The organism is Ruegeria lacuscaerulensis (genome assembly GCF_013034685.1).
Classification (GTDB): Bacteria; Pseudomonadota; Alphaproteobacteria; order Rhodobacterales; family Rhodobacteraceae; genus Ruegeria; species Ruegeria lacuscaerulensis_B.
Genome location: NZ_WQGO01000005.1, coordinates 1 through 57,671, shown reverse-complemented (window position 1 = coordinate 57,671; position 57,671 = coordinate 1). Strand labels below are relative to the sequence as shown.

51 protein-coding genes (1 of these 51 running past the window's edge) are annotated in these 57,671 nt (G+C 58.0%); 19 read left to right on the top strand and 32 right to left on the bottom strand.

All coding sequences use genetic code 11. The features are described from left to right. Together fghA and GOV80_RS13865 are read right to left on the bottom strand one after the other, a co-directional pair. Positions 1 to 58 carry the beginning of an S-formylglutathione hydrolase gene (gene fghA, locus GOV80_RS13870; protein WP_170785588.1) on the bottom strand. Its footprint begins 776 nt before the window's first position, so the window shows 58 of its 834 coding nt (coding positions 1-58); it begins with the start codon at positions 56 to 58; its stop codon lies off the left edge, out of view. A gap of 105 nt (positions 59 to 163) precedes the next feature. Continuing rightward, the gene (locus tag GOV80_RS13865) at positions 164 to 1,093 is read right to left on the bottom strand and encodes an AEC family transporter (RefSeq protein ID WP_170785586.1); all 930 of its coding nucleotides are present in this window, start codon (positions 1,091 to 1,093) and stop codon (positions 164 to 166) included. Between the two features lie 192 nt (positions 1,094 to 1,285). Here GOV80_RS13865 and GOV80_RS13860 point away from each other — a divergent pair, with 192 nt between their 5' ends. Continuing rightward, entirely contained in the window at positions 1,286 to 1,906 is a 621-nt protein-coding gene (locus tag GOV80_RS13860; RefSeq protein ID WP_170773104.1) for a TetR/AcrR family transcriptional regulator, read from the top strand. 95 nt (positions 1,907 to 2,001) lie between these two features. Beyond that, on the top strand, positions 2,002 to 3,774 hold the full coding sequence (locus tag GOV80_RS13855; protein WP_336510160.1) for a sugar phosphorylase: 1,773 nt from the start codon (positions 2,002 to 2,004) through the stop codon (positions 3,772 to 3,774). Here the strand turns inward: GOV80_RS13855 and GOV80_RS13850 are convergent. From GOV80_RS13850 to GOV80_RS13830, 5 genes are all read right to left on the bottom strand, one after another. Then, the gene (locus tag GOV80_RS13850; protein WP_170785584.1) at positions 3,758 to 4,987 is read right to left on the bottom strand and encodes a glycosyltransferase family protein; all 1,230 of its coding nucleotides are present in this window, start codon (positions 4,985 to 4,987) and stop codon (positions 3,758 to 3,760) included. The two genes, GOV80_RS13855 and GOV80_RS13850, sit on opposite strands and share 17 nt — an antisense overlap. Positions 4,988 to 5,005: 18 nt before the next feature. Continuing rightward, positions 5,006 to 5,767 carry an HAD-IIB family hydrolase gene (locus GOV80_RS13845; protein WP_170785582.1) on the bottom strand — a complete coding sequence of 254 codons (762 nt, stop codon included), beginning with the start codon at positions 5,765 to 5,767 and terminating at the stop codon, positions 5,006 to 5,008. Between the two features lie 134 nt (positions 5,768 to 5,901). Next, positions 5,902 to 7,272, bottom strand: a complete 1,371-nt coding sequence (locus tag GOV80_RS13840; RefSeq protein ID WP_170785580.1) for an HlyD family type I secretion periplasmic adaptor subunit — start codon at positions 7,270 to 7,272, stop codon at positions 5,902 to 5,904. Beyond that, positions 7,269 to 9,026: a type I secretion system permease/ATPase gene (locus GOV80_RS13835; RefSeq protein ID WP_170785578.1), complete on the bottom strand. Its 1,758-nt coding sequence runs from the start codon at positions 9,024 to 9,026 to the stop codon at positions 7,269 to 7,271. Before GOV80_RS13835 ends, GOV80_RS13840 begins: the two co-directional genes overlap by 4 nt. 61 nt (positions 9,027 to 9,087) lie before the next feature. Next, the gene (locus tag GOV80_RS13830) at positions 9,088 to 13,275 is read right to left on the bottom strand and encodes a beta strand repeat-containing protein (protein WP_170785576.1); all 4,188 of its coding nucleotides are present in this window, start codon (positions 13,273 to 13,275) and stop codon (positions 9,088 to 9,090) included. A 341-nt stretch (positions 13,276 to 13,616) separates the two neighbouring features. Between GOV80_RS13830 and GOV80_RS13825 the strand changes: the two genes are divergently transcribed. From GOV80_RS13825 to GOV80_RS13795, 7 genes are all read left to right on the top strand, one after another. Beyond that, on the top strand, positions 13,617 to 14,537 hold the full coding sequence (locus tag GOV80_RS13825; RefSeq protein WP_170785573.1) for a LysR family transcriptional regulator: 921 nt from the start codon (positions 13,617 to 13,619) through the stop codon (positions 14,535 to 14,537). Between the two features lie 263 nt (positions 14,538 to 14,800). Further along, positions 14,801 to 16,384, top strand: a complete 1,584-nt coding sequence (locus tag GOV80_RS13820) for an ABC transporter substrate-binding protein (protein WP_170785571.1) — start codon at positions 14,801 to 14,803, stop codon at positions 16,382 to 16,384. Between the two features lie 67 nt (positions 16,385 to 16,451). Next, entirely contained in the window at positions 16,452 to 17,546 is a 1,095-nt protein-coding gene (locus GOV80_RS13815) for a M24 family metallopeptidase (protein ID WP_170785569.1), read from the top strand. Next, complete coding sequence (locus tag GOV80_RS13810; RefSeq protein WP_170356522.1) at positions 17,546 to 18,553, top strand: ABC transporter permease subunit; 1,008 nt, start codon at positions 17,546 to 17,548, stop codon at positions 18,551 to 18,553. The genes GOV80_RS13815 and GOV80_RS13810 overlap by 1 nt, the downstream gene beginning before the upstream one ends. Continuing rightward, positions 18,553 to 19,455 carry an ABC transporter permease subunit gene (locus GOV80_RS13805; protein WP_170785567.1) on the top strand — a complete coding sequence of 301 codons (903 nt, stop codon included), beginning with the start codon at positions 18,553 to 18,555 and terminating at the stop codon, positions 19,453 to 19,455. The genes GOV80_RS13810 and GOV80_RS13805 overlap by 1 nt, the downstream gene beginning before the upstream one ends. 4 nt (positions 19,456 to 19,459) lie before the next feature. Continuing rightward, a complete protein-coding gene (locus tag GOV80_RS13800; RefSeq protein ID WP_170785565.1) occupies positions 19,460 to 20,437 on the top strand; it encodes an ABC transporter ATP-binding protein in 978 nt (325 codons plus the stop codon). Beyond that, positions 20,434 to 21,390: an ABC transporter ATP-binding protein gene (locus GOV80_RS13795; RefSeq protein WP_170785563.1), complete on the top strand. Its 957-nt coding sequence runs from the start codon at positions 20,434 to 20,436 to the stop codon at positions 21,388 to 21,390. Before GOV80_RS13800 ends, GOV80_RS13795 begins: the two co-directional genes overlap by 4 nt. A 2-nt stretch (positions 21,391 to 21,392) precedes the next feature. Here the strand turns inward: GOV80_RS13795 and GOV80_RS13790 are convergent, their stop codons facing one another. The 9 genes from GOV80_RS13790 to GOV80_RS13750 form a co-directional block, all read right to left on the bottom strand. Continuing rightward, complete coding sequence (locus GOV80_RS13790) at positions 21,393 to 22,070, bottom strand: GntR family transcriptional regulator (RefSeq protein WP_170773079.1); 678 nt, start codon at positions 22,068 to 22,070, stop codon at positions 21,393 to 21,395. Positions 22,071 to 22,258: 188 nt separating this feature from the next. After that, entirely contained in the window at positions 22,259 to 23,101 is an 843-nt protein-coding gene (locus tag GOV80_RS13785) for a fumarylacetoacetate hydrolase family protein (RefSeq protein WP_170785562.1), read from the bottom strand. Positions 23,102 to 23,120: 19 nt separating this feature from the next. Continuing rightward, the gene (locus GOV80_RS13780) at positions 23,121 to 23,870 is read right to left on the bottom strand and encodes an SDR family oxidoreductase (RefSeq protein WP_170785560.1); all 750 of its coding nucleotides are present in this window, start codon (positions 23,868 to 23,870) and stop codon (positions 23,121 to 23,123) included. 14 nt (positions 23,871 to 23,884) lie between these two features. Continuing rightward, complete coding sequence (locus GOV80_RS13775; protein ID WP_170785558.1) at positions 23,885 to 25,387, bottom strand: aldehyde dehydrogenase (NADP(+)); 1,503 nt, start codon at positions 25,385 to 25,387, stop codon at positions 23,885 to 23,887. Between the two features lie 12 nt (positions 25,388 to 25,399). Then, positions 25,400 to 26,512 (bottom strand): fumarylacetoacetate hydrolase family protein, encoded by a 1,113-nt coding sequence (locus GOV80_RS13770; RefSeq protein ID WP_170785556.1) that lies wholly within the window; start codon positions 26,510 to 26,512, stop codon positions 25,400 to 25,402. Position 26,513: 1 nt separating this feature from the next. Then, a complete protein-coding gene (locus GOV80_RS13765) occupies positions 26,514 to 27,344 on the bottom strand; it encodes an amidohydrolase family protein (RefSeq protein WP_170785554.1) in 831 nt (276 codons plus the stop codon). Continuing rightward, a complete protein-coding gene (locus GOV80_RS13760; RefSeq protein ID WP_170785552.1) occupies positions 27,341 to 27,769 on the bottom strand; it encodes an RbsD/FucU family protein in 429 nt (142 codons plus the stop codon). Before GOV80_RS13760 ends, GOV80_RS13765 begins: the two co-directional genes overlap by 4 nt. Then, positions 27,759 to 28,811 carry an aldo/keto reductase gene (locus GOV80_RS13755; RefSeq protein WP_170785550.1) on the bottom strand — a complete coding sequence of 351 codons (1,053 nt, stop codon included), beginning with the start codon at positions 28,809 to 28,811 and terminating at the stop codon, positions 27,759 to 27,761. The genes GOV80_RS13760 and GOV80_RS13755 overlap by 11 nt, the downstream gene beginning before the upstream one ends. Then, on the bottom strand, positions 28,808 to 29,545 hold the full coding sequence (locus GOV80_RS13750; protein WP_170775696.1) for a GntR family transcriptional regulator: 738 nt from the start codon (positions 29,543 to 29,545) through the stop codon (positions 28,808 to 28,810). The genes GOV80_RS13755 and GOV80_RS13750 overlap by 4 nt, the downstream gene beginning before the upstream one ends. Before the next feature lie 83 nt (positions 29,546 to 29,628). Here GOV80_RS13750 and GOV80_RS13745 point away from each other — a divergent pair, with 83 nt between their 5' ends. From GOV80_RS13745 to GOV80_RS13720, 6 genes are all read left to right on the top strand, one after another. Further along, complete coding sequence (locus GOV80_RS13745; protein WP_170785548.1) at positions 29,629 to 31,182, top strand: UxaA family hydrolase; 1,554 nt, start codon at positions 29,629 to 29,631, stop codon at positions 31,180 to 31,182. 39 nt (positions 31,183 to 31,221) lie between these two features. After that, on the top strand, positions 31,222 to 32,748 hold the full coding sequence (locus GOV80_RS13740) for a sugar ABC transporter ATP-binding protein (protein WP_170785546.1): 1,527 nt from the start codon (positions 31,222 to 31,224) through the stop codon (positions 32,746 to 32,748). Beyond that, positions 32,745 to 33,752, top strand: coding sequence for an ABC transporter permease (locus GOV80_RS13735; RefSeq protein WP_170355083.1), 1,008 nt, complete (start codon positions 32,745 to 32,747; stop codon positions 33,750 to 33,752). The genes GOV80_RS13740 and GOV80_RS13735 overlap by 4 nt, the downstream gene beginning before the upstream one ends. Positions 33,753 to 33,793: 41 nt before the next feature. Next, entirely contained in the window at positions 33,794 to 34,738 is a 945-nt protein-coding gene (locus GOV80_RS13730; RefSeq protein WP_170785544.1) for an ABC transporter substrate-binding protein, read from the top strand. Between the two features lie 204 nt (positions 34,739 to 34,942). Further along, positions 34,943 to 35,584 carry a GNAT family N-acetyltransferase gene (locus GOV80_RS13725; protein WP_331252154.1) on the top strand — a complete coding sequence of 214 codons (642 nt, stop codon included), beginning with the start codon at positions 34,943 to 34,945 and terminating at the stop codon, positions 35,582 to 35,584. A gap of 124 nt (positions 35,585 to 35,708) precedes the next feature. Further along, a complete protein-coding gene (locus GOV80_RS13720; protein ID WP_170785542.1) occupies positions 35,709 to 37,448 on the top strand; it encodes a tetratricopeptide repeat protein in 1,740 nt (579 codons plus the stop codon). A 57-nt stretch (positions 37,449 to 37,505) separates the two neighbouring features. Here the strand turns inward: GOV80_RS13720 and GOV80_RS13715 are convergent, their stop codons facing one another. From GOV80_RS13715 to GOV80_RS13675, 9 genes are all read right to left on the bottom strand, one after another. Continuing rightward, positions 37,506 to 38,096 (bottom strand): pentapeptide repeat-containing protein, encoded by a 591-nt coding sequence (locus GOV80_RS13715; RefSeq protein WP_170775708.1) that lies wholly within the window; start codon positions 38,094 to 38,096, stop codon positions 37,506 to 37,508. Between the two features lie 147 nt (positions 38,097 to 38,243). After that, a complete protein-coding gene (locus GOV80_RS13710) occupies positions 38,244 to 39,539 on the bottom strand; it encodes a gluzincin family metallopeptidase (protein WP_170785540.1) in 1,296 nt (431 codons plus the stop codon). A 30-nt stretch (positions 39,540 to 39,569) separates the two neighbouring features. Further along, on the bottom strand, positions 39,570 to 40,877 hold the full coding sequence (locus GOV80_RS13705; protein WP_170785537.1) for a TfuA-like protein: 1,308 nt from the start codon (positions 40,875 to 40,877) through the stop codon (positions 39,570 to 39,572). After that, the gene (locus GOV80_RS13700; protein ID WP_170785535.1) at positions 40,874 to 42,079 is read right to left on the bottom strand and encodes a YcaO-like family protein; all 1,206 of its coding nucleotides are present in this window, start codon (positions 42,077 to 42,079) and stop codon (positions 40,874 to 40,876) included. The genes GOV80_RS13705 and GOV80_RS13700 overlap by 4 nt, the downstream gene beginning before the upstream one ends. Before the next feature lie 85 nt (positions 42,080 to 42,164). After that, positions 42,165 to 43,157 (bottom strand): aldose epimerase family protein, encoded by a 993-nt coding sequence (locus tag GOV80_RS13695; RefSeq protein ID WP_170785533.1) that lies wholly within the window; start codon positions 43,155 to 43,157, stop codon positions 42,165 to 42,167. Between the two features lie 30 nt (positions 43,158 to 43,187). Further along, a complete protein-coding gene (locus tag GOV80_RS13690) occupies positions 43,188 to 45,407 on the bottom strand; it encodes a hybrid sensor histidine kinase/response regulator (protein ID WP_170785531.1) in 2,220 nt (739 codons plus the stop codon). Beyond that, the gene (locus GOV80_RS13685) at positions 45,400 to 46,578 is read right to left on the bottom strand and encodes an FIST N-terminal domain-containing protein (RefSeq protein ID WP_170785529.1); all 1,179 of its coding nucleotides are present in this window, start codon (positions 46,576 to 46,578) and stop codon (positions 45,400 to 45,402) included. The genes GOV80_RS13690 and GOV80_RS13685 overlap by 8 nt, the downstream gene beginning before the upstream one ends. Before the next feature lie 44 nt (positions 46,579 to 46,622). Then, on the bottom strand, positions 46,623 to 47,306 hold the full coding sequence (locus GOV80_RS13680; RefSeq protein WP_170775722.1) for a response regulator: 684 nt from the start codon (positions 47,304 to 47,306) through the stop codon (positions 46,623 to 46,625). A gap of 136 nt (positions 47,307 to 47,442) precedes the next feature. Further along, a complete protein-coding gene (locus GOV80_RS13675) occupies positions 47,443 to 49,209 on the bottom strand; it encodes a PQQ-dependent methanol/ethanol family dehydrogenase (protein ID WP_170775724.1) in 1,767 nt (588 codons plus the stop codon). 174 nt (positions 49,210 to 49,383) lie between these two features. Here GOV80_RS13675 and GOV80_RS13670 point away from each other — a divergent pair, with 174 nt between their 5' ends. Then, positions 49,384 to 49,938 (top strand): hypothetical protein, encoded by a 555-nt coding sequence (locus GOV80_RS13670; protein ID WP_170785527.1) that lies wholly within the window; start codon positions 49,384 to 49,386, stop codon positions 49,936 to 49,938. A 2-nt stretch (positions 49,939 to 49,940) separates the two neighbouring features. On the opposite strand, the gene GOV80_RS13665 is transcribed toward GOV80_RS13670, so the two are convergent. The 7 genes from GOV80_RS13665 to GOV80_RS13635 form a co-directional block, all read right to left on the bottom strand. Continuing rightward, positions 49,941 to 50,336, bottom strand: coding sequence for a c-type cytochrome (locus tag GOV80_RS13665; protein ID WP_170775728.1), 396 nt, complete (start codon positions 50,334 to 50,336; stop codon positions 49,941 to 49,943). Positions 50,337 to 50,459: 123 nt separating this feature from the next. Beyond that, positions 50,460 to 50,999 (bottom strand): SEL1-like repeat protein, encoded by a 540-nt coding sequence (locus GOV80_RS13660; protein ID WP_174819528.1) that lies wholly within the window; start codon positions 50,997 to 50,999, stop codon positions 50,460 to 50,462. 75 nt (positions 51,000 to 51,074) lie between these two features. Then, complete coding sequence (locus GOV80_RS13655) at positions 51,075 to 51,866, bottom strand: ABC transporter permease (RefSeq protein ID WP_170775731.1); 792 nt, start codon at positions 51,864 to 51,866, stop codon at positions 51,075 to 51,077. Continuing rightward, positions 51,863 to 52,582: an ATP-binding cassette domain-containing protein gene (locus tag GOV80_RS13650; protein WP_170785525.1), complete on the bottom strand. Its 720-nt coding sequence runs from the start codon at positions 52,580 to 52,582 to the stop codon at positions 51,863 to 51,865. The genes GOV80_RS13655 and GOV80_RS13650 overlap by 4 nt, the downstream gene beginning before the upstream one ends. After that, entirely contained in the window at positions 52,579 to 53,025 is a 447-nt protein-coding gene (locus tag GOV80_RS13645) for a hypothetical protein (RefSeq protein WP_170775735.1), read from the bottom strand. The genes GOV80_RS13650 and GOV80_RS13645 overlap by 4 nt, the downstream gene beginning before the upstream one ends. A gap of 24 nt (positions 53,026 to 53,049) precedes the next feature. Beyond that, complete coding sequence (locus GOV80_RS13640) at positions 53,050 to 54,012, bottom strand: YVTN family beta-propeller repeat protein (RefSeq protein WP_170785523.1); 963 nt, start codon at positions 54,010 to 54,012, stop codon at positions 53,050 to 53,052. A gap of 5 nt (positions 54,013 to 54,017) precedes the next feature. After that, positions 54,018 to 55,184 (bottom strand): ABC transporter substrate-binding protein, encoded by a 1,167-nt coding sequence (locus tag GOV80_RS13635; RefSeq protein ID WP_170785521.1) that lies wholly within the window; start codon positions 55,182 to 55,184, stop codon positions 54,018 to 54,020. A 158-nt stretch (positions 55,185 to 55,342) separates the two neighbouring features. On the opposite strand from GOV80_RS13635, the gene pedF reads away from it, so the two are divergent. The 3 genes from pedF to GOV80_RS13620 all read left to right on the top strand — a co-directional run bounded on the left by pedF (position 55,343) and on the right by GOV80_RS13620 (position 57,585). Then, positions 55,343 to 56,023, top strand: a complete 681-nt coding sequence (gene pedF, locus GOV80_RS13630) for a cytochrome c-550 PedF (protein WP_170785519.1) — start codon at positions 55,343 to 55,345, stop codon at positions 56,021 to 56,023. Positions 56,024 to 56,101: 78 nt separating this feature from the next. Further along, positions 56,102 to 56,938, top strand: a complete 837-nt coding sequence (locus tag GOV80_RS13625) for a substrate-binding periplasmic protein (protein ID WP_237215862.1) — start codon at positions 56,102 to 56,104, stop codon at positions 56,936 to 56,938. A gap of 71 nt (positions 56,939 to 57,009) precedes the next feature. Beyond that, entirely contained in the window at positions 57,010 to 57,585 is a 576-nt protein-coding gene (locus tag GOV80_RS13620; protein ID WP_170785516.1) for an SRPBCC family protein, read from the top strand. Positions 57,586 to 57,671 lie beyond the last annotated feature (86 nt).

Sequence of the window (57,671 nt, the reverse complement as noted above, 5' to 3'; positions counted from 1 at the left end):
CATGGCAGTAGACGCCCTGTACGCCTCCGAAGCAGTTGTTTTCCGAAACGGTTTCCATCTGGCTTGTGTCCTTACATTGGGGTTGCGCCATGGCTAACCGCCCAAAAGCCGCACGTAAAGTGCGGTGGACACTGGGTGCGCGCATTTTTCGGAAAGGTGATGATCAGGGCGTGCTGACCCACGCGATGACCAGTGGAACGGTCAGGATACTTGCGGCGGTCGACAGAAGGATAGCCGCCGATGCCCGATGAGGGGCGACGTTATAGTGCGCGGCCAGCATATAGACATTTCCGGCGACCGGCAGCGCAGCGGCGGCAATGGCCACCGAGGCCGGAAAGGCGGCAATTGGCATGATCCACAGCAAGGCCACCGCCACACAGGCGGGATGAACCACCAGTTTGCAAAAACTCAACCACCCGGCGACCTGAACCCGTTCGGCGGATTTGGAGGCCAGCGACGCCCCGATGGCGAAAAGCGCGCCGGGTGTGGCTGCACCGCCAAGAATGGTCAGAAAGTCATTCAATGGCGCTGGGACAGGAAACTGCATGGCGGACCACAGCATTCCGGTCGAGATGGACACGATCATCGGGTTTTTTACCAGACCCAGTCCGATTAGTTTGAACGTGGCCGGGGCCAACCGCCCGTCGCGACCTGCATTGATCAGGATCACGATCAGCGACGAGAACACCACCAGATCAACGGTCAGCACCAGCATGACGGGGCCGATCGCGGCCTCGGTGAACAGAAGCGCGAGCATCGGAAGGCCCAGAAACCCCACGTTGCCGATAGCCGCGCACTGTGCCTCGACCGCGGCGGTTGGAATGTCGAGCCTGCGCAGCCAAGCGACGCAAGTGGCCAGTCCGTAGACGGCCACCGTGCCTATAAGATAGCCGATGACAAGGCGCGCGTTGAAAATCTCGGCGAAAGGCAGAGTGGCGGCAAACCGAAACAGCATCGCCGACAGGGCGAAATAGAACACGAATTTTGTCAGATAGGCCGTCGCCTCTTCGGTAAAAAAGCGGGTGCGACCGGCCCAGTATCCCAGGCCGATGATCGCGAAAAAAGGCAGGGTGCGCAAAAAGATATCGACCATGGCCGAAGTGTTAGCACGGTTTGGCAGAACGGCAAGGCCGCGTATGTATGGTCATGGGGATCAAAGACCGCGTTGGATACGTCTAGACAAAATTACCGGTTTTGTAGGGTTTCGGCGGCATCATTTTGTGCGAATCGTTGTGTCTGAACTAAACGGTTTATAAACTTTAACCTCTTCATCAACGGAGTGAGCATGTCAGAACCAGCCGCCATTTTGCGCACCGGACGCAAGTTCGATCAGGTATTGCGCGGTGCGCGCGAGGTGTTCATGGCGGATGGGTTCGAAGGCGCAAGTGTTGACGATATTGCGCGCGCAGCCGGGGTGTCCAAGGCGACGCTTTACAGCTATTTTCCTGATAAACGTCTGTTATTCATGGAAGTTGCGCAGACAGAATGTACCCTCATGGCCGAACACGTCGTGTCGATGGTGGACGATACGCTGCCGGTGCGCGACGTTCTGTTGATCACGGCCAAACAGTTGACCGCATTTCTTGTATCCGATTTCGCACAACAGGTTTTCCGTATTTGCGTCGCCGAGCGTGACAGGTTCCCGGAACTGGGCCGCGCGTTTTTTGAGGCCGGGCCAAAACGCGGTACCGGCCACATTGCGGAGTATCTGCAACTGGCAGTCAAAAATGGCGAATTGGCGATTGAGGATGTGCAACTCGCGGCCGAGCAGTTCTCGGAGTTGTGTAAGGTGCGGATCTGGGCGCGGGCCGTTTTTGGAATTCAGAACCAGTTTTCGCAGGACGAAATAGATGCGGTCGCCTTGCAGGCGGTCGACATGTTCATGGCAAATTACGGGGTTCGATAGGTCGGGATTTGGTTAAACTTTAGGCATTGGGACGTGGCTCTGCGCGTCGCCTCAAGGCTGGGTTTGACTGCGCAGGAATAATAGCGAACCATCGGGTGTATGAAACCAAAGGCCCGGAACTTTTGACCAGTGTGAATTCCAGTTTCTCGCGCCGGCTGGCTGAGCTTGTCGCGCAGATCTACCCTGACAAGGACGTGCCGGACATTGCGAAGCGTGTGTCCGAGGCGTTCTGGCCAACCGGCACACATCGTCGCAAACAAGGACGCAAGCCGGGCAATGGTCTTTGGTCCGAGAAAGACAGCGTTCTGATCACCTACGGCAATTCGATCGAAGATCAAGTGCACAAGCCGCTTGATCTGCTGCATGATTTTCTGATCCGTCACCTGAACGGGGTGGTCAACGGCGTTCATATCCTGCCGTTCTTTCCATTCACCTCCGATGATGGGTTCGCCGTATCGGATTATTACAGCGTCAGTACGCAGCTGGGAGGTTGGCCGGACATCACTCGGATTGCCAGTGATTTCCACCTTATGTCCGATCTTGTGCTGAACCATGTCTCAAGTCAGGGTATGTGGTTCACAAATTATCTGCAGGGTAAACCGCCACATAACCGGTTCTTTTTCGAAGCTTCACCCGAGGATGATCTGTCTGCGGTTGTCCGTCCTCGCACCACGCCGTTGTTGCGGCTAGTCGATACCAGCGAGGGCGAGAAATACGTTTGGTGCACTTTCAGCCACGATCAGGTCGATCTGGATTTCTCGAACCCCGAGGTTCTGATCGAGATGCTGCGGATCATCCGCCTGCACATCGACAAGGGCGTGCGTATACTGCGACTGGATGCGGTGGCGTTCGTGTGGAAAGAGATCGGAACGAATTGCATCCACCTGCCGCAAACGCACGCCATCGTGCAATTGTTGCGGCTGTTGTGCGACTATGCCACCGAAACGCTGGTTCTGCTTACGGAAACCAACGTGCCGCGGACTGAAAACCTCAGCTATTTCGGCAACCGGAACGAGGCGCACGCGGTTTATAACTTCCCTCTGCCGCCTTTGATCCTGCATGCGATGCAATCAGGTACGGCGCAATATCTGCGTGAATGGCAGGCCGCGATGCCACCCGCGCAGCTGGGCTGCGCCTATCTAAACTTCACCGCCAGCCATGACGGCATCGGGATGCGCCCCGCCGAGGGCGTTTTGCCCCCCGAGGAAAAGGACCGAATGATCGACACGGTGCGCCGGATCGGCGGATTGGTTTCGATGCGCGCGCTGCCCGACGGGCGCGAGGAACCCTATGAGCTTAACTGCGGGTATTTCGATGCCATGTCCGAGACGTTCCACGGCCCCGATCAATATCATCTGGCACGGTTCATCTGTTCGCAGACCATCGTAATGTCTTTGGAGGGGATACCAGCCTTTTTCATCCATTCCCTTCTGGCCACGCCCAATGATCACGAGGCCGTCGAACGGCGCGGCATGAACCGGGCGATCAACCGGCATCGCTGGCACTATCCCGATTTGTTGGCACGTCTGGCCGATCCGGGGTCAAATCAGGCGCTGGTATTGTCAGCGCTGTCCAAACGTCTGCACCTGCGGTCGCAGCAACCGGCCTTTCACCCCAACGCCACGCAGTTTACCCTGCGGCTGGATGATCGCGTCTTTGGCATCTGGCGGCAGAGTCTGGATCGAAGCCAGTCGATCTTTGCGCTGCACAATGTCTCGGCTGAATTGGTCCATGTCAGCCCCGCCGAGATCAATATGATCGCCGAAGAGGTCTGGACCGACGCATTGACCGGCGAAATCCTAGCCACCAACGGCCCGGATATTGTTCTGGCTCCGTATCAGTGCCGCTGGATCACGAACGCGGGCTGAATTCGTCCAGATCGTCGGATACGGCGGCCTTGAGACGCAGCAGAAACTCGGGGTCGGCCGAATGCACTCGGTTCCATGTAGGGATGAACGGCGTCTCATGCGGGTTGTCCAGAAACACCTGCCCGGCGCGAATGATGTTTTCGCCGAACAGCTCGATGGACTTCTCTTCCTTGTGGCGGTCCAGTTCCAGCCCGTTCATCTTGGCATCGGTATAGTAACCCTCGAGCAGATCCAGCGCCGAGCGATAGTAGGTCGCCTTGAGCGTGCGGAACGTATTGGGCGTAAACACGGTGCCATCGGCGGCCAGTTTGCGGAAGATCGCCTTGCAGATATCGGTGGACATACGCGACAGGCCGCGATTTGCGTCCTCGGGCGAAAGGTCTTGATGTTTGTGGTCGTAATTGTCGGCAATCTCGACCTGACAGACGGATTTCGGGGCCAGATTACGCCACGCTTCAGACAATACGCCGATCTCTAGCCCCCAATCGGATGGAATGCGCAGGTCGGGCAGGGTGGGGGTGCGGATGGCGAACTCGCCCGACAGCGGATAGCGGAAACTGCGCAGGTAATCGAGGTAGTCGCGATCCCCGATCACCTTTTTAAGCGCGATCAGCAGCGGGCTAACCAGCAGGCGCGTGACGCGGCCGTTCAGCTTTCCGTTCCCGATGCGCGGATAAAAGCCCTTGGCCATCTGGAACGGAAAGGTTGGGTTCACCACCGGATAGACCAGACGATCCAGTATTTGCCGGTCATAGGTCACGATATCGCAATCATGGATCGCCATCACCGAACTGTCGGCGCAAGCCAGCAGATACCCTATGCAGGACCAAACATTCTTGCCCTTGCCCGGCTCTTGCGGCGCCAGTCCCAGTTCTTGCAGATGCGCCTGCAACGCAGTCAGGCGGGGGCTGTCATTCCAGATGACGGCATGGTTTTGCGGCAGATCGGCAAAGAACGCCCGCGCGTGGCGATATTGCGTCTCATCCGCTTGATCCAACCCAATAATGACGCGGTGCAGGTAGGGCACTTGCGCCAGTTCGTGCAAAATCCCGGTCAATGCGGGACCTGCCAACTCTGAATAGAGGCAGGGCAGGATCAGAGTGATCTTGCGCGTCTCGGCAAAGACCGAGATTTCATGGGCCAACTGGCCAGCGGGTCGGCTGCGCAGGTTGTGCAGAGTGGTAATGTTTCCGTTCTGGTGAAAATCGGCCATGTCGTGCGCCTCGTTTTGTCAAAGATCCCGGGTCAGCGCCAAAATCGCGTCCGACCACCCTTGTGGACCTGCCTGTTTTGTTCTGAGAATGCGGGCTTCGGTATCGGACGGAAACTGCGATATCCCAGCGCTGTGGGGGTTGTGAACGACCACGCCGTGATCGGCCAGCTCCAGCATCTCACGGTCATTCGGAGCATCCCCCAAAGCGATCGTCAGACGAGGGGTAAAGTGGCTGATAACCTCGCGCATCGCGTCCGCTTTGGTCGAGCCAAACGACAAGGTCAGAAATCGCCCACCCTGACGCGCGTGCAATCCGTGTTCCTGCGCGGCAGCAAGGAATGCTTCAAGGCCTGAAGTGGAGCCAGTCCACAGGCCCGGCTCGCTAAACCGACGCTGTCGGGCAAGCGACGCCTGCTGGGGGTCGAGGCCCGTCAAATTGGCGATCTCGCTATCGGACATATCCCCGAAGCCTTCAAATCCCTTGGGCAGTTCTGCGAGACTTGCGCGCAGCTTGGCATAACAGGTTTCGCCGCTATTGGGCTGGTCCGGCCATAGAACGCCCGAGCCGTTTTCAACGATGGCGGGCATCCCGACAAGCCCGAGTTCCTGTTGCAGAGGCAGAATTTCAGCCGCGGTTTTGCTGCTGGCCAAGACCAGACCGGCCTTCAGATAAGACAGGCGCTGAAGCCCGGGTTTGGCGGCTGCCCAGCTATAGTCGTGATGATCCAGCAGCGTCCCGTCGAGATCGGAAAAAACCAATAAATCAGGCGCGCGCGTCATGGCCGGGGAGGGGTCGTGCAGAGTTTCATATCGTGAAATTAGAAAACCATGCCCCAGCGAAGTAAATGTATAGCGGTGATAAATGCGCCAAAAGAACAACCCGCGCCTAAAAAATAGGCGCGGGGGTACCCAGGTCACTCGATAAACGTTTTGGCCAACCGGTCGCTGATAGGTTGCGACAGGTAGGTAAAGACTGCCCGTTCGCCGGTATTCACAAACAGATCGGCGGGCATTCCCGGCACCAGATCCAGTGCCGCGATCGCCTGCGGCTGATCGGCGTCCAATTTGACGCGGGCTTTGTAGTAAGCCTCGCCTGTGCGGTCGTCTTCCAGCGCGTCGGCTGAAATGTCGAAGATCTGACCATTGGCTTCGGGGACATCGGCCTGCGCGAAAGCGGACAGGCGGATACGCGTGGTTTGCCCGATATGCAGCTTGTCGATGTCACCGGTCTTGACGCGAGCTTCGACGATCAGGGCCTGATCGGCGGGCACGATGTCCATGATCGGCTCACCGGGTCGGATCACACCACCGGTCGTTGATACCGCCAGGTTCACCACACGGCCGCTGGTCGGGGCCAGAACCTGCGTGCGGTTCAGACGGGCCAGCGTTCCTGCAAATTGCGGACGGACCAGATCAAGCTGGGCTTCGACTACGGCCAGTTCTCCGGCGATGACCTCATCACGCAGTTTCTGCTGGCTGATCAGCGACAATTCCAGTTCCTGCACCTGGTTTTCGGCTTGCGCGATTTGCGTGCGCAGCGAGGCATCGACACCATTAAGACGCTCCAACTCGATCCGGCGGGCGCTGACGCGAGTGATGGCAACCAGACCTTTGGCCAACAAAGATTCCAGGTTGGTCAGCTCACCTTTGGTGATATCGATCTGGTTTTGAGTGCTTTGGCGTTGCTCTTTCAAACCCGCGATCTGGGCACGCAGACCCGACACGCGCTGCGCGTTGATTTGGGCTTCGGTGTTGCGGGCGCGGGCCTCGGCATCGAAGAGTTGTTTCTGCGTCAGATAGGGCGAGACCCAATGCAGGCGCTCCATGCCTTCCTGAAAACCCGCAAATGCGGCAGCTTCGTCGAAGTGACCTTGGCCGCTCATCTGTGCCATCAGACGGGCGCGGCGTACTGAAAGCTCGCCCAACTGGCTGCCCTGCACGCTAAGATCGACGTCGATCTCGGTGCTGTCGAGCCGCACGAGGGGTTGCCCGGCCTGCACAAACTCGCCATCCGTGACGAGGATTGCGTGAATGATGCCGCCATCCAGATGCTCGACCGTTTTGCGGTCGCCTTCGACCACGAACGAGGCAGGAGCAACTACTGCGCCGTCCAGTTTCGAGGCCAGGGCCCAATAGGCGCTGCCGCCGACAAAGGCCATCAGGGTGAAGACGCCGAACAGGATATAGCGTCCGATATTTGATGTGGTGTCGTTGATTTCCTTCAGTTGCGCCTCGTGAAAGGCAACTGCACCGTAGGATTGGGAGTGGGGAACCAAGTTTGTCATTGGGCTGCTCCGCTGATCTGGATTTCATTTGCAGGGCGTGGCGACGGGGCCGCTGCGCCGGGTTGAGTGGGGGTGGCAAGGACATTGCGCCGGTTGACTTTCAGCACGTCATCTTTGTCGCCGAATTGGGTCTGGTTGCCGTCGCGCAGCACCATGACCTTGTTGGCTGCTTGCAGGGTGGCCGGGCGGTGCGTCATCACGATCGAGATCGCTCGGCGGGCTTGCGCGGCCAGAATAGCGTCGCGCAGAGCCTGTTCGCCTTCGGCATCCAGGTCCGAGTTCGGTTCGTCCAGAACCAGAACGAACGGATCACCGTAAAGCGCGCGGGCCAGGGCCAGACGTTGGCGTTGACCGCCGGACAGGAAAAAGCCCTGACCGATACGTGTTTCATAGCCGTCGGGCAGCGAGCTTATCAGCTCGTGCACGCCAGCCTCACGCGCGGCGCGCAGAACTTCGGCATCGTCAATGGCGATCGAGAAGCGGCCGATATTTTCGCGGATCGTGCCGTCGAACAGCTCAACGTCCTGCGGCAGGTAACCGATCTGCTTGCCAAGGTCCTCGTTATTCCATTTGGACAGAGGGCTTCCATCCAGCAGAACCTCGCCGCGCTGCGGGAACCAGATCCCGGCCAGCATCTTGCCTAGCGTGGTTTTCCCCGATCCGCTGTGGCCAATCACGGCCAGAACGTCGCCCGGCTGCAGACCAAAGTCGATGCCGCGGATGGTGGCGTTCACAGCGCGTGGCGGGCCGGCCTGTGCAATTTTGACGTCCAGCGACTTGAACGCGCGTGGCAGGTTCAGATTGGTCGGCGCTTCCGCATAATCCTCGGTCAGTTTCTTGATCTTGGCATAGGAACCGCGCGCGGCCAGGAAGGTGCGCCACTGGCCGATCAACTGGTCGATAGGCGACAAAGCGCGGGCCAGAACGATGGTTGCAGCGATCATCACACCGGCGGTGGATTCCCCGGTGATGGCCAGTGCGGCACCCAGACCCAGTATGGCTGATTGCAGGCCCATACGGATTGTTTTGGACAGTACCGAGAAGCTGGCCACACGGTCCGAGGCGCGCGTCTTGTACTGGTGCGCATCGGCTTGCAAGGCAGTCCAACGGCGCATCAGGTCTGACTTCATTCCCAGCGCATGCACAAGTTCGGCGTTCTTGTCGCTGGTGTTGAACAGCGCGTCAGAACGTCCACGCGCCTGCGAGGCTTGCTCCATCGGGCCGCGGGCGCGCGAGTTGTTGATCAATGCCATGATGGTCAAGGTCAGCGCGCCGACCAGACCCAGCAGGCCCAGCAGTGGGTGCAGAACATACAGCACCATCAAATAGATCGGGATCCAGGGGGCGTCGAAAAAGGCGATCAGGGTCGTGCCCGAGATGAACTCGCGGAAGCCGTTGACATCCTCGACCAGATGCTCGCCGGCGTCGCTTTCGCCCTGCACCCGGCGGCGCATCGCAGCGCTGAGCACCGGGGCGCCGACGCTCAGCTCGAACCGGGCGGCGAGACGACCCAGGATGCGCATCCGCATCAGGTCAAGGCAGGCGATTACAATGAAAACACCAACCAGAAGAACGGACAGAGCGATCAGTGTGTCGACGTTCTGGCTGGTCAGAACACGGTCATAGACCTGCAACATGTAAAGCGGCCCAGCCAGCATAAGCAGGTTCAGAAACAGGCTGAAGAAGGCGACCGCAACAAAACCCTTGCGCAGTGACCCCCAGGCAGTTTTGACGGGATTGGCTTGCTTGAACATTTCTTTGACCCTTTCCGGTTTGAAGAACGGGGCGACCCAAGGCCGCCCCGCTGTTGGTCAGTTACGCGACAAAGTCGTCGTCGTTCAGGTCGGTGCTGTTGACACCGGCGAGGCGGACGGACCCTTCACTGCCGAAGGTGATGACCGCGTCGTCGCCATCTTGTGCAACGCTGACACTGCCGTCGAAGTCGGGTCCGAATTCGCCGAACTGGAGCTGGTCCAGACCGACTTCGAAGTCCTGAATGACGTCGTTGCCGAAGTTGCCTTCGAAGACGAAGGTGTCGTTGCCTGCGCCACCGATCAGGATGTCATCGCCACCCTCACCGTTCAGCACATCGTCACCGGCCTGACCGTTCAGGGTGTTGGACCCCGAGTTGCCCGACAGGATGTCGTCGCCACCATTCGGGCTGCCAGCGTTGTTCGAGCCGTTGATGTTTTCGAACCCAAACACCTGATCCAGGATTGCACCATCGGGTGCATTGACCTGTGCAACGCCGTTGCCTTCTTTATCCAGATCCAGAACAACGCCCGGCCCTGCAGTGAACAGCGCGGTGTCGATCCCTTCGCCACCGATGATCACGTCGGCACCTCCGAAGGAATGGATCGCGTCATTGCCGGCACCACCGTCGAGGATGTTGAACTCGTTGTTGCCAAGGATCAGGTCATCCCCGTCCGAGCCTACAACGTTTTCGAAGTCATCAACTTCGGCGACGATCTGGCCATTCTGGATGATGGCACCGTCCTGCGGACCTTCATCACCGCTGCCAGCAGGGTTCGGCGAAGGACCGCTGAGGTCCAGATCAACGGTTACACCGTCAAAGCTGGAGACGTCGATCGTGTCGCTGTCATCCGAGCCGACAACCCGCTCGATCGAGCGCAGGATGTCCACTTCGATCTGGTTGTCGATGACGTCCTCGCCGATGACACCTGTGCCACCAGTGGCTTCGGTATCCAGCGTTGCACCAGCATCTACCAGCGTGTCCTGCACGACCGGGCCGTTCTGACCAGCAGGTGCATTGTGCAAGTGCACAGCCGAGACAACACCCGGGATCGGCGTCAACAGATCAGCTTCGTTCAGGCCCGTAACGCTCAACTCGCTGGAATAGGTGACTTCACCGGTTTCCAGGTTTTGAGTGACGACGAGGGTCGCCTGACCGGTCGCTTCGCTGTCGGATGTAGGACCAGGCTCCTGCGAGGCGTCCAGACCACCGCTCAGCGTGACAGTACGGATGCCATTCTCGGTCACGTCGCTGTCAACCAGCAGTTGCCCGCGAATTTCACCAGCCGGGAAGTCCGATGTGTGGATGTTGTAGTACAGGTTGCCCTGGACTGCCTGCTCCACGAACTCGGCGCCGTTGGTGATGGACGATCCGAACTGATCCGGTGCTGCAACAACCGCGTCGGTGACGGTGACGTTAAAGCCGGTGTCACGTGTGGCAGTGCCATTGCCGTTTGCATCCAGGCTAACCTCGACCGCGACATCCAGATCCGAGAAATCGGCTGTGTCGATGCCTTCGCCACCGTCGATGAAGTCATTGCCCAGACCGCCGGTGATGACGTTGTCTGCGTCGCCTGCGATCAGAACGTCATCGCCTGCGCCGCCCGAGATATCACCGTTGGTGGTGCCCAGGTCGACAAAGATGTCGTCGCCGTCGCTCAGCAGAACGTTGCCGTTGATCACGCCTTCGTCGTCGTTGACGATGGTCACGAAGCCTGCATCCGATGCGTCGATCGCATTGACCGTGCCGCGGATTTCGCCTTCGTTCAGGATCGCGCCAACCAGGTTCAGGCCGCCATCAACGCGGATACCTGCTGCGGCGTCCGAGTCCTCGGAACCGGCGATCAGGCCTTCGTTGACCACAACACCCGCGAAAGAGGCGTCGTCCTGGCTGGTGAACAGGCGCAGACCGTCACCGACCTGGTTGCCTTCCAGCGCATCGCCACGACCTTGCAGCGTACCTTCGTTGATGACTGCTGCGGACACGATGTCCCCCGACTCGTCGCCGGTTTGCAGCGAAACGGCGGAACCGTTATTGCCTTCGCCTGCATCGACCAGACCCGAGTTGGTGAAGCTGTAGTTGTCAGCAGTGCCATCGGCATAGACGGTGCCGTTGCGCTGATCGCCAGTGCCAAGGATTTCGCCTTCGTTGACAACATCCAGACCGATCCCGTCGATGTTCACCGCACGGCTGTCCGATGTCACAGTGCCGCGGTTGACGAACGAGCCGCCTGTGTGATCACCGGTGCCAAAGTACACACCGTTCTGGCCGCCTTCGAACAGACCGCCTTCTTCGTTGATCAGCTGACCTTGGAAGTTGACGTTGTTCACCGCACGGAACGCACCGACGGTGCCGTTTGCACCTTCGGATGCAACGGTGCCCGAGTTGGTGATGGTGCCCGAGAACGTGCCCGTGTTGCCGACATTGCCAATACGGATGCCGTCTCCGGCGCCGTTGGTGCCTGCCGCCGCGTTGCCGCGACCCTGGATGGTGCCTTCGTTGTTCAGCTCAAAGCTGTTCTCGCCTGCAATCTCAGCGCCAAAGCCCGAACCTTCATTGCCTTCGCCCGCATCGACCACACCGGTCGAGAGGTTGTTGAAGGTAAAGTCCTGCGCGGTGCCATCAGCATAGACTGTGCCGTTGCGCTGATTGTCGGTGCCAAGGATGTCACCGGCGTTGTTCACTTCCAGACCGATGCCATCAATGTTGAACGCGCGGCTGTCGGACGAGATGGTCCCGCCTTCCAGGTTGTTGAACACACCACCGGTGTGATCTGCGCCCTCACCGTTGACCGGGTTGCCGAAATAGACACCGTTCTGCACGCCCGAGATATCGCCCGAGTTGTTGAACTCACCCTGGAACGAAACGCCGTTTACGAAGCGTACGCCAGCAACGGTACCGTTTGCGCCTTCCGAGTCGATGGTGCCGGTGTTGTTGATGACCGCATCGGTGGTGCCGATGTTGCCGACATTGCCGATCCGCACGCCGTCACCGGCTGCGTTTGTGCCCGCTGCGGCATTGCCGCGGCCTTGGATCGTACCGGCGTTGTCCAGCGTGAACGATGTCACGCCGTCTGGTGCGTCACCGATTTCAACACCAAAACCCGAGCCTTGGTTGTGCTCGCCCGCGTCGATGGTCCCGGTTACGAGGTTGTTGACCGAGAAATCATCGGCGGTGCCATCGGCATAGACAGTGCCGTTGCGCTGATCGTCGGTGCCCAGAATGTCGCCACCGTTGATCAAGTTAACCCCTGTGCCATCGATGTTTACGGCGCGGCTGTCGGATTGGATGGTGCCGAAGTTCAGAACGTCAAGATCATGTTCACCCTGGCCGATATACAGACCGTTCGCGGCACCTTCGATCACCCCGGTCGAGGTGTTCAGGATTTCGCCTTCGGTGTTGGCGCCGTCGGCGATGCGGATACCACCGGCAGTGCCTTGGGTGCTTTCCGACGTAATCAGGCCGCTGTTGACGATTTCGGTTTCCAGGATGGTGCCCTCGGCGCCGTTGTCGACTCGGATGCCGTCGCCGGCCAGCGATGTGTTCGATGCTGCCTGACCGCGACCCTGAATGGTTGCACCAAAGCCGTTGAAGATGTCGGTTTCGACACGATCGCCGACCTCGTCACCCACCTGCAGCGACACACCTGCGCCCTGGTTGCCTTCACCTGCGTCAACGGTGCCGCCCGTGAAGTTCGAGATCGAGACGTCCTCGGCGGTCGAGTTGGTGTAGATGGTGCCGTTGCGCTGATCGCCGGTGCCGATGATGTCACCAAAGTTGCGAACGTCGATTCCCTGGCCCTGAATGTCCACAGCCCGGCTGTCCGAGCTGATCACGCCGCCTGCAAAGTTGTCGAGGCTGCCCGAGCTTTCGGCGCCAGCAAATTGCACGCCATTGAATTCGCCCACGATCTCGCCAAAGTTGCGGATCGAGGCGCTGCCTGTGACCTGAACACCGGTTGCCAGCGCGTCAGGGCCGTTGTTGGCTTCGATACGGCCGGTGGCGAAGTTGAAGATGTCGACGTCCTGGCCTTGGGCTTGAACAGCGGCAACTGCGTTGTTGGTGATGATTTCACCAAAGTTCAGCAGACGCGAAAAGTCGTTTGCCAGTACAAAAGCCGGGGTGTCATCAACCACGGTGCTTTGCGCGAAGTTGTTAATTAGAGTCTGACCATCACGAGAGGTCTCTTGCGCCAGCGTGGACGTCGTCAAGAGACGTGCGCGAAGGCTGCTTAGAAGTTGGGACAGCATTGGATACTCCGTCAAAAATTGTTTCGTTTTGCAGATCGCTCGCTGCGATGGGCGTTCCGCGTATCAAAGGGGTAGCCAGCCGTACCGGTCAGCTAAAATTCATCCTTCGAATTGGGGGTATAACCAACGCAAATACTCACGTTATTCGTGAAGATTTTGAGCGTCGATTGGCGTAAAAACAATGACTTAGCCGAAATCAGATCACTTCGGTAAACTATTCGGTTGCGACAGTTGACACTTATGTGACCAGACGTGATCGTATTTTCATACACGAGGGGTAGCATTGGGGTAAGAATTGGTCGGCCCGCAGGGGTGCGACTCGGTTTTTATAGTTTGCGAATATGAATTTCAGAGATTTGGAATATGTCTTGGCCATCGCAAAACATGGCCAGTTCAGTCAGGCCGCCGCGGCCTGCAATGTCTCGCAACCCGCATTGTCCAATCAGGTCAAGAAACTTGAGCAAGAGTTGGGAGCGGAACTGTTTCTGCGCCTCAATAACGAAGTGCGTCCGACAGCCTGTGGTCTACAAGTTCTGCGCATTGCCGAACGTGTTCTGAACGATGCGCAAAAGATCCGCGATACGGCGACCCAGTTCCGCGACCCCGAGGCGGTTCCCTACACTATCGGGATGACGCCGACGCTGGCCCCTTATCTGACGCAGTATTTCTCGGACCTGTTCAGAGCCCTGTTCCCGAATATGCGTGTGACGATGATCGAGGACCTGCCGCATAACATGTTGCGCATGGTAGAAGATCACACATTGGATCTTGCACTGGTCGCCAAGGTCAACAACACCGAGACGCTGGAGTTCACGTCGATCTGGTCCGAGCCGTTGTTTCTTGCGGTGCGCGAGGGGCATCCGCTTTGCACCCTGCCATCGATTGCGCCTGAGGAAGTGCCGCGTCACGATTTCATCCGCCTGCCGCATAGTTTCGGCTATGAGCTGGAAAACCGTCTTCCCAAGATCGACCCGGCAAACCGCGCCAGCAAGCGGTTTGACCTAAGCGCGCTGCGGTTCGAGACGATCTGTCGGCATATTTGTCATTCCGACGATTGTACAATCGTGTCGGCCCTGGCGGCCGAGCAATTCAAACGCGACCGCTGGCCTTTGTGCTTTATCCCCTTTGACGCGCCGGGCAACCTGCGCGATCTAGGCGCGGCGACCCGTCCGGGTTGCCCAAGACGGCCGCTTTTGGATCGGATCGGGGCGTTCGTTCTGGAACAGCCTCCGGTCGGTGTAGCCCCAACATTCCAGACGTGATCGCGGAAAACCGAAAACTTGCGCTGTATCAAAGTCGGCGCGACTGATTCCCCTCAAAGCTAGGAACAGAACCGGGCCGTCCCACGCCGGATGGCTGTCTTTGCGTATGCACGCGCTCGCGGACTCGTTAACTTTGTTGACAATGGATTTTGTATTTTGGATACATTGGGCAGTGATTTCGCGGCGGCAAGAGTCGCCAAAGAGTGTTCTGACAAAAAAGCACTAAGCGAAAACCAAACGAACGACATTTCTGGGAGAAACTCATGAAACTTAAGTTTTTGGCCGCAACCGCAGCGATTGCGTTGTCCAGCGCTGCGGCACAGGCAAATACGTTGGTCTATTGCTCGGAAGGCTCGCCCGAAGGTTTTGACCCGGCGCTGTTCACCGCTGGCACCACCTTTGATGCGTCCTCGCACCCGATCTACAACCGCCTGCTGGAATTTGAGACCGGCACCACCAATGTGATCCCAGGCTTGGCCGAAAGCGTCGAGGCCAGCGATGACGGTTTGGAATATACGTTCAAGCTGCGTCAGGGCGTCAAATTCCACTCGAACGACGAATTCACCCCAACCCGCGACTTCAACGCCGATGACGTGATCTTCTCGTTCATGCGCCAGAAGGATGAAGGCCACCCCTATAATCAGGTGTCGGGTGGCACGTGGGAATATTTCCAGGGCATGGGTATGCCTGATCTGGTCGAGTCCATCGAAAAGATCGACGACTACACAGTGAAATTCACGCTGTCTAAACCCGAGGCGCCTTTTGTCGCCAACATGGCGATGGACTTTGCCTCGATCCTGTCGGCGGAATATGCCGATGCGATGATGGAAGCGGGCACACCTGAAAAGCTGAACACCGCGCCTATCGGCACCGGCCCGTTCTCATTCGTGGCCTATCAGAAAGACGCCGTGATCCGCTATGCGCAGAACGCTGATTACTGGAAAGCACCGGCGGATGTGAGCAATCTGATCTTTGCGATTTCGCCTGATGCGTCGGTCCGTTATCAAAAGCTGAAGGCGGGTGAATGCCACATCATGCCTTATCCGAACCCCGCCGACATTCAGGCGATGCAGGATGACGCTGACATCAACATGATGGAGCAAGAAGGCCTGAACGTGGGTTATCTGGCTTACAACACCACGATGGAGCCGTTCGACAACCCGAAGGTCCGTAAGGCGCTGAACATGGCGATCGACAAGCAGGCGATCATCGATGTGGTCTTCCAGGGCTCGGGGCAAGCGGCCAAGAACCCTATCCCGCCGACCATGTGGGGTTATAACGAGGCCATCACCGACGATGCCTATGATCCCGAAGCGGCCAAGGCGATGCTGGAAGCTGAAGGCGTCAGCGATCTGTCGATGAAGGTTTGGGCGATGCCGGTTCAACGCCCCTATAACCCGAACGCCCGCCGCATGGCCGAGCTGATCCAGGCAGATTTCGCCAAGGTCGGCGTGGATGTCGAGATCGTCTCCTATGAATGGGGCGAGTACCTGTCGCGCTCAAAAGAGCTGAACCGCGACGGTGCCGTGCTGCTGGGTTGGACCGGTGACAATGGCGACCCGGACAACTTCCTGGCCGTGCTGCTGGGCTGTGACGGTCGCGAAGCCTCGAACCGCGCACAATGGTGCCACGAGCCTTTCGAAGATCTGATCCTGAAGGCCAAGCAGACCACCGATCAGGCCGAGCGCACCAAGCTGTATGAAGAGGCGCAAGTCATCTTCAAAGAGCAGGCCCCCTGGGCCACCATCGCACACTCGGTCGTTTACATGCCGATGCGCAACGAAGTGCAGGGCTACAAGGTCCACCCGCTGGGCGGCCACATCTTCTACGGCGTAAGCGTCGAATAAATCATCACTCACAGATCGGAGCCGCCCGCGTGGCGGCTCCGGTTTTCTTTTTTGGAGGTCGGCCCTCATGCCGGATTTGTCCGAGTACCGTCAACTGGCAAAGGACATGTCAGTCGATGCCGTGGCCCTTGTGCCCGGTCCCAATTTCACCCGCGCTTTGGGGAAACCCTTCATGAGCCACGAGCGACCCTTTGTGGTCGTTATTCCGGCCCAAGGCGCCCCTGCCGCGATTGTCCCCAATCTGGAGCTTGGCACCTGGGCGCTGGTCGGCTTTGACGGTGCCGTGTTCGATTGGATGGACCAGACGGGCTATGACAGCGCTTTTGCCGCTTTGGCCGCGCACATGCCGCTGACATCGCTGGCCGTCGAAGGGCAAGTGATGCGGGTCTTTGTGTCGAAGGCTTTCACCAACGCGCTGACCGATCTGCGCATTGTGGATGCCGAACGCGAAATCTCGGGCTTGCGGATCATAAAGACCGATGACGATATCGCGGCACTGCAAGCTGCCATTGATATCTCGGAACGCGCGCTGGAGCGTGTGATAGCCGATGTGCGCGTCGGACAGACGGAAAAACAGATCGAACAGGCGCTGATTCAGGCGCTGTTCGCCGAGGGTGCGGCCTCGTTGGCGTTCGCACCAATTGTGGCGGCTGGTGACAATTCGGCCCAACCGCATGGCAAGGCGCGAGCGGATTACCAGATCAAACCCGGCGATGCGTTGTTGTTCGATTTTGGCGCGCGCAAACACGGCTTTGCCGCCGATATCACCCGTACGTTCTTTGTGGACGAAGTTTCGGACGAGGGCAGGGATGTCTACGACACCGTCCTGCGGGCCAACCTCCAAGGGTTCAACGCCTGCCGCCCGGGCACTACTGCGCATGACATCGACGATGCCGTCACTCGCGTGCTTGAGGCATCGCCTTATGCCGATCGTATCCGCACCAAAACCGGGCACGGGCTGGGCCGCGACGTACATGAAGCGCCCTATATCATGCGTGGAAATCATCAGGACATCCTTCCCGGCATGGTCTGGACCAATGAGCCCGGGCTTTATGATCTCGGAAATTTTGGTGTTCGGATCGAAGATGATGTTCTGGTGACGCAGGATGGCTGCCGGTCACTGACCCGCTTTCCCAAAGATCTCACAATCATAGGTCGCTGATGTTTGGCTACTTCCTTTCGCGCCTTGGAATGTTCGTTCCGACATTTCTGGGCGTGACGCTGATTTCCTTCATGTTCATCCGGGTGCTGCCCGGCGATCCCATCATCGTCATGGCCGGAGAACGCGGTATGACTGAAGAACGCTATCAAGAGATGGTGGTCAAGCTGGGCTTCGACAAACCGGTGCTGCAGCAATACTGGGACTATCTGGTCGGCGTTATGCATGGCGACTTGGGCGAAAGCTTTGTCACCAAGAAACCGGTCTGGGATGAGTTCTTTGCCCTGTTCCCAGCCACGCTGGAACTGTCGATCTGTGCGATGATCTTTGCCGTGGCTCTGGGCTTGCCTGCGGGTGTGATTGCTGCCGTGAACAGAGGCAAGTTCTTTGACCGCGCGCTGATGTCCTCGGCTTTGGTTGGCTACTCGATGCCGATCTTCTGGTGGGCCCTGCTTCTGATCATCGTATTCTCGGGCAATCTGGGCTGGACGCCGGTATCGGGGCGGATCGACCTGTTGTATTACTTCCCCAGCGTGACCGGGTTCATGCTGATCGACAGCTTGCTTTCGGGGCAGGAGGGGGCGTTTACCTCAGCCGTACGCCACCTGATTCTGCCGACCATCGTGCTGGGCACCATCCCACTGGCGGTGATCGCGCGCCAGACTCGCTCAGCCATGTTAGAAGTTTTGGGCGAGGATTACATTCGCACCGCCCGCGCCAAGGGTCTTGCGCCCACGCGGATCAACGGGCTGCATGCGCTGCGCAACGCTCTGATCCCGGTGATAACAGTGATCGGCCTGTCGGTCGGCACGCTGCTGGCCGGTGCGATCCTGACCGAGACAATCTTTAGCTGGCCGGGAATCGGCAAGTGGATGGTCGACAGTATTTTCCGCCGCGACTACCCGGTGGTGCAGGGCGGGCTGCTGATGATCGCTGTGATCGTGATGCTGGTGAACCTGCTAGTCGATGTCCTTTACGGCATCATCAACCCCAAAATCCGGAGGCGGTGATGGCCGAGCTTTCCGCAACCACCCCCAAGACCGAGGACCGCCCAAGCGCCCTGCGCGAATTCTGGTTCTATTTCAGCGAAAACCGCGGCGCGGTGATCGGGTTGTATGTGTTCATGGCCTTCGTAATCTGCGCGGCCTTTGCGCCTTTGCTGGCGCCCTACGACCCGACTGAGCAGTTCCGCGACCACATCCTGCAACCCCCCGCGTGGCAAGAGGGCGGCAGCTGGGCCTTTCCGCTGGGCACCGATCCGTTGGGGCGGGATATGCTGTCGCGGCTGATCATGGGATCACGCTATTCCTTCTTTGTGGGCATCGTTGTTGTCTGTGTGGCCGTGACGGGCGGCGTGATCATCGGGCTTTTGTCCGGTTTTGCGCCGAAATGGGTCGATACGCTGATCATGCGGGTGATGGATATCATCCTGTCCTTCCCCTCGCTGCTGTTGGCGCTGGTGCTGGTGGCTATTCTTGGGCCGTCGCTGACCAATGCGATGATCGCTATCGCCATCGTTTTTCAGCCGCATTACGTGCGCCTGACCCGAGCCTCGGTTCTGTCTGAGCGACAGAAAGACTATGTGACCTCGGCCCGTGTGGCGGGCGCGGGCAAGGCGCGGCTGATGTTCAAGACTGTGCTGCCCAACTGTCTGGCCCCGATCATCGTGCAGGCGGCGCTGTCCTTCTCGACCGCCATTCTGGACGCCGCCGCGCTTGGATTTCTGGGGATGGGCGCGCAGCCACCCACGCCGGAATGGGGCACCATGCTGGCCGAGGCGCGTGAGTTCATTCTGCGCGCTTGGTGGGTCGTCACCTTCCCCGGCCTTGCCATTCTGGTCACGGTGCTGGCAATCAACCTGATGGGCGACGGCCTGCGCGACGCACTGGACCCGAAACTGAAGCGGAGCTGACGATATGAGCTTGCTGGATATCCGAAACCTCACCGTCGAATTCGCCACCGCCTCGGGCCAGTTCCGCGCCGTGGACGGCGTGGACCTAACCGTTGACAAGGGCGAGCTGATGGCCATCGTCGGTGAAAGCGGCTCGGGCAAATCCGTGTCGATGCTAGCGCTGATGGGCCTATTGCCTTGGACCGCTACAATCACCGCCGACCAGCTGAGTTTCGAAGGCATTGACCTGACCAAAATCTCGGCCCGCGACCGGCGCAAGATCATCGGCAAGGACATCGCCATGATCTTTCAGGAGCCGATGTCGTCGCTGAACCCCTGTTTCACCGTGGGCTTCCAGATCAAAGAAGCGCTGCGCATCCATCTGGGCCTGAACCGCAAAGACCGCCACCAACGTGCGATCGAGTTGTTTGATCAGGTCGGCATTCCTGCACCGGAAAGCCGGTTGAACACTTTTCCGCACCAGATGTCAGGGGGGATGAACCAGCGGGTCATGATCGCCATGGCGATTGCCTGCAACCCCAAGCTGCTGATCGCTGATGAGCCGACAACAGCGCTGGACGTCACCATTCAGGCGCAAATTCTCGATCTGCTGGTGCGGCTGCGCGATGAACAGGGGATGGGTCTGGTTTTGATCACCCACGATATGGGCGTTGTGGCCGAAACCGCCGAACGGGTGCAGGTACAATATGCCGGTCAGAAGGTCGAGGAACAACCGGTCAAAGACCTGTTCCGCACCCCGCGCCACCCCTATACCTCGGCGCTGCTCAGCGCGCTGCCGGAACGGGCGACCTCTAAAATGTTGCCGACGATTCCGGGTGTGGTGCCGGGGCAGTTCGACCGCCCCAAAGGCTGTCTGTTCAGCCCACGCTGTCAGTTCGCCGATGTCACCTGTCAGGCCATCCCGCCCACACCGCATAGCGATTTGTTCGGCAAGGCGCGGTGTCACCATGTCGAAAGAATTGCAGCCGGAGAAATGGCATGACAGCTCCTATCGTTCAGGCAATCGCGCTGGCGCGACACTATGAGGTCAAGGGCGGGCTGTTGTCTAAATCGGCCACGGTCAAGGCCTTGTCCGGCGTCGATTTCGCGATGCAACCGGGCAAGACACTGGCGATTGTCGGCGAGTCGGGCTGCGGTAAGTCCACGCTAGCGCGCGTCGTCACAATGATCGAAGAGCCGACCTCGGGCACGTTGTCCATTGACGGGGTTGATATCACGCCGTCGAAATGGGCGCAGATGCGCGATACGGTGCAGATCGTGTTTCAGGACCCCTATGGCTCATTGAACCCACGCCAGCGGATTGGGCAAATTCTGCAGGAGCCGCTGATCATCAACCGCCCTGACATGTCTGCCGCCGACCGCGAAGCACGGGCGCGCGAGATGATTGATCTGGTCGGGCTGCGGTCGGAACACTATGACCGCTATCCGCACATGTTCTCGGGCGGTCAACGTCAGCGGATCGCAATTGCACGCGCGCTGATGCTGAACCCCAAAGTGCTGGTGCTGGACGAGCCGGTCTCGGCCTTGGACGTGTCGATCCAGTCGCAAATCCTGAACCTTCTGGTTGAATTGCAAGAGCGCCTGAACCTTGCCTATCTGTTCATCTCGCATGACCTGTCGGTAGTTAAACACTTCGCCGATGATGTGATCGTTATGTATCTGGGCCGCGCGGTCGAGCACGCCACGAAAGACCAACTGTTCGCCGCCCCCCGTCATCCCTATTCCAAGGCGCTGTTATCGACCACGCCGCGCGCGGACCCTGAGGCGCGCAAGGAACGGATCAAGCTGGAGGGGGAGTTGCCCTCGCCCATGAACATCCCCAAAGGCTGCGCTTTTGCGCAAAGATGCTGGCTCGCAACAGATGAATGCCGCGCAGCCCCGCCCGAGCTGTCAGGCGAAGCCCATCGCGTGGCCTGTCTGCATCCGCTGGACTGACCCTAGTCTTCGGGGTTTCGCGTTGCCGTGACCATGGCCAGCAACTGGTCTTTGGTGCGTTGGATGTGCCGGGTTAGCAGATCGCACCCGGCTTCGACATCGCGCGCGCGGGCAAGGGCCAGCAACTCGCCATGATCACGCTTGGCGGGTTCGCGCTGTTCCATGACGCTTAGATGCATACGGACATAGCGATCCGATTGCACATTGACCCGTTGCAGAATGTCATTGGTAAGCCCGCGCCCTGCCGCTGCATAAAGCGCCTTATGATATTCATAGTTCAGACCGCCCCAGCGCCCGACATCGTAGGCTTCGTAGGATTTCTCCATCTCATCCAGCAACCTTTCGCATATGGCGAAATCGGCTTCGGTCATAAGTGGGATCGCGCGGCGGAACAGGTCAACTTCGAGCAACACGCGTAGGTCGAATATCTCGGCGATTTCGTCCAGCGAGTGCGTGGTCACGGCAGCGCCGCGATTGTTGGTCAATTGTACCAGCCCTTCGGCATCCAACCGCTTGAGCGCCTCGCGGATCGGCATGCGCGAGACATCATAGTCCTCGGCCAGCGCTTCTTGGCGGATGGTCTCACCCTCGGCCATCTCGCCGCTGAGGATTCGCTCGCGCAAGTCATTGGTAATGACATCTGGCAGGCTTTGCCGTGGGATCGCGCGGGTGCTTGGCATTGTGTTCATCTCGGGCAGTGCATTTTGTATCCAAAGTACAAACTGGAGGCGAGATTTCCAAGGCCTTAGCGAATGGGTATTTTGCGCACCCAAGCTGACCTGACATTCGGTTGATGCAAGCCATTAAAATAAAACCCCAGACTGCTGATGCGATCTGGGGTCCATTGGTAAGTGATTTGGTGCCAGGGTTAGCCCTGAACAACATCCTGCCGTTGCACGCCCAGTCCTTCGATCCCCAACTCCATCTTGTCGCCGGGCTTCAGATAGGTTTGCGGGTTCTGTCCCATCCCAACACCCGGAGGCGTCCCGGTCGAGATCACATCCCCCGGCTGCAGCGACATGAATTGCGACAGGTGCGAGATCACCGTGGCAACGCCGAAATGCATCGTCTTGGTCGAGCCGTCCTGATAGCGATGCCCGTTGACCTCAAGATACATCGGCAGGTTTTGTGGATCCGGCACCTCATCGCGCGTAACCAGCCAGGGGCCGATTGGGCCAAACGTGTCGGCAGACTTGCCCTTGACCCACTGGCCCGAGCGGTGCAGCTGAAAGTCTCGCTCGGACAGATCATTGACTACGCAATAGCCCGCGACATGATCCAGCGCTTCCTCTTCCGAGACGTATTTCGCCTCTTTCCCGATCACCACGCCCAGCTCGACCTCCCAGTCGCTTTTGACCGAGTTGCGGGGGATTTCGACCGTGTCATTGGGACCGATGATGGCGGATGTGGCTTTGAAGAAGATGACTGGTTCGGCGGGCAGCTCCATGCCGCTTTCGGCGGCGTGGTCGGCATAGTTCAGACCGATGCAGATGAACTTGCCCACCTGGCCCACACAGGCCCCGATGCGGGTATTGGCATCGACGGCGGGCAGGCTGGCAAGATCCAGCGCGTCTAAGCGCGCCAGGCTTTCATCGTCAAGCGTTGCGCCTGCGATATCATCAACTACCCCAGATAGGTCGCGGATCGTACCGTCCTGATCCAGAATACCGGGCTTTTCCTGTCCGGCAGGGCCGTGGCGTAGCAACTTCATCGTAAAATCCTCACTATCTTCAGATCGTCCAGCCGCCATCGATGGCGAATGGCTGGCCGGTGGTGTATTTGCTGGCGTCGCTTGCGAGATAAAGCGCGAGCTCTGCGATTTCGTCCGCCGAGCCGATGCGCCCCATCGGTTGGCGGGCTATAAAGCCGGACATTGCCGTTTCATAGTCACCGGTCGCCCGCAAACGGTCGTGCAGGCTGGGGCTGTCCACGGTACCGGGGCAGATTGCGTTGCACCGGATGCCTTGCTGGACAAAATCCGCGGCAACGGCCTTAGTCAATCCGATCACCGCAGCCTTCGAGGCGCAATATGCAAATCGGTTTGGCACGCCTTTTATTGACGATGCAACCGAAGACATGTTGATGATCGATCCGCCGTCCTTGCCTAGCATTCCGGGCAAGGTCACGCGAATAAGTCGATACATGGCTTTGACATTCAGATCGAAACTGAAGTCCCAGTCACTCTCATTGCAATCAAGGATGGTTCCGCCGGCAACATATCCGGCACAGTTGAACAACACATCCAATGCAGGCAGGTCTGCTACGGCCGCCTTGACCGCAGCGGCATCCGTGACATCCAGCTTCAGGGTCGTGATCCCCGCAACTTCGGCCAGTTCAGCCAGCGACACATCATTGATGTCGCTGGCAATGACTTGCGCGCCCTCTGCCGCGAACAGCTCGGCCGTAGCGCGGCCGATGCCCTGACCCGCCGCTGTGATCAGGGCCGTTTTACCTGCCAATCGGTCCGAGGGGTTATGCATCCCAGTCTTTACTCTCACACGTCTTCGGGCAAAAGGCCGGTTGGGATGTCCTGGTAACAGACCGGGCGCAGAAAGCGACGGATCGACAGGGTGCCAACCGACGTGGCACCGAAATTGGTCGAGGCGGGGTAGGGGCCGCCATGGACCATGCTGTCGCAGACCTCAACCCCGGTGGGGAAGCTGTTGGCCAGCAATCGGCCCGCTTTGCGTTCCAGCAGCGGCAGCAGGGCCTTTGCGTCAGCAGTGTCGCTGTCGTCAAGATGCAAGGTACAGGTCAACTGACCCTCTACTGCGCGGGCGACCTGCAGCATCTGAGCGGTGTCGCGAACGCGAACCACTATACCGAGCGGGCCAAACACCTCTTCTTGCAGTTTGTGATCAGATAGCCAGTCGTCGCCTGACACAGCGAACAGATATGGGGCCGCGTCGCGGGCGGCGCAGCTTGTGCCCATGACCTGCGTCACACCGGTGCCAGCGGCCACCCGTGCCACGCCATCGCGATACGCGTCGGCGATGCCATCGGTCAGCATGGTCTGGTTGGCGGTTGCGTTCAGCCCTGCCTCGGCAGCGGCTTGGAAGGCGTCGGCCTCGGGCCCGTCGACTACAACGGCGATGCCGGGATTGGTGCAGAACTGCCCCGCGCCCATGGTCAGCGATCCGGCCCAGCCGGTCCCGATCCCAGCCCCGCGTGCGGCAGCGGCCTGAGGCAGGATGAACATCGGATTGACCGAGCCCAGCTCTCCAAAGAACGGGATGGGTTCATCGCGTTGAGCGCATAGATCGAACAGGGCGCGACCGCCACCCAGACTGCCGGTAAAGCCCACGGCCCGGATCAGCGGATGCTGCACCAGACGAGTGCCCACGTCACGCTTGCCCCCCTGCACCAGCGAAAATACACCGGGGTGCACCCCAGTAGCCTTGATCGCGGCGTCGATGGCCTGAGCCACAATCTCACCAGTGCCGGGATGGGCCGAGTGGCCTTTAACCACAACCGGGCACCCTGCGGCCAAGGCCGCGGCTGTATCGCCGCCCGCGACCGAGAAAGCCAGTGGGAAGTTTGACGCGCCGAACACGGCCACGGGGCCAAGCGGGCGTTGGATCATCCGCAGGTCGGGGCGGGGCAGGGGCGCGCGGTCCGGCATGGCCTGGTCGTGGCGCATGTCCAGATAGTCACCCTTTTCGATATGATCAGCGAACAGGCGCAGCTGTCCCACGGTGCGGCCACGCTCGCCCTGCAGACGGGCTTCGGGCAGGCCGGTTTCCTGTGTGCCGATTTCGGTGATGGCGTCGCCGCGCGCGTCGATCTCATCGGCAATTTTGCGCAGCAGGGCGGCACGTTCGGCGCGGGTGGACCAGCCGAAACTGGCGAAGGCCTCCTCCGCGGCTTCAACCGCAGCGTCCACCAGAGCGGGCGTTCCAACCGGGAAATCATGGCTTGGGCCGTGAGCAGGCTCCGAGCTAAAGGTGGCGTCTGATCCAAGCCATTCGCCGGCAATCAGGTGTTTTCCGATCAACATGTTTCTAAATTCCTACAACAGGCCGCGTTCGGCCAGGTTTCGCATCAGATGAGACGACCCGAACCGCCATTCGGGACATTCGGTCGACAGGCGCACCGTATTGGTTAATGCGCCGAGTTGGTCATTGGCAATTGTGACGACATCACCCAGCTTGTGGGTGAAACCACCGCCGGGTGTATCCCGGTCCTGTGTGGGTGCAAAGAGCGTTCCCAGAAACAGCATAAACCCGTCGGGATACTGGTGGTGCCGCCCGATAGTCTGTTTCACCAGATCCGCCGGGTCGCGGCTGATCTGAGACATCGAAGACGCGCCGTTCAGGACAAACCCATCCGGCCCGTTTACGGTCAGGGTCAGTTCGGCCTGCCGCACATCGTCCAGTGTATAGCTGTCATCAAACAGGCGGATCATTGGTCCGATCGAACAGGATGCGTTGTTGTCCTTGGCCTTGCTGAGCAGCAGGGCCGAGCGGCCTTCGACATCGCGCAAGTTGACGTCATTGCCCAGTGTCGCGCCCTTGATCTGACCTTGCGAATTCACCGCCAGGACCACCTCGGGTTCAGGGTTGTTCCAGGTTGAGATCGGGTGCAGGCCTATCTCGGCACCGAAGCCCACGGATGACAACACCTGCGCTTTCGAGAACACCTCAGCATCCGGTCCAATACCGACCTCAAGATACGGGCTCCAGAGGCCTTCGTCGATTAGCGCCTGCTTGACTTGTGCGGCTTCGTCGGAGCCGGGGGTGATGTTGGAAAGGCTGTCGCCGATACGCGCGCCGATGCGGGCGCGGATGGCTTCGGCCTTGGCCGGATCGCCAGCGGCCTGTTCTTCGATCACGCGTTCGACCATGGAACCTGCAAAGGTGACACCGCAGGCCTTGACCGATTGCAGATCGCAGGGGGCCAGCCATTCATGCTCGCTTTCGACCGGGCCGATCGCCTCGCCGGGGGCCGATCGTACGTAATCCGCGGCGTCGTCGCGTTCCAGAATGTCGCGAACGGTAGGAGCTTTCTTGGTGGTGATATCCACCACCTGACCCTCACGCAATGTTACCACGCACGGGCCGATACCCGGCCGTTCCACACGGCCAAGCCAAAGCCCGGCAGAATCCAGATTGAGTGTTGTCATGTCAGGTCCTAAGATTGTAAGCGCGCGCGGCGTTCCCACCGAGGATCGCATCGCGTTCGGATTGAGTCAGCGCGCTGAGAAGCGCTTCGGTGGTTTCCAGCCAGCGTTCATAAGAGCTGGCCAACGTGCAGACTGGCCAGTCGCTGCCCCAAATCAGGCGCGATGGGCCAAACGTATCCAGAAGGTGCTGAACATAAGGGCGCAAATCGTCGATCTGCCAATCCGATGCTGCTTCGGTCACCAGTCCGGATAGCTTGCAGAACGCATCGGTGTCGCGGGACAGCGCTGCCATATCCTCGGCCCAACTCTCGATCACACCGTCGCGGATTAAGGGTTTGGAGCCGTGGTCGATTACCACACGCATGTTCTTATGCCGAGCCAGCAACTGCCGCAAAGGTCCAAGATGCTGCGGCAAGGTCAGCGCATCGAATGTCAGATCATGGGATTGCAGTGCTGCGAAGGCAGGTGTAAGTGCGTCGCCCAGCATCCAGTCGGGATCTTCAATGTCTTGGATCATCGGGCGCAAACCGACCAAAGCGGGGTGTTGTGCCAGAGCAGCGATCTGTGCTGGTGAAGCCGACGCTTCGAAGTCAACCCAACCTACAACGCCCTTGATAAAGGCAGCCTGATCAGCCAGCGACAACATATATTCTGTCTCAGCTACAGTCGGAGCTGCTTGTACCAGCACCGTGCCACCGATGCCTGCCTGCTCCAACATGGGGGACAGATCATGCGGCAGAAAATCTCTATAGATCGCTGCCAGATCGGGGGTCAGCCAGCCATAGTCGTTGCGCGCGACTGACCAGAAATGCTGATGCGCGTCGATTTTCAACCGATCACCCCTTTTTTAAGGATGATATTGCCATAGAGCCTGCGCTCACCCGTTTGTACGATGGCATAGGCCGTTGCTGCGCGGTCATAGAATGCAAATCGCTCTAGCCCCTGTACATCAGCCGGGTTGTCAGCGGTTTCGTTGATGATGCGCTGAAAATCCGCCACAGCGTCAGGCACCGCATCCGGATCACCGACCACCTGCATGGTCAAAGCGGGGTCGGAGACGAAATTGTCCAGCGGCATAACCGACAGGACAGCGCGCAGGACATCGCTGGCGGATGACCCGTCGGCGCGGATACAGTCTGGTCCGGTGCTTGTGCCTGGGAAATTTGCGTCGGCGATAACGATCTCGTCGCCGTGGCCCATTGCCCGCAAAGTGTGCAGCAAGTCCGGGGACAGGATTGGATCAATATTACGTAGCATCGGCAAGCTCCGCTGGCAGGGGTGCATCGGGCCGGATCAAGCCTTCACTGCGCAGATCCGACCAGAGACCGGCTGGAATCTCGCGATCCAGCAACGCGACATTTGCCTGAACTTCCCTGGCGCTGACCGCGCCGGGGACGACAGTCTTGACGCAGGGATGGCCCAGAACGAATTGAAGTGCTGCAGCGATCAGCGGTGTGTTATGCGCGGCGCAGACTGCCTCGATCTTGCGCACGCGGTCCAAAATGTCTTCGGACGCGTCGGCGTAGTTGTATTTAGCACCCGGAACCGCGCCCGTGGCCAGAATGCCCGAATTGTAGGGGCCGCCCAGAATGATCCCGACATCGCGTTTTTCGCAAAGCGGCAGGAAACTGTCCAAAGCCTCTTGCTCCAGCAAAGTGTAGCGACCGGCCAGTAGGAACCCGTCGAAATCGCCAAGTCCTAACAGTTTTTCACAAACCTGCCATTCGTTCACGCCTGCGCCGATTGCCGCGATTTCACCCGCTTCACGCAATTCAACCAGCGCCTTGTACCCGCCACCGTCAAACAGCTCGCGCACTTTGGCGTCGGACATCTCTTGGCTGCCCTGACTGAAAACGCAGACGTCATGGACCAGAAGGATATCGGCGTTAGCCACACCAATCCGTTCACGGCTGGCCTCGTATGACCGCATTACACCGTCATAGGTGTAGTCGAACACGATCCGTTTCTGTGGTACGTCGACAAAGGCTTCGGGTGTCACTTCGTGGGGTTCGCAATCCAGCAGAAGCCGCCCGATCTTGGTCGACAGCTGGATGTTCTCGCGCCCAAATCGGGCGATTGCTTCGCCAAAACGTTGCTCGGATCGACCAAGGCCATATTGCGGTGCGGTATCAAAAAAGCGGATGCCTGAATCATAAGCCGCCTGCAGAGCCGCTTGCGCGTCAGCATCCGAAACCTTGCGGTATAGATTCCCCAGCGGCGCACCACCAAAGCCCATGCGGGTTAAAGGGACAGGGCGTGCTGTGCGGTTGTTCAGTAGTTCTGTCTGGGAAACGGTCATTCGGTCTCGCAATTCGACTTTTGTGTGAGGTTGAACAAATGGGGCTTTTGCCGTTCGAGTTCTTCTAGGCGTGGCATCAACTGCCCCAAATGGATATGCATCGCGTCTTGTGCGGCGCGTTCGTCCCGATTGGCGATTGCATCGAAGATGGCCCGGTGTTCGGCCAAAGTTTCGACCACCCGGCCAGGTGTCGGCAACAGAAGCATACGGGCTCGGCTGACCTGAAGCGACACCGTCTGCGCCACATCCGCAAGGCGATGAAACCCGGTGAAATCCATCAGCATGCTGTGGAACTCTTCATCTGCCTGATAGAATCCGGGGATGTCCTCGTCCTCGATCAAAAGCTCTTGCAAGCGCATGTTGCGGCTCAGCCGTTTACGCTGATCCTCGGTCAGATCCCGCGCGACCTTGGCGACAGTGGCCAGCTCCAGCGCTTCGCGCAGAAAAACTCCTTCGCGGATTTCGTCCATCGAGAAATAGGACACACGGGTGCCCGATTGCGGGACCACATCCACCAGTCCCTCGGACGCTAGCCGCGCGATTGCGTCAGCGACGGGTGCGCGTGACACACCCAGACGCTCGCACACCGGAGCTTTTCGCAGGTTTGCGCCGGGTGGAAAATCCAGCGCCAGAATCGCTTGCTTCAAAGATTGATGAACCCGTTGGGTCAGCGACCCTTCCGTTGACGAGATCACGGGCAGCAAAGCGGCGTCAATGTCCTGAGGTTTGTTCATGGTTTGTGATTTAGCATTCTAACATGTTAGTTGACAAGTACAGATTTTCCACTTAGCAACATGACCAAGCAAGCGGGGAAGTGATGCAAGCAAACGGCGGCATAGATGTTCTGGAGAAGGCGGCGCGAGACGTCGTGAAGTTGAACCCGGATGACAATATTGTGATCGCTCTGCGCGACTTGCAGGCGGGGGAGCAGTTGGCGGATGTTTCGGCTCCGCTGACGTCACAGATTGCGCGGGGCCACAAAATCGCAGTGGAACCGATTCGGGCTGGTGAAAATGTCATCCGCTACGGTCAGATCATCGGGCAGGCAAAATCCGACATCGCGCCAGGTGAGCATATTCATGTACACAATCTGGGCATGGGGGCGCATCAGCAGGACTATGCATATGCGTCGGCCAATGACCCGTTGCCGAAGATCGCAGAAGAACGAACTTTTCAGGGCTATCACCGTGCAGACGGCAAGGTGGGGACGCGGAATTATATCGGCATTCTGACCACAGTGAACTGTTCGGGTTCAGTCGCGCGATTCATTGCGGAAGCAGCCGAGAAATCAGGGCTGTTGGAAGCTTATCCGAACGTGGACGGCGTGGTGCCGATTGTGCATGGCACCGGCTGCGGCATGTCCGGCAAGGATGAGGGCTATGCCACTTTGTTCCGCACCCTTGCGGGCTATGCGCAGCATCCCAATTTTGCCGGTATTCTGTTGATCGGACTGGGTTGTGAGGTGATGCAGGTAGCCGACCTGGTGGGGGGTCGTCCGATCCGCCCCGATGGTGCGCTGCGCTACATGACCATTCAGAGCGAGGGCGGCACGCGGCGTACGATTGAACGAGGTTTGGCCGAGATCAAGGGAATCGCCGAACTTGCCAACCAAGTGACACGCGAACCCGCGCCGATCAGCGAGATTACGGTTGGAATGCAATGCGGCGGCTCGGACGGGTATTCGGGCATCACTGCAAACCCTGCACTGGGATATGCATCCGACCTTCTGGTGCGCCACGGTGGTACGACAATCCTGTCGGAAACCTCGGAAGTATACGGGGCCGAGCACCTACTGACCCGCCGCGCTGAAACGCCTGAAGTGGGCGCCAAGTTGATTGAGCGCATTCATTGGTGGGAGGACTATACCGAACGCAATGGCGGCGAGATGGACAACAACCCAAGCCCGGGTAACAAGCGTGGCGGGTTGACGACCATTCTGGAAAAATCGCTCGGCGCTGTTGCCAAGGGCGGCACAGCGCCGATGCGGGATGTCTACAAGTTCGGCGAGATTGTCGACAAAAAGGGCTTTGTTTTCATGGACAGCCCCGGTTTCGATCCATGCTCGGTCACGGGGCAGGTAGCCTCAGGGGCGAACCTGATCGTTTTCACTACCGGACGGGGCTCGGTCTCGGGCTATCAGCCGACCCCTTGCGTCAAGCTGGCAACGAACTCTGAAATGTACGCGCGGATGGCCGACGATATGGACCTGAATTGCGGTGACATCATCACCGATGGGGTCAGCATCGAAGCGAAAGGAGAGGAATTGTTCGAAATTCTAATCCGCGTTGCCTCGGGCGAGAAAACCAAAAGCGAAGAGCTGGGATTTGGGGGGGTCGAATTCGTCCCCTGGCAGATCGGCGCCGTAATGTAATCACACACCCTAGGGGATGAGGGTACAATGGGAGGGAACATGACAAAACTGGTCGACATGACGGGGATCGAAAAGTATTTCCCCGGCGTGCACGCGCTGAAAACAGTGCAGTTCGATCTGTTTTCGGGCGAGGTTCACGCACTTATGGGCGAGAACGGCGCCGGGAAAAGCACGCTGATGAAGATCCTGTCGGGGATTTATCAGCGCGACGGTGGTGATCTGGTGATCGAAGGAAAGTCGGTCAGCCCGACCACGCCCGGCGAGGCGCAGGATCTGGGCATTGGCATCATCCATCAGGAGCTGAGCCTGATGAACGACCTGACCGTTGCACAGAACATCTTTATCGGTCGCGAACCGCGCAAAAGCTTCGGTCGTCTGGATGAGGCCGCGCTGAACGCACAAACGGCCGAGATATTCGCCTCGATGAACCTGTCGCTGGACCCCAAGACATTGGTGGGCAGCCTGACCATCGCGAAACAGCAGATGGTCGAGATTGCCAAAGCACTGTCGTACCGGTCCAAGGTTCTGATCATGGATGAACCCACAGCGGCTCTGAACGATGCCGAGATCGCCGAACTGTTCGTGATCATACGCCGTCTCAAGGCCGAGGGCGTGGGCATCGTCTATATCAGCCACAAAATGGACGAGCTGAAGCAAATCGCCGACCGCGTCACCGTGATGCGCGATGGCGAATATGTGGGCACCGTGGGCGCTGCCGAGACACCAATCAGCCAAATCATCGCCATGATGGTTGGGCGTGAGGTGAACGAGAAACCTCTGGACGTGCCGGATCTTGGCGATGCCGAAGTTTCGCTTGAGGTTTCTGGTCTGAATCGCGGCAAAGAGATCAAGGATGTCAGCTTCTCGGTCCAGAAGGGCGAGATTCTGGGGTTCGCGGGCCTGATGGGAGCCGGAAGAACCGAGGTTGCGCGCGCGATTTTCGGCGCCGATGTGAAGGACAGCGGAACGATCCGCGTGCACGGGCACGAGGTCTCGATCAAGTCGCCCAAGGATGCGGTGCGGGCGGGCATCGGTTATTTGTCCGAAGACCGCAAGCATTTCGGATTGGCCACCGGCATGAACGTGCGCGACAACATTGCGCTGGCTTCGATGGATCTGTTCACCGGCACCGGAGGGGTGTTGAATGACGGTGAAATCAGCACCACGGCCAAGGGATATATCGCGCAGTTGGGCATTCGCACGCCCTCGGACGTGCAAGAGGTCCGACTGCTGTCAGGGGGCAATCAGCAAAAGGTCGTCATTGCAAAATGGCTGCTGCGTGATTGCGATATCCTGATCTTTGACGAACCCACGCGTGGCATCGACGTTGGTGCCAAGTCCGAGATTTACAAATTGCTCGAAGAACTCGCCGAGCAGGGTAAGACCATCATCGTGATCTCGTCGGAACTGCCCGAGATAATGCGCCTGAGCCATCGAATCGCGGTGATGTGCGAGGGCCGGCTGACCGGCATTCTGCCCGGCGGAAAAGACACTACTCAGGAAGACATCATGCATCTGGCCACCCAACGCGCGGCGGCTATGCAGGTAACGGGGGCACCACAATGACCACGGCAACAGACGTTGAAAAGAAAAAACCACTCGCGGGACTGTCCGACAGCGGCGCGTATCAAAAGCTGCTGGCTTTTGCCAGTTTGATCGCGCTGCTGATCGGCTTCTCGATTGCGTCGCCGAACTTTATGCAGACCTCGAACATGATCGCCATTTTGCAGGCGACCTCGGTGAACGGGGTGCTGGCGGTGGCGGCAACGCTGGTGATCATCACAGGTGGGATCGACCTTTCGGTGGGCACGCTGATGACTTTCTGCGCCGTGATCGCAGGCGTGGTGCTGACCTATCTGGGGATGCCCCTGCTGCTGGGCGTGGCGGCAGCCATCGCGGCGGGCGCGTTCTGTGGGCTTTGCTCGGGCACTTTCGTTGCCAAGATGAAGATCCCGCCTTTCATCGCCACGCTTGGCATGATGCTGATCCTGAAAGGCCTGTCGCTGGTCATCTCGGGCACGCGGCCGATCTATTTCAACGACACGCCGGGGTTTGACCAGATCTCACGCGGGTCGCTGATCGGAGAGATTTTCCCGGCGCTGCCCATCCCGAACGGCGTGCTGATCCTGTTCCTGGTGGCGATTGCAGCGTCGTACATCCTGAGCCGTACGGTTCTGGGCCGCTACACTTTCGCCTTGGGTTCGAACGAAGAGGCCGTGCGCCTGTCGGGTGTGAACACCGACGCCTGGAAGATGCGCATCTACGCTCTGGCGGGTGCAATCTGCGGCATCGGCGGCATCCTGATCGCTTCGCGCCTGAACTCGGCGCAACCTGCGCTGGGTCTGGGATACGAGCTTGAGGCGATCGCAGCCGTGGTAATCGGTGGCACGTCGCTTTCGGGCGGACGCGGTACCATTCTGGGCACGCTGATCGGCGCGCTGATCATGGCGGTCCTGACCAACGGGCTGCGCGTGCTGTCCGTGGCGCAGGAATGGCAAACCGTTGTCACCGGCGCAATCATCATTCTGGCGGTCTATGCCGACATGGCACGGCGCAAAAAGTCCGGCTGAAGAAACCAACTATAAAACGACCAACTGTGGAGGAGAAAAACATGTTTTCACGTCGTTTCATTCTGGGTGCGCTGAGCGCAGCCACGATTGCAGGTCCGGCCTCGATAGCCGCAGCGGAAGAAATCTATATTCCGCTGGTATCGAAGGGCTTCCAACACCAGTTCTGGCAGGCGGTGAAATCCGGCGCCGAGCAGGCAGCTGACGAGTACAACGTAACCATCACCTTTGAAGGCCCCGACAACGAAACAATGGTCGACCGCCAAATCGACATGCTGGCCGCTGCTCTTGCCAACAACCCCAAAGCCATCGGCTTTGCTGCGCTGGACAGCCAGGCGGCTATCCCGCTGCTGCGTCAGGCGAATGACAAGGGTATCCCGATCATCGCGTTCGACAGTGGTGTCGACAGCGACATCCCTGTTTCGACCGCAACCACCGACAACCTGGCCGCTGCGGGTCTGGCTGCCGACAAGATGGCCGAGAAGCTGGGCGGAAAAGGTAAGGTTGCTGTTGTGGCCCACGACCAGACCAGCCGCACCGGTATCGACCGCCGCGATGGCTTTGTGAACCGTATCGAAGAAAAATATCCTGACATCGAAGTTGTCACAGTTCAGTACGGCCAGGGCGACCACTTGAAATCGACCGAAGTTACCAAGGCGATCCTGACGGCTAACCCTGATCTGGACGGCATCTTCGGCACCAACGAAGGCTCGGCCATCGGTGTTGTGAACGGTGTTCAGGAACTGGGCACCGAAGGTCTGGTGATCATCGGCTATGACAGCGGCAAAGCGCAGAAGGACGCAATCAAAAGCGGACTGATGGCTGGTGCGATCACTCAGAACCCAGTTGGGATCGGTTACGAGACCGTCAAGGCCGCCGTTTCCGCACTGAAAGGTGAAGAGGTTCCGGCACTGATCGACACCGGTTTCTACTACTATGACGCCTCGAACATGGACGATCCAAAAATCGCGGCGGTTCTGTACGATTAAGATCAAGCCCACTCACGGTTTACCGGCCCGTCGTTCTGCGGCGGGCCGGTTTTGTTTGCGCTACTCGATCAGGAAGTATTAAGATGAAACTTTAAGGCGAGGGCAACTATGCGCCGAATTGAGGTTTCTGAATTCGTATTTCCACATCTAGTGTGCTAGTGTCTTTCAGTGGATCGTTAAGATTTTGTTTAAAGGTTGATTTAAGTGTCAGACAACTTGAGTAATAAGTTTAGATTGCGCCCGATGGAGAAAGCGGATCTTGAGGTCATCTCCCATTGGTTCCAAGACCCTGAAGACGTTGCGCTTTTTGATCGGACATCGCGGGTTCCGTTGAACCAGTTTCAGACAGAAGAAAGTTGGAAGGCCGTGTTCACCGCCGAAGGAGCGGGGTGCAAATGTTGGTTCGTGGTGGAAAACAGCTCTGGTGAAGCGGTTGGCCTGGCCGGGATCGAAAGCGTGTCGCTGGTAAACCGGGATGCAGTGGTTGCAATGTTTGTCGACAAATCCGCGCGACGCACCGGCGTTGGTATCCGAGCGACGGCTTTGGTGGTAGATTTTGCCTTTCGGCAACTAGGGTTGAACCGTTTGACCTCTTATTATCGGGCGGACAACACCAGCAGCCGCGATCTGGTTGCAAGGATAGGATGTCAGGTCGAAGGGACCATGCGTGAAGCCTGGTTTGCAGACGGGCAGTTTCACGACATGGTTGTTGTGGGTGTTCTCAAAGGCGATTGGGCGAAACGACGCGACGCTTTGGCGGCCGAACTGTCTGACGATACACAGGTCTCGTTGGGGCCGAATGCGTCTGCGGCTTGGACATGGCCGCCGAAGTGCAAGAGTGGTTGAGTGAAAGTCGTTAATACCGCAAGTAGTCGTTAAATTTCAAAATTTGCTTTATGCTGATCCACGGACCTGCTCGGTGCCAAATAAACGAGAATAAACAGTGAATACGACCAATCCGAACTTTACGATGACTCAAAAGCTTGGCGCTGTTCTGTTCGCCGATGTCGTCGGGTATTCGCGATTGATGAGTCAAAATGAGTTAGATACTTATAACGCGCTGAAATCATTGATTTCTGATCTCGAATCTTCCTGTGCAAAACACCAGGGCAGGGTGGTCGAGGTGCGCGGCGACGGCATCTTGGCATTGTTTGAAACAGCAACAAGCGCGGTCGAGTTTGGTGTCGAATTGCATCGTATCGCCAGCGCGCATAACAGTGCCGGTCCCGAAGACCAGCGAATCAAATTCCGTGCGGGCGTTCATCTTGGGGAAATCCTGATCGACGATCGCGGCATTCATGGCGATAACGTCAACATCGCCGCACGGCTGCAAGAGATCGCCGAGCCCGAGCGTGTCTATGTTAGTTCGGCTGTCTATGATCAGGTCTGCAACCGCCTGCGCTATGGCTATGAGTTTTTGGGGCCCAAGCAGCTCAAGAATATCATGAACCCGGTGTCGACCTATTGCGTCCGCAGCGAGGTTGCAGGCGCAACCATGGCGGGAACGATGCGACCCGAAGTGTTGGGGGATATTCTCGAACGTCCTGATACACCATCGGTTGCCGTGCTGCCTTTTGCCAGCCACGGGGACGAGTCCGATAATTGGGTGGCCGAAGGTCTGACAGACGACATCATCATGAACCTGTCCAAGTTCAGGAACCTGTTCATCATCGCGCGTAACTCGTCCTTTTTCTTCAAAGCGCAATCCATGCCGCCGAAAGACGCCGCACAGCGGTTAAACGTGCGCTATATCGCGCGGGGCAGCGTACGCCGATCAGCCAGTCGGATCCGGATCTCGGCCGAGTTGGTGGATGCCAGTAGTGAACGCACGATCTGGGCGGAACGGTTCGACCGTAATATCGACGATATTTTCGACATTCTGGACGAAGTCACCGAATGTATCGTCGCTGCGACCGCCGTCATGATCGAGTCGCATGAAAAGCAGCGGATGATCCAGGCGATCCCCTCTGATCTTGAGGCTTATGGGTCGGTTCTTCAGGGCCAACACCATATCTTCAAATACACGCGCAACGACAATCGTAAAGCGAAGAACTTTTACCAATCCGCGCTGGAACGCGACGGCGGCTATGCACGCGCAGCGGCGGCGTTGTCACGGACGCTGAACATCGACTGGCGCTATTCCTGGAGTGATGACCCGTCCAAGGCGTTTGAACAGGCGCTGACCTTTGCCCAACAGGCGATTGAGCTGGACCCGACGGATGCGCGCGGCTTTGGTGAATTGGGGTATGTGCATCTGTATCGCAAGGAACATGACGCCGCTATTCAGTCCTATCAACGTGCATTGGCCCTGAACCCCAATGACGCCGATATGCATTCGGATTACGCGGACGCTCTGGCCCATTCGGGTGATAACGAAACGGCGATCACGCATCTGCAACAGGCCATGCGGCTGAACCCTTATTTCCCCGATCAGTACCTGTGGCATCTGGGCGGCGCCTATTACAATCTCAGACGCTATGAGGACGTGATAGAGACGGTCAACAAGATGAACAACCCAACCGAGGGGCAACGGATGCTGGCCGCGAGCCATGCGCAATTGGGGAACACGGATATGGCGCGTCTGATCGCGGACAAGCACCGCGAAGCGCATCCCAACTTCTCTCTGTCACGGTGGGCCAAGGTTCTGCCCGACCGGCTGGAGGATGACACCCAACACTTTGTAGAAGGTCTGAAAAAGGCCGGGTTTTGAGCATAAAAAAGGGCGCGACCCTGCGCGCCCTGTTTGAACCGGGAAAGGGAAGGGGGCTTAGTCGCCGCCCCGCACTTTCGCACCGCTGACTTTCGCGCCACTGACTTTGGCACCGGAAACCTTGGCGCCCGAGACTTTCGCACCGCTAACCTTGGCACCCGACACCTTTGCCCCACTGATCGCCGGGCTGTCGAAGCCGAAATAAATGTCCAGTAGAACCTGTTCGAACTGACCGGTTGTGACATCCATACGCATGGTCTGATCGGCCTTTTCGTAGCGCCAAACCATGATGTCGTTTGCTACTTGGTAATCAGCCGCCGCGACGCCGCCAATCGAAGGATCCCTTGGAGCGCGTGATGCATTGTTTGGAGGTTCATTCGGGTTGCCATTTACGGGGTCACCGTCGCCATGAACCAGAAAAATAGCTGGTTCTGGCAGGTCGTAATAAGTGCCTTCATAGGCAAAACCATAAATCTTGGCGAACTGTGCTTTTAAGTCGTTTCCGCCCTGAACTTTCTCATCTTCAAGCTGGTCGGAAAGATGCTTGTTGTTGCCTTTACCGCCCTTTTTCTTGTTTTCCAGCTTAATGTCAGTCAGGACTCTTCCGTAAATTAGCACTTCCGAAAAACTGAGCAATGTTTCACCCATAAACTCATCTCCCAATTGTGGGGTCGCGGGTTTGACCGTTCACCCTTTTCACCACGGCCCGAGATGCCCCGTGCCAGAAAATCCAAAAAAATCACCCCTCTATTCCATGCCATAAATCGGCTTCAAAAAAAAGAATTTTGCGATTGGTCAATCCGGGACCATCGTACGGACTGAATTTGAATGGCTGTCTTCTTCCGGGTCAGGCAGGCGGGGACCGGCCGTTGTCAGCCCGATATCGCGCATTCTGAAGTTGCCCTCGATGATCTGGTGGAACGCGCCGCCGGTGATCTCCTGATCCACGGCAAGCAGTGCTTTTTCCACGCCGAAATAGCTGAGCATGTCCGCATCCAGGCGCGACCAGGTATCGGCCAGATAGGTACCCAGATAGTCTCGCGCTTCAAGCAAGGCGATACGGAACCCATCGGGATTTTCGGCGTAGCGTTTGTCGAAAATCTCCTGCATGACGGCGCTGTAGTCTGGAGAGCCTTCCAGTTGGTCCGACAGGTCTTCTTCCTCGGGCGAGATCAGCCCGTGCAGCAGCAGCCGTTCGTGATAGATATCGACAAAGATATCGAACATCGCGCCGGTCAGCGGTTCAGACAGTGCATGTTCACTGGACCAGCCATGGGAAAACTCGGACAGCGTTTTGTTGTTGGCGGCAATTCGGATCTGAGCGTTCTCGGACAGTTCGGCAAACCGGTTCAGGCGGTTGTAGGTATAAAGATTTCCATGCGTGTTTTGCAGCAGGCTCTCGACCACTGATCCGAAATGGAGCGAGGCCAATAGCGCCACCATATCGGCGGCAGACTCGTGAAAGCCGTAGTATTCGCCGGAGGCGTCCCCGTTCGAGGGCATCCCGATCACGCTGTAAATGATTGCGTGGCCGATCTCATGGGCGACGACATCAAAGTTCAGACTGTAGGGGCGGTATTCGTCGCCATGGTCATGGGTGCCGCCGGTTTCCAGAAACCCCCACCCGATATGCGCATTGTCTAGGCTAGGCAGCAGCGACAGTTCCAGCCGGTCGAAATCACGGGCAAAGTGCCAAGGGATTGGGTGATCAAAATAGCCTTGCCACACATCCATGGTGAAATGTGCAGACCCAAACAGATGTGCGGCTTCAAAAGAAGGGTCTGTGGGGTCGATATGGATGAAATTTCCGAACTCGTCCGGCATGGCCGGAGGCTGGATATAGCCGTTCCAAGGTGGCAGATACATGCCCGGACCGTCGGGGCCGGGAACTATCGCCCCATAGGGCGTGGTTTTGCCAACCGGGTTGACAGTATACATGCGCGGCCCCGAGGGGCCCGGCCCAATGCTGCCCTGCGGGGCCGAGATTTCGACCAGCTCCAGTTCCGCGTCGGGTTCCAGGAAAGGCGATTGTGGGAACAATAGGAACCGGGTTCCGGGTTCGTCATCAGGTGTCTGTTCGGGTGAAGTCATCTGGTGCCCTCCCGTGCCCGTCCGGCGCCCCTATTCGTGATTGGAGTCGTCCGTTGTGACGGCTTTTTGGCAATACAAATACTCTGTTTCTATAAGCTCATAAAACGCATCCCGCCCGGACAAACCAAGCGACCTTGCATAGGATTCAAGATCATCGGGCACCTCTTGGTCAAGATGTGTTTCAAAATACCACAGCACCATGCGCAAACGGTCCGATCCAGTCGTGAGGGGCGCGGTCGCTTGCAACTCTGCTTTCGCAGCAGCTCGGTCCCGAAGTTGGGAATAGATCCCCGCACGGCGCAACTCGTTCAAGAGCGGGGCTTCAATATCCGCGCCTCGGTCTTGCGATACGGCTGACAGACGGGCCGCGTCGGCCAGCATGTCTTCATAGGTGTTTGGGCTCAGGTCGTTCGCGTCCAGCCAGCGCATCAGGTCTGCGTGGCGGGTTAGGTTGGCACGATCCCGGTGCGCTGTCATTTGTTGAACCAGCGCGTCGCGGTCTGGCGTTTGGCCGCGTCTGTGCGCCTCATCCCGTGCCAACACATGCAGCAGGGCGCGATCTCTCACTTCGGCAAAAAGCGCGGGTTGCAGACGCAATTCGTTTATTACGGCGGGGTCGGAGGGTGTTTCGGCCTCAACGCGGCGGCGCAGAGAATTCCACATCAAGGTCCGTTCTGTTCTGTGTGAATGACTTGTGTCATCCCCAATACCTTGGGCCATTTGGACGAGCATGGCGAGGGCATCCTCTGCTTTGGCATCTACATAACCGTTGGGCAACCAAGCCATGAAGCTGGTGATCTCAGAGCCGCCCGTTAACGCCTTTACGATACCCTCCCACTGGCGTTTCTTGTACTGGGTCTCCTTGGACACGCGCAAAAGAGTTTGGGCACCTTCGTCTGACAAAACACCCTCAGCCCGCGCGCGTTCCACAGTGGTCCGGATCGAAACCATTGGCACGCTGAGAGACGGATAGCCCAGTTCGGCAGGTCCATGCAGAACCGCCACTTCATCATCATCCTGCAATACGCCTGAATGGTAGTCGTCAAAGATGCGCCCGACGCCAATCATTCCGAAATCGGCCAGTTCGGCGGCGCGTAGCGCGCCCATGCTGGCGCTGCCATAGACGGGAATACCCTGTTCCATCGCCCACAGGATTTCTTTGTGCCAAACCGAGGGCACCCCTTCGAAATACCCGTCAATTATCCCGATCGCACTGGGTTTATCGCGGGTGACACGATAGACGTCACCCTGCCGGACGGGCGGCAGAACCGTGGCGTCCAAATGCGCTGCGACGGCCTTGGCCGACAGGGTCGGACCTGCAAAGACCACGGCAGTCATGTGTGCTGCTCCTGCACTCGGGCGACCCGTACGCCTGGGATGAAATCCGGGTCGTCATGCGGTGCCTCCAAACCGGGTATGACCGCGCGCACCACGCCGATGTCTATGTGCGGTTGTGACAGGTCAACTATTACCACTTGTGACATGCCTTGCCGGTCCAAACACTCCAAAAGCAGATCGCGGTCCTGTTCGAAAGATGCGCTGGCGTGGGTGGGGCAATCGGTGAAACTCTGGATCGGTTGGGCCGCGTCAATCAGGTCGCGGACGTACTGGCATCGTTCGGATTGCGCTTGATCGGTGAATTCGGCAGGATCAAGATCGTCACGCGCGCCCGAGATATAGGTCAGACGGGTCTGAGCGGCCTCGGTCAAAGCGCGCAACAAGGCGATGGAGCGGTCCACATGGCAGCCATCCCCGATCCCGATATGGCCGGGCTGACCCCCGGCCTCGGCAATCACGCAACGAAAACAGGCGATGCCGATATCCGAGGTGGTCTGCCATATCCCGCAATCCAGACCGGCGGCGTCAATCATGGCCATCGCGCTGCGGCATCTGGGATCATCGACCGTGTCCGGATCAACCCGAACCTGCGGTGTATGATGATGCCACAGGGTTGTGGCATCCCGCTCGATCAACTCACAAATCGCGTGGCAACTGGCCTCGGTGACATTGTTGCCGGAGGCCAGCCCGTTGGTTGTTCGGGGGAAGGCCCCCTGGGTGGCGCTTGGGGCGGCGGTGTAGTCTGTGTCCACCATCTCAAGCGGGACCCAGCAGGCTTGGTTGGCATTCAGATCACATCCCTGAACCCACAGCATCGCCGCATGAGGATCAAATTGCCCGCCGGTCACACGTGGCAGGCGGGTCACATCGATAACTGCGTCATCGGCCACAAGATCGGAATACCGCGCCAGCCGCTGGGGCAGGTGGACACGTTCGGCGTGCCAGGACTCGATCGCCTCCATCACGCCCGAGGCTTGTGCCGCGCTCAGTGACAGACCCTTGCCCAAAGACACCGCCACGGAACGAGAGTTCGGGCGCGCCACCATCACGGTTGGCAATCCGATCCGGTCCAGCCCGGTCAGGTTTGCAACGCGCGTGATGCCCATGTCCTTGAGATGGGGTTTGACGATCTCCAGCGTTTGTTCGGGGTCTCGCGACCGGTGCGTATCAAGAACGTATTGTTTTTGTGAAACACCGGGCATCAGGGGACCTTAACCAATTCAATTCGAAACAGACAACGAAGCGGAAACCAATTTCGGATCAGGATGATAGAGGATCGTCGTTGGGTCAACTGTGACGGTCGGACAGGCGGCTAAACATATACTGAGATTGGTGGTGATATTCTTGCCCGTCCATGAAGACGACGCTGGGGAAGGAAGGGTTGTTGATCGCGTCCGGCCAGCCTTGCGGCTCTAGTGCTAGGCCGCTACGTGTAGAATAGGGCGCGCCGAAAACGGTTGGCAGATCCGCGCTGTCCAGAAAGTCACCGGAATAGATCTGAAGCCCCGGTTCGGTTGAATGCAGGTCCAAAGCGACACCAGACCGAAGCCCGTGCAGTTGGGCGATATATTTTAGTCTAATACGATCGCGCGCTATGCAAAAATTATGGTCTAAGGGAGCGTCTCCGACGGGCCGGAGTGTTTGAAAGTCGTAAGGCGTGTTGCGGACAGGTTCGACCGAACCCAAGGGGATCAGTTCGTCATCGACCGGCAAATAGTCTTGTGCCCGGACACGCAACAGATGGTCCCCGATATCCCCGTCGCCATTCAGGTTGAAATACCAATGCGGCGTGAAATTGCAGATCGTGTCGCCCGTTGCTATGGCCCGGATGTCCAAGTTCAACGTCGCGGGTGACGTAATGGAATAGTGAGCTTTGACGGACAAAGCGCCCCCAAAACCCATGTCTCCCTCAGGTATTTCCAGTTCGAAAGACACCGCATTCTCTGTCTGGTTGGTCCGCCGCCAGTTCTGTCGGGCAGCGCCTTTACTTCCGCCATGAAGGCAATGTTTGCCCAGAAAATTGCGTTCCACTGAATAGGTTTTTCCATTCAGAGCGTATTGCCCGTTGGATATCCGGTTTGCGCAGCGCCCAACAATGCAACCAAGATATGGGTCATTGCGCAGATATTCGCTCGGCGCTTTCCAACCTAAAACCAAGGGGTGGTCGATGCCGTCCAGACGTAAATCAATCAGCGAGGCACCAATCGAACCGAGGGTCGCTGTCAGTGTCCCGTTGGAGATTTGAACAACAGCTCGCTTGTTGGCTTCATGGGGGATCATAAATTTAACATAAGATGTCTTACAGGTAATCTATTCTGGTTCCATTTTCTTCAACAAGGTCTCTAAAACAGATTTCAACCGTTGGACGTCGATCGGTTTATGCAACAAGGGGACACCTGCGCGTTTGCAATATCCGGTCAGTTCAGAAGATCTGTTGGCCGAAATGATACAGGCTGGCAGGTTACCGAATTCGTGCCGTAAAGCTACGACCGCATCCGTTCCCTTTTTACCGTGGTCCAGTTGATAGTCGGCAATGACAATGTCGGGCACAATTTCAATCTCGCGCAGCAGGCCAACTGCTTGTTCCTCGCTGCTGCACTCCAGAACTTGGATGCCCCAGGATTCCATCGTCATGGTCAGTGCAGAGCGCAGGTTCTCGTCGTTTTCGATCAACAAAGCCACAGTGCTGGTTAGTGTCACCGAGTCATCAACCTGTTGCAGTACATGGCCATGCGGTTTTAGAGGTGCGGTATCCGCCAAAGGAACCTTAACCGAGAACATCGTTCCCAGCCCCAGCTCGGATCGTAACTGAATGGGGTGATTCAACAGTCCGCAGGCGCGCTCGACTATGGCGAGCCCCAGGCCCATCCCCTCGGCTGCGCTGGCATCGGAATGGAGCCGTTGGAACTCCTGAAAGACGATCTCTTGCTGGTCGGATGCGATTCCGACGCCTGTGTCCCAGACCTCGATCCGAACCGAGCCCTGCTGTTTACGCAATCCAACTAGAACCTTGCCTGCATCTGTGTAGCGGATCGCGTTGGACAGCAGGTTTTGCAGGATGCGCCGCAGGTAGCTTGCGTCACTGCGGATCAAAGCGTTGCTATGTACGAACCGCAATTCAAGCCCTTTGGCTTGGGCGACAGGACGAAACGAGTCTTCGAGCTGAGACAGCAGATTGCTAATTGAGAAGGTGGTCTGGTGCACCGTGGCACGACCGGAATCCAGTTTCGAGATATCCAGAAGCGCCTCGAGGATATGTTCGACACTGTTGAGCGCGCTTTCGGCCTTTCCGGCCACGTTGCGTGCGTCGTCTTCGTTTAACCCGCTGCCCAATGTGGCGACATAGAGTTTGGCAGCTGAAAGCGGTTGCAGCAGATCGTGGCTCGCTGCAGCAACAAAACGTGATTTTGAAGAATTAGCGCGCTCAGCCGCTTTCAAGGCGTGGGCCAATTCCCCGGTTCGCGCGGCGACGCGGTGCTCTAGCAGGGTCTTGGCTTCGTGCAGGGCTTGCGCCGACTGGTGCTCGGCCGTGACATCGGTAAAGGAAATCACGAACCCCCGATCCGGCATCTCTTGCGCGAACACGGAAAGGATCTTGAACCGCCCGCTGCGCATCTGAAACTTCAGCGGTGCCCGTTCCGCAGTTCGATTGACCCAATCCAGCAGATCGGCATCGCTGACGCCGCCTTCAAACCGGATGGTCGCGCTAAGGCGGTCGAATACGGTTTTGAACTGGACGCCCATCTGAAACTGCGCATTTGGGATGGCCAGCAGTTCACTGGCGCGATTGTTCCATCCGATCAGGCGCAATTTGCTGTCGAAGATGCAAACGCCTTGGTCGATATGCTCCAGCGTGGCGCGGATCAGGCGGGCCTTGTCGTCAAGGATACGGTCTCTCTCTTGCCGTTCGATGCGCATGATATCGGTGACGTCAGTTTGCAGGATGACCGTGCCGCCATCGGGGGTCCGATGTTCCGAAACCTGCGTCCACCGATTGCCGTTAAGCCGGACGTTAAACACTACATGATCGTCCGTATGACGCGACATACGCCGTTTGGCCCAATCTTGTGGCGTAAGCGTTTCGGGCAGGGACAGGAACCTGGATTGACTGACAAGCTCGACATATTCGGTAAAGCTGAGACCCGGCACCAATTGCGCCTGAATATCGGGCATGTGCATCCCGAAGCGGCTGTTGCATAGCACCAGCTCTTCTTCGAGGTTGAACAGTGCAAACCCTTCTTGAACCGTCTCAATTGCGTTGGCGAGGTCGGCGCGCGCGGCCTCGGTTTCCTGATTGGCCTGTGCAAGCTGCGCGTTCGACTCGTTGAGCAGTTGCAGCGCGCGTTCCAGATCCAGCGTGCGGGCGCGAACTTCTTGTTCCAGCACGGCGGCGCGCTGGAATTGCGCATAGGCCGCCCCGCTGGCATCGGTCGATTCCTCGACCCGGCGCATCAGGGCTTCGGCAATCTTCAGCAGTTTCTGGTTTTGGCGTTCCAGAGGGTCATGCGGGTCGATCAGCGATTCAATCATGGCCGTCATCCTCGGGTGGATAGATCGCGACCCCGGTCAAAGTCTGATTGACATGGATCGAGTTGAATTGCTCGCCATAGGTGGAAAAGCCGACCACGTTGTTCTCCGACATGATCTGCGACAACGCGCCCGTCATTTGTTTTTGCTGGGCTTCTAATCGGCGCAGGATACAGTCGCAGCCCAATATCGTATCCGGATGCGCGGATTGGGTCAGAGCACCGATTTCGCGCTCTAGATGGGTGATCATGTCCATCGGTTCGGCCAATGTCAGAACCAGACCTTCATCGATGGCCGAGAAAAAGACCAAATCCCCGTTACCGGCAACGCGTTGAATGGCGCGAACATGATGTTGGCCGCCAATTTGAACGACGACTGGATGAGCCGCAAAGGTAAACGTATCCAGCTGTTCGGGGTCTTTTCCCAATATTCGTGCATATTCACGCGCCGCCGGTTCGGCGTTGATCTCACGCACGATGCGGTTGGTTGGGTCCGCGTCCGTCACGACCATGCGTTGGGCCGTTGGCACAAGATGGTCAGTCTTAAAGACTTTGATTGGACAGCGTGTGCGTACCTGAGTCAGGATCGCAGCATTCTCATGTGCCAGACCCTGATGCAGAACAAAGGTGTTGTCGAACCGGGTTCCGTCGCCCGCCGATCCGCCAAACAGCGGCACAGGCCCCAGCCCTAGCGCCAATTCCGAGGTCAGAATGTCCTCTTTCGTTGACAAACCGTCGATCAGCAAAAATGTAAACTCATGCTGCCAATCTGGTTGGATATCCGTCATTTCTGCTCGGTTGCGGATCATCTCGTGGATGATATCGGGGGCTGAGAAATCATCTAGATCCGGCACCAAGATCGTGCGCGTTTCAAAATGGGTTGCGGGCAGGCCTATGGCGACGATCTGGTCTTCGGTATAACCGTCCCCCGCCAACTCACCGGCCGTCGTGCATCCAACAACTGGAACGGGTGAGAACTTCTTGGCCGCTTGCGCAATGATATGCGCAGCATCCGCGCTGCCACTCACAAAAAGAATGATCAGTGTCAGATTGTCTGACTCCAGTGCGCTGCCAAGTTGTGCGACGGCGTCTTGCACGCCACAGCCAACAAATGCAGTTTTCACGATGCCTGGCGCACGGGTTTGGGCCTCTGCCCACCCGACTGCTTGGTCCATCGGGCCTCCTCCCTAAAGCGCGACGAGAGTCGAACGTAATACGGTTAGCCCTGTTCTTGCAAGACGCTGGCGAACGAGGCTTTATTGGCGATCAGAACGGCCTGTGTCCGGCTTTGAACCCCCAGTTTCCGCATGATTGCAGTCACATGGGCTTTTACGGTCGTCTCTGCGATAGACAGGTCATACGCAATCTGCTTGTTCAGTTTGCCCTCGCAGATCAATTGCAGGATACGGGATTGCTGATTGGTCAAGGTGGCCAGCCGCCCAACTGCATCGCTTTGTTCGTCATCTTGTTCTTCGTCGATCAGCACGCATCCTTCGGGCAGGAATACACCACCGGAATGGACCGTTTCAAAGGCCGTACGGAACACATCGCGCTGGCTGTGCTTTGGGACGTAGCCTGAGGCTCCCCCGTGGATGACTTGGCTGATGACCCGATTGTCCGTCATAGAGGACACAACGATCACAGGTGCTTTGGCCGCCGCTTTCAAGCGCACCAGACCGTCCAACCCATCCACGTCGGGAAGGTTCAGGTCCAGCATGACCGCGTCCGGTTTCAGGCCTTCGGCAATCATGGTCAGAGCGTCTTCCAGCCGGTCGGCTGTGTGGATCTCGCCAATATGCGCAACGCTTTGCAGCGTCATCGAAAGCGCATCGCAAAACAACGGGTGATCATCGACGATCAGGACGTTTTCGAAATCATTTTGCCCTTGAGGGTTTGCAAGCATGGGTCTTGGCCTTTGCAATGGGTTGCCCAATTTAACCAAGCGTAGCAAGGGAATGGAATGCAGCAAACTGGCGAAAAGTCGTATAAGAAAACGCGCGCCCGTTTGGGGCGCGCGCTTGGATCGAATGACCCTTGTATCAGTTTGCCGAGGCCAGCTCTTTCGGCAGACGGAAGGTCCACAATGTGCCGCCCTGGTTCAGGTAGTTGACCTTTTTGGCCACTTCACCACCCCAAAGCGGAACCGCGCCGCCCCAGCCCGAGATGACCGAGACATATTGCTCGCCATCCTGTTCCCAAGTTACAGGCTGACCGACGATGCCCGAACCGGTCTGGAACGACCATAGCTTTTCGCCGGTTTCATCATCCAAAGCAATGAACTCGCCCTCGGGTGTGCCGAAGAACACCAGACCACCAGCAGTGGTCATCACGCCCGACCAAAGCGGCGCGTCGTTCTTGTATTCCCACTTCCATTCGCCGGTATCCGGGTCAATGGCCTTGAGCGAGCCGATATGGTCTTCGTAGTTCGGCTTGATGGTAAAGCCCGCGCCCAGATAGGCGGCACCTTTCTTGTAGGTGATCGGCTCGTTCCAGATATCCATGCCCCATTCGTTGGAAGGCACATAGAAATTGCCGGTTTTCTGCGAAAACGCCATCGGCATCCAGTTCTTGCCACCCAGGAACGAGGGCGAAGCAAAGATCACTTCACCTTTCTTACCATCGGCTGCCGCTGCAGGATCACCGGGGCGGTTGTCTTCGACAAAGATCGGACGACCGGTTTCATCCACGCCGGAGGACCATGTGATATCCTTGACGAAGGGCGTGGCAGATACGAACCCGCCGTCTTCACGGTTCAGTACGTAGAAATACCCGTTGCGGTCGGCAGTTGCATAGCGCTGATTGCCCTCGCGGTCGGTATAGGCGACGACTTCGTTTACGCCGTCATAATCCCAGCCTTCGCGCGGTGTGGTCTGGAAGTGCCACTTGATGTCGCCAGTTTTGGGGTCGATCCCGATGCGGCTGGCGGCATAGAGGTTGTCACCCTTGTTGCCTTCGGTTGGGGTCCCTGCATTGCGCAGCCAGCTGTTCCAGGGGGCCGGGTTGCCCGCGCCGAAGACCAACGTGTCGGTGTCGGCATCGTACGAGCCGCCTAGCCACGTCGCGCCGCCGCCGGTTTTCCACATGTCGCCAGGCCAGGTTGCGTTCAGCTCGCCCGTCATGGTGCTTTCTTCGCCGTTCAGCGTGCCCATGTGACCTTCGATCACCGGCCGTTCCCAGACCAGGTCGCCGGTATTGACGTCCCGCGCCTGAACCGCGCCAACGATGCCGAACTCACCACCCGAATTGCCGGTGATGACCAGACCATCAACGATCAGTGGAGCCGCTGTATAGGAATAGCCCGCTTTGTAGTCGGCGATCTTGTCGCGCCAGACAACATCGCCCGTGTCCTTGTTCAGCGCCACGATCCGTGCGTCCAGCGTACCAAAGATGACCATGTCGCCATAGATGGCCGCACCACGATTGACCACGTCACAGCAGGGCAGAATGCCTTCGGGCAGACGCGCGTCGTATTGCCAGACTTCTTTACCGGTCTTCAGATCAATCGCATAGAGGCGCGAGTAGGATCCGGTGATATACATCATACCGTCATAGATCAGCGGCTGGGTTTCCTGACCGCGCTGCTTTTCGCCGCCAAGGCTGAAAGCCCAGGCTGGCAGCAGGTTATCGACGTTGTCCTTGTTCAGCATGTCCAGCGGGCTGTAGCGCTGCAAGTGCCGCCCCATGCCATTGGTCACGATCTGCGTGGTGATCGTTTGGTCGTTCGCCAGATCGTCTTCGGTAACTTCTGCATAGGCCGCGCCCGTTGCAATCACACTTGCAACTGCCGCCATGATAAACCGGCTCATCGGTGTCCTCCCTAGACTTATGTCTTTCCTCCGTGCCGAATCTCCGACACGTCGGGATTGTTGGCGAGAGTATTATTCGCGGGAGAGTCCTTCGGTGAAATTGCACAATGGTCGTAGGGCTTGAGCGGACGATTTCAACTAGTGTGACCCAACTTTTTCTGAAGGGAGGATACAATGCGACGGCTTTTTTCAAGCATTTTGCTGCTTGGCCTTGCTTCGGCCCTACCTTCGGTGGCCAAACCGTTAACCGGGCAGAAAGAGATTTTTCTCGTTGATGATGCTGGGCATAGAATACTAATAGGGTACGTAAAATTCTCGCAAAATGGCGAGACAACGATCTACGATCTCGAATTCAATGACGAGGTGTTTTCCGAACATTTCTTGTCAATGCGCCCGTTTAAGTGCTTGGAAGGTCCGGACAAACACTGGTGCCATGTCCCCTACCCCTACGAGTTGCAGCGGTATGTTTCCGCAGAGGATCTGACCGATCTGGAATATGATCTTTTGTTCATCCATAAGGGGGCGACCGAATACGGTATCAACATGTGGAACGGCATTTACTACCGATTGAACGCGGACGGCGACCATCTTGTTGGGCAATTGCACGAAATGGACATGGATGTGTTGTCGGCACCGCCCGAGGCCGGGAACCTCAGACCGATAAAGCATGATGACATCCACGAATCCGATCCTGACAGCCACTGGTTGCCAGGTATCGTGATTGAATAGGGTTATTGCGCGGAAAGGCTGCTCAGGTAAGCCAGAATAAAATCCTGAATCGTTCGGTCTTCGATACCCACATGGCGCATCTTGGTGCCGGGCATGAAACCGTCATTGTCCTCCATCCATGCGCGCAGTGCTGCGGGCGTCCAGACGATACCGGAACCTGCAAGCACGTCTGAATAGTCATAGCCGTCAACGGTTCCTGCCTTGCGCCCTACGATCCCGTCCAACTGAGGCCCATAGCTTGGATCCGTGGCATCCGGCGCGTGACAACGTCGACATTCCGAGAAAAACAGATCTTCACCGGCGTCAACCTTGATGCGGTCGAAGGTGGATTGAGCCAGCGTGGGCGGGGCCGAGATGGCGTAAGCGACAAGGCCAAGTGACAAGGCGAGGTGTTTCATAGGGTCCTCCAAACGTTTTTCGAATGATACGAATTCCGCTGGGGGCAAGGGCTTGACGTACATCAAGAAACTGAAGGCGCACCCTCATCCTTTGGTCGTAGAAATGTGGGGATATTGCGCTTTTCAGAACAGGGGCGCGTATTTCCATTCATCCGCGTCGGGTGTGACCTCGTTCGGATCATAGCCTGATTCTTGCAGCCGTTTGGCGATTTTCAGCCCTTCCCGCGCGGCTTCATCGACATAGGCGCGTCCCAGTTCCTGATTCTGCGCCACACCGTGCCCGCGCAGCAGGTTGAGGCCATAGTTGAACTTTCCAACCGGATCGCCCAGATCGGCGGCGCGTTTGTCCCATGCGGCGGCTGCGTCCGGGTCATAGGGACCCGCTAGACCGTTATTGTCCAACTGACCCATCCATGTCATGGCTCCGGTATAGCCCGCCTCGGCGCAGGTTCTGAACAAAGTACGCGCCAGATCATGCCGCCCTGACTTGGTCATGTAGTAGCCCGACGCGCAGGTGGTCATGTCGGTGATACCGTTGTCGATATTGCTCATGACCTTGCCCCATCCTGTGTCCTGCGGGTTGAGCGTGCCGAACTCATCCTCGACCGTTTGGGCCGAGGCGGCGGACGCTATGAACAGGGACAGTGCAGCGATACGGATCATGGTCGAGCCCTCTGGTTTGGGGGTAGTCTACCTCAACACTCGCGCGATTTCACGTCTGCCATGGTCGTAGAGGCTCTACCCGCGGGGTTTCTTCACTCCCCGCGCCGGATCATATCCCCAAAGCGCAAGTCCCAGGAAAATAAACCCGGCCAGAATCGTCCATCCGAGGGCTGCCGCGTTGAATTGCCCGTAGAGCGCAAAACGGATCAACTCGACCGCGTGGGTGAAAGGGTTGAACGCGCAGATATCGCGCAACAGGGCCGAGCTTTCGGCCATCTTCCACAGCGGGTAAAGCGCCGAGGACAGGAAGAACATCGGGAAGATGACAAAGTTCATAACCCCCGCGAAATTTTCAAGCTGCTTGATGGCCGAGGACAGCGCCAACCCCAACGCGCCGAGCATCAGCCCCGCCACGATCAGTGCCGGGAACACCAGCAGATAACCAATGATTGGCATATCGATGCCGTAAACCGCGGCGACCGCAAGAAAGGTATAGACCTGCAGGATCGAGATCGTCGTGCTGGCCAGCAAGCGGCAAAACAAAAGCCACCAGCGGGGCAAAGGGCTGGTCAGCAGCAAGCGCATGGAGCCCATCTCGCGGTCATAGACAAGACTGAGAGAGCTTTGCATCCCGTTGAACAGCATGATCATACCGCACAGGCCGGGCACGATGTAAATCTCATATGTGATATAGGTCTGATAGGGTGGCGTGATAGACAGGCCCAATGCCGCGCGAAATCCGGCGGCAAAGACAATCAGCCAGACCAGAGGGCGCACCAGCGCGGCGACAAATCGGCTGCGCTGACGAACAAAGCGTAGTGCCTCGCGTATCAGAATGGCGCGCAGGGCAATCAGCGCGCCGGTCATGCCGTGGCCCCTGTCATGGACAGAAAGACGTGTTGCAAAGGTTGTCCGCTGGTCAGGTCGCTGCACAGTTCCTGTTTCAGCAGCTTGCCACGGTGAAGGATGGCGACGTGGTCATCCGGCTCGATCTCGTCGGTCAAATGCGTCGCCCAGAGCACGGTCAGCCCGTCCTGCTGCGACAGCGCATGGACATGCTGCGTGATGGCTTTTCGGGCGGCCGCATCCAGTCCAACCGTTGGCTCGTCCAGCAGAAGAACCGAGGGGGAATGGATTAGGCTGCGTGCGATTTCCAGCCTTCGACGATGCCCGCCATTCAGGTCGCGGGTGCGTTCGGCCGCGCGTTCGGCCATGTCCAGCCGGTCAAGCGCGGCTGAGATCCGCGTTTCGGCATCGCGCCCCGCCAACCCGTGCAAAGCGGCGAAATAACTGAGGTTGCGGTGCACCGTCAGATCCAGGTCCAACGTAGGTTGTTGAAACACCACGCCAATCTGAGCCAGCGCCTGACGGGGCTGTTTTGAGATGTCGAACCCTGCAACCTCGATCACGCCCTGCGCCGTGGTAAACAACCGTGTCAGAAGAGAAAACAGGGTCGACTTCCCTGCTCCGTTCGGTCCCAGCAACGCACAAAACGCGCCCTGGGGGACATGAAAGCTCACATCATCAAGCGCGCGTTTCTCGCCATAGGCGTAGCTGACATTTCGGACTGAAAGCCCTGTCACTGAATGGTAATCTCCAGCCGCTGTGTTTCGCCGGTGCTGCCCGGCACTTTCAGATAGTAGCTGCCCGGCTTGATCGCGACAAAGCCTATTTCCATCTCACCAGCTTCATCGAATTCGACCGAGTCCAGCCCCAGAGGGCGGATTTCCAGTCCTTCGACGACGATTTCATCAACCCAGATCGCGCGGAAGAATTCAGGACCCACCAAAGCCAGTTCCTGACTGCCATCGCCCTGAATCTCGAACTCGTAATACATGCCGGATTTCAGCACCCACGGGGCCTCGGCCAGAGGCACACCGGCGGACAGAGTGATCGGCGGCAGGTCTTCTTTGTTCTTCGCCGACAAAATTCCGGCCAGACCAAATCCGTCATCGTCATCATCGGCCAAAGCCGCAGCTGGCAAAGCCATAGCCATCATCGCGGCCACGCATATCAATTGCTTCATCTCTTAAGTCTCCTCGAAATTCTTTCAGTTGGTCGGACGGAAGGCCGCGCCCCAGGGGAAGCGTCCGACCTTGATTGTCTTGATGGGTTCACGTTTCGCCACGTCGATCACGGTCACATCGCCGGATACGCCGTTTGTGGTGAACAGCAGCGATTTGTCGGCGTTGAAATCCATGTGCCAGACGCGACGCCCCACAAGGATGTAGTCTTCAACCTCATAGGTTTCGGCATTCACGGCCGCCACATGGTTCGACGGTCCCAGCGCGACAAAGGCGGTTTCATCCCCGTTGGACAGTTCAAACCCCACGGGTTGCACCCGGTCGGGGTGGACACCTTCGACCTCGAACTCGATCTTGGCCTTTTCGGTCTGTGTTTCCACGTCGAACACCGTGATGGTACCGCCGATTTCCGAGCTGACCCACAGCTCGGTCCCATCCTTCAGGAATTCCGCGTGGCGCGGGCGGGAATCGACCAGAGTGTTGGCGAACAGCTCTTGCGTTTCGGTGTCGATCCAATGGGCCATGTTGGTGGTCTCGGACGTGGTGATGGCGATCTTGCCATCGGGGGACACAGCCATCCCTTCGGGCTCAATCCCAACATCGATCTGAGCAATTACGGTGCGCGATTCCGTATCGACTACGGTGGTGATCGCGTCGTCTTCGTTAGCGATATAAAGATGGCGATCATTGGGGTGCAGCACAAATTGCTCGGGGTCCTCGCCCGAGGGCAGATCGTGTAGGATCTCGCCCGTTTCCGGGTCCATCACCTGCACCGCGTCGCTGTCTGAGGCGCAGATATACAGCACCGAGAAATCCTTGGAAAAGGTGATCCCGCGTGGGCGTTCGCCGGTTTCTATCGTACGGATCACCTCGAGCGTCTCGATGTCGATCACGCTCAGCGTGTCGTCCTTTTCATTGCTGATCCACATTTCGTCCGCGGCCGCCGGTGCGCAGAGGGCGGTCGCCGCCAGAAGTGCTGTCAATCTCATCCCAGTTACTCCCTGAATGCCTGACACTGGCTTTCGCCCTCGTCTAGTCCCAACGTGTCGAGTTCCGTGCGCTGGTGCAAGAACCCCTCCAGCGGCGCCATCGCAACGACGGCGCGGTCGGTGACCAATGGGATCGGTTGCCGCAACTGCCCGTTCCAGGACCGGAAATTCATCGCCCTGCCCTTGAACCCGGCCAGTTCGAAATCGTCCGACAGGATGTAGTCGAGCAAAACGGTCGGGTCACTGGATTGCGTGCGTGTCACTGCCTCGCCCAAAGTCCGGTAGGCGGCCCATGCGGCATAATCCTTTGGCATCATGCTGCGGCCGGTCTGTTCGGTGAACCGGTTTTGCATCTGGACCGCGCCCCATTGTTCCACCACACGCGACCACGTTACAGGTTGCAGTCCGTCGGACCCTGCCACGGGGCGGGCCTGCCATGTGTTGAATTCGATATACCGGCTGAAGTCGTCCAATTCATCTGCGATCAGCAGGACGTCATAGTCACCGAATTCCTGTGTAAACAGCGGCACCTCTTGAGCGGCATTGCGGCGTAAGTCGGCGTCGAATTCCCATGTCTTTTCGGCGCTTAGCTCCAGACGGAATTTTTCCAGCGATCGTTTGAGCGACTGTGCAAAGGCCTGATCACCGGGATGGACGCCGGTGATCATCACCAACTCGTCCCAGCGGCGTTTTACCAGAAATTGAACCAGCGCATCGGTGCGCATCATGTTCGACGGCAAAGTATGCAGCAGATTGGCGCGGCAATTTTGGTCTCGCACATCCAGATCAGACGCGGATGCGTTGAACAGAATAGCGTTCGCCGCCTCAGGCAGGTCAGCAACGTCCAGTTGCGCTTGTGCAGGCGCATCGAGGATTAGAAAAGGGCTATCCGCCAAAGCCTGACGGGCAGCGGTCAGCCAATCGCCACCCTCGGGAACGGACGTGACGGACAAGTTGTATTTATGCCCAAGGAATTTTGCGGTTGTCAGGTTGTCGGCCAAGGCCAGCTCGCCCCCTGCCACACCCAAATCGTCCGGTATCGGATCAAGGTTGGATAAAACCGGAGGCCGCGGTACCTGCATCTGCAAATATGTGACCGCAATCTCAACCTCGGCCCATGCTGCGGCCGGCAGCAGAACCGAAGCGATCAAGGCGCGCAAATAGGTTTTCATGTCGACGCCTCCTCCCTGGCAATTTGATAAAATCTGCTCATCCCTGTCGGGACCATTAGACCTTAGTCGCAGCTACCCCCCAATCTGCAACCAAGGTCTAATTCCATGCTGAATTCTGCTAAGCTATGACCGGGGAAAGCGTCGTAGAGGAGGATAAGATGCGTCCAGGTTTTTATAGCGTAATGCTAAGCGCCGTCATGGCTGGCGGCATGGCGCTGGCCCATGGCGATGTCGCCCCGCAGCCCGTGAATACTGACGCTCTGCCCGATGTGGGCGATGAGTGGCTGATCGAGAACCCTTACCGCGACAAGGGAGAAGAGGTCTGGCAGGCGGCGATTGAAATCGGTGATTCCGGCTATAACCAGAACTGCGCACGATGCCATGGTTTGGGTGTTGTCTCGGGCGGGTTGGCCCCTGATCTGAGGTATCTTGAAGCCGAAGAATATGGCGATGAATGGTATGTTGAGCGATTCCGCGAAGGTTACACTCAGAACGGGATCACCAAGATGCCCGCCTTTGGCGAGCTTCTGGGCCAGAAGGCCGCGTGGGCCATCCGCACCTATATTGAAACCCGTCCCGATGACGGAGCATTGGATGATCATTCCGACCGGCTGAAGGAAATACGTGATCTGCTGGCCGCGATGGCCGACGGCGGCGACGGAGACGCAGCCGCGCTACAATCTGAACTCAGCGAGATTGCGGGAACTATTGAGACCGGCTCGGGCGCGCCCGTGGCCGATAGCGTCGCCCTACGCGCCGCTGTTTTGATTTCGGGGGACAGCCCGAACTTTGCCGAGGCAGCGGAACAGCTGACCATCGGCTTGTCTGCCGCGCAATAGATCGGCAGAGTGGGGCACATGATCGGACGCTTTTTCGTTTTCTCCCTGTTGGCTGCGGCCCTGACCACTGGGCAAGCAATGGCCAGGTGTAAAGATCATGTGCCCCAACCCAAACCGCAAAACGCCAGCCGTGACATCGTGGGAGCCGACCTCGATACCATTATCGAGCGCGGTTATATTGAGTTCGCAGCCTATGAGGATTTCGCCCCGTGGTCGTTCGAGGAAGACGGCAGAATTCAGGGCGTCGATATAGAAATCGGCAAGTTGATTGCCGAAGATCTGGGTGTCGAAGCTCGGTTCAATCTGGTCGCCGCAGGAGAAAATCTTGAAGCCGACCTGCGCAACTGGGTCTGGAAAGGCCCTTTGATCAACGGACGTGTCGCCAATGTGATGCTACACGTCCCCTATGACAGTGAATTCGCCTGTCGGGTAGAACAAGTGGTTTTCACCGGTCAGTATCACGATGAAGAAATCGCGATTGCCTATCGCAAGGATGAATACCCCGAAGACCCGCCCGTTCCGGCCTATTTCCGCTTTGATACGGTCGCGGTGGAAAATGACTCGATTGCTGATTTCTACCTGTCGGCCTTTCCGGGCGGCCAGCTTGCGCAGAATGTGCACCGCTTTCCCACAGCGGGTCTTGCGATGGAGGCCTTGGCGGCAGGTGACACCATGGCGGCCATGGGCCCACGCGCTCAGCTCGAAGCCGGTTTGACGCCCGAATTGGATCTGCACACGCCGCCCTTGCCCGGTTTTGCCGTCAGCAGCTGGACCAGTGGCGTTGCGGTTCATTTCGCCTATCGCGGCCTCAGCTATGCGGTGGACGATGCGATTTATGCAGCGCTTCAGGATGGCCGGATCGAACAGATATTCGCCGCGCACGGCCTGACGCATGCACCGCCGAAACTGCGGTGACTACACCCAAGGTCTTATAGGCACCGGGTAGATCACCGCGTAGCTTAACCGAAAATACTGGAGGGAGTGACATGGAACTACATGACAGCCGCGTCATTGCGGCCCCACGTTCCAAAGTCTGGGAGGCACTGCTATCGGCCGACATTCTGAAAGAATGTGTCCCCGGCTGCAAAGAAATGTCGGGAACAGCAGAAAATGGGTTTGCCGCGACAGTGGTGCAGAAGGTCGGACCCGTAAAGGCCACGTTCAAAGGTGAAGTGACCCTGTCGGACATGGTGGATCAGGAAAGCGTCAAGCTATCTGGGGAAGGCAAAGGCGGGGCCGCCGGATTTGCCAAGGGTGCAGCAGATGTCACCTTGTCGGATGCGCCCGAGGGGACGTTGCTGGCCTATAATGTCGATGCGCGCGTGGGCGGCAAGCTGGCTCAGCTAGGGGGGCGGGTCATTGATGGCGTGGCCAAGAAAATGGCCGACCAGTTCTTTGAGAATTTCCAGAATGCGGTCGAGGAAGACCCTCAGCCCGCGCCTGCCGAGGCTGCGCCCGAACCGGCAGCGGCCCCTGCTGTGTCAGAAACGTCGGCTGAGCCAGCTCAGGCAGCGCCGCCGGAAGAGAAAAAAGGTTGGTTCAAGCGCCTGTTCGGTGGTTGATCCGAAAATTTAAGGGAGGAAAATCTGATGAAGATTTCGATGACTGTGAACGGCGTAGCTGTGAGCGGTGATGTTGAGGGTCGGAC

Excerpts from the sequence above, each read along its gene's own strand:
- GOV80_RS13865 (WP_170785586.1), bottom strand. The coding sequence starts at position 1,093 with ATGGTCGATATCTTTTTGCGCACCCTGCCTTTTTTCGCGATCATCGGC.
- GOV80_RS13860 (WP_170773104.1), top strand. The coding sequence starts at position 1,286 with ATGTCAGAACCAGCCGCCATTTTGCGCACCGGACGCAAGTTCGATCAG.
- GOV80_RS13850 (WP_170785584.1), bottom strand. The coding sequence starts at position 4,987 with ATGGCCGATTTTCACCAGAACGGAAACATTACCACTCTGCACAACCTG.
- GOV80_RS13845 (WP_170785582.1), bottom strand. The coding sequence starts at position 5,767 with ATGACGCGCGCGCCTGATTTATTGGTTTTTTCCGATCTCGACGGGACG.
- GOV80_RS13840 (WP_170785580.1), bottom strand. The coding sequence starts at position 7,272 with ATGACAAACTTGGTTCCCCACTCCCAATCCTACGGTGCAGTTGCCTTT.
- GOV80_RS13835 (WP_170785578.1), bottom strand. The coding sequence starts at position 9,026 with ATGTTCAAGCAAGCCAATCCCGTCAAAACTGCCTGGGGGTCACTGCGC.
- GOV80_RS13830 (WP_170785576.1), bottom strand. The coding sequence starts at position 13,275 with ATGCTGTCCCAACTTCTAAGCAGCCTTCGCGCACGTCTCTTGACGACG.
- GOV80_RS13825 (WP_170785573.1), top strand. The coding sequence starts at position 13,617 with ATGAATTTCAGAGATTTGGAATATGTCTTGGCCATCGCAAAACATGGC.
- GOV80_RS13820 (WP_170785571.1), top strand. The coding sequence starts at position 14,801 with ATGAAACTTAAGTTTTTGGCCGCAACCGCAGCGATTGCGTTGTCCAGC.
- GOV80_RS13815 (WP_170785569.1), top strand. The coding sequence starts at position 16,452 with ATGCCGGATTTGTCCGAGTACCGTCAACTGGCAAAGGACATGTCAGTC.
- GOV80_RS13810 (WP_170356522.1), top strand. The coding sequence starts at position 17,546 with ATGTTTGGCTACTTCCTTTCGCGCCTTGGAATGTTCGTTCCGACATTT.
- GOV80_RS13805 (WP_170785567.1), top strand. The coding sequence starts at position 18,553 with ATGGCCGAGCTTTCCGCAACCACCCCCAAGACCGAGGACCGCCCAAGC.
- GOV80_RS13800 (WP_170785565.1), top strand. The coding sequence starts at position 19,460 with ATGAGCTTGCTGGATATCCGAAACCTCACCGTCGAATTCGCCACCGCC.
- GOV80_RS13795 (WP_170785563.1), top strand. The coding sequence starts at position 20,434 with ATGACAGCTCCTATCGTTCAGGCAATCGCGCTGGCGCGACACTATGAG.
- GOV80_RS13790 (WP_170773079.1), bottom strand. The coding sequence starts at position 22,070 with ATGCCAAGCACCCGCGCGATCCCACGGCAAAGCCTGCCAGATGTCATT.
- GOV80_RS13785 (WP_170785562.1), bottom strand. The coding sequence starts at position 23,101 with ATGAAGTTGCTACGCCACGGCCCTGCCGGACAGGAAAAGCCCGGTATT.
- GOV80_RS13780 (WP_170785560.1), bottom strand. The coding sequence starts at position 23,870 with ATGCATAACCCCTCGGACCGATTGGCAGGTAAAACGGCCCTGATCACA.
- GOV80_RS13775 (WP_170785558.1), bottom strand. The coding sequence starts at position 25,387 with ATGTTGATCGGAAAACACCTGATTGCCGGCGAATGGCTTGGATCAGAC.
- GOV80_RS13770 (WP_170785556.1), bottom strand. The coding sequence starts at position 26,512 with ATGACAACACTCAATCTGGATTCTGCCGGGCTTTGGCTTGGCCGTGTG.
- GOV80_RS13760 (WP_170785552.1), bottom strand. The coding sequence starts at position 27,769 with ATGCTACGTAATATTGATCCAATCCTGTCCCCGGACTTGCTGCACACT.
- GOV80_RS13755 (WP_170785550.1), bottom strand. The coding sequence starts at position 28,811 with ATGACCGTTTCCCAGACAGAACTACTGAACAACCGCACAGCACGCCCT.
- GOV80_RS13750 (WP_170775696.1), bottom strand. The coding sequence starts at position 29,545 with ATGAACAAACCTCAGGACATTGACGCCGCTTTGCTGCCCGTGATCTCG.
- GOV80_RS13745 (WP_170785548.1), top strand. The coding sequence starts at position 29,629 with ATGCAAGCAAACGGCGGCATAGATGTTCTGGAGAAGGCGGCGCGAGAC.
- GOV80_RS13740 (WP_170785546.1), top strand. The coding sequence starts at position 31,222 with ATGACAAAACTGGTCGACATGACGGGGATCGAAAAGTATTTCCCCGGC.
- GOV80_RS13735 (WP_170355083.1), top strand. The coding sequence starts at position 32,745 with ATGACCACGGCAACAGACGTTGAAAAGAAAAAACCACTCGCGGGACTG.
- GOV80_RS13730 (WP_170785544.1), top strand. The coding sequence starts at position 33,794 with ATGTTTTCACGTCGTTTCATTCTGGGTGCGCTGAGCGCAGCCACGATT.
- GOV80_RS13720 (WP_170785542.1), top strand. The coding sequence starts at position 35,709 with ATGACTCAAAAGCTTGGCGCTGTTCTGTTCGCCGATGTCGTCGGGTAT.
- GOV80_RS13715 (WP_170775708.1), bottom strand. The coding sequence starts at position 38,096 with ATGGGTGAAACATTGCTCAGTTTTTCGGAAGTGCTAATTTACGGAAGA.
- GOV80_RS13710 (WP_170785540.1), bottom strand. The coding sequence starts at position 39,539 with ATGACTTCACCCGAACAGACACCTGATGACGAACCCGGAACCCGGTTC.
- GOV80_RS13705 (WP_170785537.1), bottom strand. The coding sequence starts at position 40,877 with ATGACTGCCGTGGTCTTTGCAGGTCCGACCCTGTCGGCCAAGGCCGTC.
- GOV80_RS13700 (WP_170785535.1), bottom strand. The coding sequence starts at position 42,079 with ATGCCCGGTGTTTCACAAAAACAATACGTTCTTGATACGCACCGGTCG.
- GOV80_RS13695 (WP_170785533.1), bottom strand. The coding sequence starts at position 43,157 with ATGATCCCCCATGAAGCCAACAAGCGAGCTGTTGTTCAAATCTCCAAC.
- GOV80_RS13690 (WP_170785531.1), bottom strand. The coding sequence starts at position 45,407 with ATGATTGAATCGCTGATCGACCCGCATGACCCTCTGGAACGCCAAAAC.
- GOV80_RS13685 (WP_170785529.1), bottom strand. The coding sequence starts at position 46,578 with ATGGACCAAGCAGTCGGGTGGGCAGAGGCCCAAACCCGTGCGCCAGGC.
- GOV80_RS13680 (WP_170775722.1), bottom strand. The coding sequence starts at position 47,306 with ATGCTTGCAAACCCTCAAGGGCAAAATGATTTCGAAAACGTCCTGATC.
- GOV80_RS13675 (WP_170775724.1), bottom strand. The coding sequence starts at position 49,209 with ATGAGCCGGTTTATCATGGCGGCAGTTGCAAGTGTGATTGCAACGGGC.
- GOV80_RS13670 (WP_170785527.1), top strand. The coding sequence starts at position 49,384 with ATGCGACGGCTTTTTTCAAGCATTTTGCTGCTTGGCCTTGCTTCGGCC.
- GOV80_RS13665 (WP_170775728.1), bottom strand. The coding sequence starts at position 50,336 with ATGAAACACCTCGCCTTGTCACTTGGCCTTGTCGCTTACGCCATCTCG.
- GOV80_RS13660 (WP_174819528.1), bottom strand. The coding sequence starts at position 50,999 with ATGATCCGTATCGCTGCACTGTCCCTGTTCATAGCGTCCGCCGCCTCG.
- GOV80_RS13655 (WP_170775731.1), bottom strand. The coding sequence starts at position 51,866 with ATGACCGGCGCGCTGATTGCCCTGCGCGCCATTCTGATACGCGAGGCA.
- GOV80_RS13645 (WP_170775735.1), bottom strand. The coding sequence starts at position 53,025 with ATGAAGCAATTGATATGCGTGGCCGCGATGATGGCTATGGCTTTGCCA.
- GOV80_RS13640 (WP_170785523.1), bottom strand. The coding sequence starts at position 54,012 with ATGAGATTGACAGCACTTCTGGCGGCGACCGCCCTCTGCGCACCGGCG.
- GOV80_RS13635 (WP_170785521.1), bottom strand. The coding sequence starts at position 55,184 with ATGAAAACCTATTTGCGCGCCTTGATCGCTTCGGTTCTGCTGCCGGCC.
- pedF (WP_170785519.1), top strand. The coding sequence starts at position 55,343 with ATGCGTCCAGGTTTTTATAGCGTAATGCTAAGCGCCGTCATGGCTGGC.
- GOV80_RS13625 (WP_237215862.1), top strand. The coding sequence starts at position 56,102 with ATGGCCAGGTGTAAAGATCATGTGCCCCAACCCAAACCGCAAAACGCC.
- GOV80_RS13620 (WP_170785516.1), top strand. The coding sequence starts at position 57,010 with ATGGAACTACATGACAGCCGCGTCATTGCGGCCCCACGTTCCAAAGTC.